This window comes from Streptomyces parvus (assembly GCF_032121415.1).
In the GTDB taxonomy this organism is placed as follows: domain Bacteria; phylum Actinomycetota; class Actinomycetes; order Streptomycetales; family Streptomycetaceae; genus Streptomyces; species Streptomyces globisporus_A.
In genome coordinates, this window is sequence record NZ_CP135079.1 from 6,494,230 (window position 1) to 6,551,900 (window position 57,671).

Consider the following 57,671-nt stretch of genomic DNA (forward strand, 5'->3'; position numbering starts at 1 on the left):
GGGGCGACGGCCGGGACGGAAGGGGCGGCGGGCAGGTACACGTACGCGCCGAGGACGTCGGCGGGCTTCTGCACGGTGACGGACAGGCCGCGGACGATCTCGCCGGACGCCTGGCGCACCCGGCGGTGCGAGGCGTCCAGCTCGGCGGCCAGCTCCTCGCCGTACGTCTCCAGATGGCCGTATACGTCGGGGAGCTGTGTGAGGAGCCGGGTCATGGTGCGCTCGGCGTAGTGGCGGTCCGTGCTCTCCGACGCTGTCGCGTCGAGCAGGTCCCGTGCCCGCTCCGGCGGCAGCCACTCCGCCTTCCTCGCCGAGCCCTCGAAGGCGACCAGCCGGGCGTCCTCCGCGACCAGCTGCTTCTCGCCGCTGCGGGAGGGCAGCGTGAGGTGGAAGCGGTAGCGGACCAGAAGAAGGGTGGTGAGCGTGCCGACCGCGTCCGTGGTGACCACGCCGCAGCGGCGGGCCGGGCGGGCACCGTCCGCCTGGGTGTCCAGGGCGGCGTTGAGGACGTGGGACGCGAGGGCGCCCACGACCGGGTCCGTCCGGACGAGCGCCGCCTCACCCCGCGCCACCGCCGGGTCCGCGCGGAACGGGATCGGGCGGTCCTTCTCGATGACCTCCGCGCCGACCGTCGGGGCGAGCGCGTCCCGCAGGCCGATGGGCGTGCCGCCGACCTGGGCCGTGAAGTCCTCGCCGTCACCGCGGAGTACGGCACCGAGCGCGCCCAGCGACTCCCGTACGAACGTGTCGACCTCGCCCGCGCCGCCCAGCGCCTCGCGGACCGCCGCGACCTCGCGGGCCACCTCCTGCGGATGCACGGAGCGCTGTGCGAACCGCGAGCGTGACGCCTTCTCGCGTTCAGCCGCCGAGTTCCAGTCGCTGTCCAGCTTCGCCGTGCTCGCCTTGAACGCGTCCGCGCTGAACAGGGCGTCCTGGTCCTCGCGGCCCCGCATCAACAGCCACTCCACGATGGCGTCCGTGACGCCCGTCGACAGCTCGTCGGGCACGGAGACGGAGATGCCGAGGTCCTTCTTGATCTGGCGGTGCTTCTTGATGAGGACTTCGAGGACCTTGCCGTCGATGCCGTTGTCGTCGCCGTACAGCGTGATGACCCGAACCTGGTCCTTTCGTTGGCCGTAGCGGTCGACGCGGCCCTCGCGCTGGTCGTGGCGGGTCGGGTTCCAGGCCAGGTCGTAGTGGACGACGGCGTCGAAGTGGTGCTGGAGGTTGACGCCCTCCGAGAGGCAGTCCGTCGCGATCAGGACGCGGCGGGCGGCGGCGTCCCCGCCGGCCTCCTCGGCGAGCTTCTCGATGCGCTCCAGGCGCTGCTGCGGGGAGAGCGTGCCGGTGACCGCCTTGACGACGGTCCTGGCGCCGAGCGGGCCGCGCCTGCCGGAGTCCTTGTCGTTCTCCAGCTGGGCGGCGAGGTACTCGGCCGTCGGGATGTAGCGGCAGAACACGATCGGGTTGTGGCCGTCCGCGAGCAGCGCCTTGAGGTGCTTGATCAGCGCCTTCAGCTTCAGGTCCTTCGCCGGGCCTTCCAACTGCGCCGCGATGTACGCGAGTTCGGCGAGGTGCGAGCGTGGGTCCTCGGTAGTCTCCGCGCCCGGTGCGACGTCCATGCCCTCCATCGCGTCGCTGTCGGCCGCGTCGCTGTTGAGCGGGGCGCCGAGCTTGTCGGCCTCCTCCGCCGACGCGGCGATCGCCGCCGCCGAGCGGGTCCGCAGCGTCTGCGCGGCGGCGCGCGGGGACGACACCAGCGAGCGGAGCAGGGCGATCGCCGACCACCAGGCGATGCGCGCCTCCCGCTTGCCCTGACTGCCCGCCTGCTCGACGCGCTCACTCGCGTACGCGATCGCGTCGTCGAGCAGGGCCCGGTACTCCGGGGACAGCTTGTACGTCTCGTCCTTGAAGTAACGGTCCGAGGGGAACGCCGTCCGCTCCGCCAGGGAGTCGTCGGTCAGACCGTCTTCCTTGGTGAGGTACTGGCGTACGTCCGCCCGCTTGCGCGCCACGAAGTGCTGGGCGAGGAGCTTCCTGCCCGCCTCCGAATCCAGGCTCACGTCGGCCAGTTCGGGCTTGACCAGGCCGAGGAGGTTGCGGAACGCGGACTCCTTTCCACTGTGCGGGGTCGCCGTCACGAGCAGCAGGTGCCGGGTCTCGTCCTGCGCGACGCGGCGCAGCAGTTCGTAGCGGAGCTGGTTCTGCGAGGCCGTCGAGGTGTCGTCGGCGACCACGCAGGTGTGGGCCTCGTCGACGATCACCAGGTCCGGGCAGTGACGTACGAAGTCGTCGCGGTGGCGCGGCGACTTGATGAAGTCCGTCGAGACGATCACCTGCGGGTACTTGTCGAAGAGGGACTGGCCGAGGTCCAGGCCCCGTTCGAGGCGCGAGACCGTCGAGGAGAGGACCAGCTCCGCGTCGATGCCGAACTTCGAGCGCAGCTCCTGCTGCCACTGCTCGGCGAGCGCGGGCGAGCAGAGGACTGCCAGGCCGTTCGCCTCGCCCTGCGCGAGGAGTTCGCTCGCGACCAGGCTCGCCTCGATCGTCTTGCCGATGCCGACGTCATCGGAGATCAGCATCCGGACCGTCTTCTGCCGCAGGGCCATCAGAAGAGGAACCAGCTGATACGCGCGCGGCTCCACCGCGATCCCGGCCAGCGAGCGGAACGGTCCCGCGCCCGAACGGAAACCGACGCGCAGCGCCGTACGCAGCAGGCCCGCCGCCCGCTGGTCGCCGAGGTCGCCCGGCTCCGGCGGCGCGAACTTCGCCTCGTCCACCGCCTCGAACGCCGGGAACACGGCGGCGATGTCGTCATCCGAGCCGCCCAGCGGACGCAGGACGAGCAGATCGGGCCTGCTCTCGGGAAGCACGACCCATTCCCGGCCGCGGGCCTTCACCAGGGAACCGGCGGAGTACGTGAGTGCCATGTGAGTCTTCGAGTCCTCGTGTTGGGTCCGACCGGATGGGGCGGGGGCGGTCAGCTTGCGGCCGGAGAGCCGAAGTAGCGGGCGTTGGCGGCGGCGACGGCGTCCCAGTCCGCGCCGTGCGCGAACCGGATCACGTCCCAGCGGGCGTTGAACAGGCGGTCCTCGGCGTCCTCGTCACGGGAGCTGTCCTGCTCCCTGTCCGGCAGGTCCACGAAGACGGCCACGTTCACTCCGGGCAGGCGGTAGACGAAGTCGGGGGTCGCCATCGCCTCGGTGAGGAACGAGCCCGGCTCGTCCGGCAGTCGCAGGCCACGCGCCTTGGCCCAGCCCAGGAAGTCGCCCTGAGCCGCCAGCTCGGCCGCGGCCGTCTCGAGGGCCGTCGGCTCGTCGGGGGACCGGTCGAGCAGCCGCCGGTACTGCTCCGAACGCGACTCGCCGCGCGACTCGCGCCGGGCCGTCGCCGTCGCGAACCGCACCAGCAGGTCCCGCACCGAATGCCGGTCGATCAGGGCGTGGTTGAGCTGGTTGCCGTACGTCAGCAGGCACTCGTAGCAGCCGCGCGCGCACGGCCGGTCAGTGTGCGGGCCTCCCTGATCGGTGCCGTCCGCGTCGAAGTGACAGATGTCCAGGGCGCGTACGGCGGCCTTCGCCAAGGCGTCGGGTTCGGCCTGGAGGCGGCGCAGCACACCCGCGCCGCCCTCCGCGGCCTCCGTGAACAGGACGCGGTTGCGGGGACCGTCGTCCGGCGGCAGCAGCTCGCTGGACAGCTCGGCGTCCTCCAGCTCGAACGCGGCTTCGATGCCCCGCTCCAGGGCGTACATCAAGGAGAGCGCGACCGGCTCCGGCAGCGGCTCGTCCAGGGTGACGACAAGGATGTTGCGGCGGTCCTCCACGTACGGGATGACCCGCTTCTTGCGGCGCCGCTCGTTGCCGTCCGCGTCGATCACCGGCAGCTCGCTGGAGTCGCCGGACGCCTCGGAGGCGGCCTTGTCGTTCATCCAGCGGCCGTCCGCGAGGTCCAGCCAGTACCCGGCCGGCTCGTCGCTCCTGGCGCGCACCCGGCCGGTGTTGGTGATGCGGACGGTCGCCGAGTCGCCGTACGCCACATCGGCGAGCGGCGCGCCCGACGCATCGGTGACCGCCGCGTTCATGCGGCCCTTGCGGGTGCCGTGGTCCTGGAAGCGGTACGACGTCTCCAGCTTGAAGCCGGCGCGGCGCCGCTCCTCCTCGTCGGAGGAAATCCGCTCACGGCGGGTGGTGTACACGGTGTGCAGGTGCAGCAGACCGTACGTCGCCGCGCCCAGCGGCTCGTGGCACATGGCGCAGCGGTCCTCCAGCTGCTCCGGATCGTGGTGGTAGCCGCAACCCGCGCAGCGGCGGGCCTCGCTGGTCGCCAGCTCGCCCGAGGAGTCCGGCGGCAGCTGGATGCGGGTCACCTGGTAGCGGGCGCCCTCGTGGTAGATCAGCGAACCCGGACCGAACTCGCGGATCGCGAGGAAGCGCGGCCGCTGGAGGTAGTCGCCGTCCCCGCGGCGGCGGCCCACCGTCGGAATGTACGCGGCGAGCGGGAGCCGCGGGAAGCTGTAGCCGGGCAGGAAGCCCTCGGACGCGAGATAGCGGTACGGGTTGAAGTCGGAGAGGACCGACTTGCTGTCGACGCTCTCGTTCATCAGCAGGTTCAGCTGTGTCTCGGCCTCGCGGCGGCGGGCGTTCGCCCGGACGCGGTCGCCCTCGGTGAGGCTGTAGTCCAGGCGGCGCCTGTTCTGGATGTACTGGTCGTCGAGCGCGGAGCGGAACAGCTGCCGCCAGCGGTCGAAGGCCTGGTCGAAGCGGGTCGCCACCGTCGCCACCCGGTCCTGGATCCAGTCGTCGTGCCACCAGGTGGTGTCGGCGAAGTCGGGCAGGAGCGGGCCGAGGACGCGCAGGGCCGCGTCGACGGTGCGGCGCCGGGCGCTCTCGTCGAGGGAGGCGGCGAGGATGTCCGGCAGCAGCCCCAGCGCGGGGTTCGGGCGCTCCCCCGTGTCCGGATACGACACGTCGAGCACCTCGGGGACGGCACGGCCCAGCTTCAGGCCGGCCTCCGCGATCCAGATGCCCTGGAGGTGGGAGAGCACCAGGTCCTCGTTGGCGAGGTCCAGGCGCGGCGGGGCGACGGCGCCCGCGACCATGCGCTCCGAGCGGCGGAAGTAGTACTGGTCGTGGCTGTTGCCCGTCGCGCAGTACGTGGTCACGAGCGCGGGCTGCCCGCTGCGGCCCGCACGGCCCGAGCGCTGCGCGTAGTTCGCGGGCGTGGGCGGCACGTTGCGCATCATCACCGCGTTGAGCTGGGAGATGTCGACGCCCAGCTCCATCGTCGGGGAGCAGTACAGCAGCTTCAGCTCCGCCTTGCGGAAGGCCTCCTCGCGCTGCTCCCGCTCCTGAGGCGAGACCTGCGCGGTGTGCTCGCGTGCGAACAGGCCGGACAGGGTGCCCGCCGCGTCCTTGTACAGGTCGCGGAAGAAGGTGTTGACGCGCGGGCCGTCGCCGCTCTGGTAGGTGCGGGTCAGCGGGTCGTGCGTACCCCTCTCGCCTCTGCCCGCACGCCAGACGAGGGACTGGGCGGCCACCCGGTAGCCCGTCGCGGCCGGGGCGGAGGACCTGCGGTAGCGGCCCGCGCGCTGCGGCGCCTCCGTCACCTCCTTCACCAGTCCCGCCTTGGCCAGGACCTTCAGCAACTCCTCGATGACCAGCTGGAGACCGGCCGGGTCGAGCGTCCTGAACGACGTGTCCGCACGCCGCAGGTACTTGCCGAACTTGCCGCGCGCCGACAGGAACAGCGCCGAGCGGTCCATGCCCGGACGGGACGGGTGCGGATAGGCGGTCCCGACCTTCGGCCTGTCGGCGGCGGACAGCACCCATGGGTCGATCAGCCGCTCCTCGCTCGCCCGCTGGAGCGAGTCGAAGTCGTCACGGAAGTACGAGACGTCGATGGCGAGGGACCGGCGCATCTCGTTGAGCAGCGCCTTCATGACCTCGGCCCGCAACGCCGGGTCGGCGTCGCGCAGCGCCTCGTGCGTCCCCGCCCACCGGTCCTGCTCGGCCGCCACCCAGTCCAGGTCCTCGTAGCCGATCTCCAGCAGACCGGTCTGCTCCAGGTTCGGCATGGTGATGCGCCAGCCGCGCTCCAGATCCAGATACAGCCGGAACGCGATCACATCGCGGAGGGTCTTGGCGGCATTGCGGGCGAGGGAGGGCGGCAGATCGCTCTCGCCGGTGTAGTCGGCCGGCCCGATGGCGAGCGCGTTCGTCACCGACGAGGCCAGCTCCTCGTGGTGGACGCCGTCCTCGCCCGCGTCCAGAGCCGCCCGGTACAGGGCCCCGCGCAACTGCGTGATCTGCACGAAGTCGTTGAAGTGACCCGCCTGGAGGGACGCGTCCTGCCGGTTGTCGACGAACGTGAGGAGCTTGCGCGCCTCCTTGTCCAAGGTCTCTTCCGGCACCGACTTCAGCGAGCGCACCACCGACGCGGAGATCAGCGAGGTCGCGGAGGACCGGCCCTCCTGGTCGAGCGTCGCCAGCTTCGCGAAATCCCGGCCGCGCGTCTGCTCGTACGCGACCCCGCAGTGCAGACAGAAAAGGAACGGGGAGGGGACGAACGCGGCCTGGAGTTCGCCGCTTCCCTCGCGGCCCAGCGCATCGACGGTGACGGCACGCGGCACCCGGTCGCGGTACGACTTCTTCACGACCTCCTGGCCCTTGTCGTCCAGCTCCAGCCAGGACTCGGGCAGTCGGCGGTCGTCCACGGCGTACTGCACGTGGGACGGCCACGCCCGCTCGTGGTCGACGTACAGATAGCCGTCGCCCTGCCGCCCGCCCGTCGCCGAGGTGTCCCGGCGGGCCTCGTACCGGACCTCGCCGTCCTTCTCGGTCCGCCACACCGTCAGGTACTCCTGGCCGCACTCCCGGCAGAACGCCAGCGGCATCAGCAACTTGCCGTCACTGCCCGGCTGTTCGAGCTGGTACGAGCGGGTGAGATGGCGGGTGGGTTTGTCCTCCAGGGTGACGTACACGGTGTCGCCCTTGGAGAGGAACTGGTGCAGCCGGAACGCGAACAGGGGCCGCTCGGTCACTGGGTGGCGCGACTGCGAACCTGCCTCCAGCGTGGCGCGGATCGCGGCGACGCACTGGTCCTCGGCGACTCCGGTCCGCTCGTGCAGCTCCCTCGCCGCGACCTCGATCTTCGTCGGCCGCTGCCGGACGAGCCGCCCCGTGGCCTCGTCGGTGGCCAGACCGAAGCGGGTCTCGATCCAGCGGGCCAGCGGGTCACGCACGAGATCGTCGTACGCGCGCGGCGCGGCGGGGGAGCCCAGGCGCTCGGCAGGCACGGTGTCGGGCGCCTCGTGGGTCGCGCGGACCAGGGTCTCGCCGATGACGTGCTCCGGGTGCACCGGCGTGCCGAACAGGGTGCTCGCCACCCCGGCGACGACCTTCTTCTGGTCGTCGAGCGTGCCCTCCGTCGACATGGTGGCCGAGGTGCCGATGCACTGCAGGTCCTGCGCCTGGCAGGCCTCGCGGACCCGGCGGATCAGCAGGGCGACGTCGGCGCCCTGCCGGCCACGGTAGGTGTGCAGCTCGTCGAAGACCAGGAACTCCAGGCCCCGCGCCATCTTGATGAGGCTCGCCCGGTCGGCCGGGCGCGTCAGCATCAGCTCCAGCATCACGTAGTTGGTGAGCAGGATGTCCGGCGGGTTGTCGCGGATCTCCTTGCGCCTCTCGTCGTCCTCCTGGCCCGTGTACCGGGCGAAGGTGACCGGCTCGCGACCCGCGCCGTAGCCGTCGCGCAGGTACTTCTCCAGCTCCTTGAGCTGGCTGTTGGCCAGCGCGTTCATCGGGTAGACGATGATCGCCCGCACCCGCTTGGGGGCGTTCGGCCCCTCGGTGTCCCGCTGGTGGAGCACCTTGTTCACGATCGGCACGATGTACGCGAGTGACTTGCCGGACCCGGTGCCCGTCGTCAGGACGTACGAAGCGCCGGACGCGGCGGCGTCGATCGCCTCGCGCTGGTGCTGGTGGAGTGTCAGCGGGCGGCCGTCGGGGACGGTCCCGCCCTCGGTCTTCCTCGCCTGAAAGATACGGGCGCACTCGTCGTGCAGAACCTTCTGCCCGGCGAGTTCGACCACCGTGCTGCCGCTCTGGAAGAACGGGTTCAGCGACAGCCACGGGTCGGGCCACTGCGACTTGCTGTTGAGGTCGTCCTCGACGAACGCCGCGACGCGGTCGTCACGGATGACGGTGCCGCCCTCGGTGAAGGAACGGTAGTCCCTGATGAGCGTGCGGTGGACGCCGAAGACGTCCATGCCCGCGCCGGACGCGGTGACCGGAGCCGGCTCCTGCTTCGGCGGGCGGGCCTGCCGGGCGGGGGCCTGGGCGGCGGAAGCGCGCAGCGGGCGGGTCGGGTCCAGGGCGCCCCAGTGCGGCAGCCGCGGGGTGTCCCCGTCCCGCCCGGCCGACGGAAGCAGTGCGTCCCGTACGGCCACGGCGTCCGCGGGACGGGCCGCCGGGTCCTTGGCGAGCAGCCGGTCGACGAGCCGGGCGAGCTCCGCGGGGATCTCGCTGCGGATGAGGGTGATCGGCGTCGGGTCCTCGCGCGTGTGCTTGACCGCGAGGTCGAAGGGCGATTCGCTGGTGAACGGCGGTACGCCCACGAGCATCTCGTAGAGCACACATCCCAGTGCGTACAGATCGGCGGCCTGCGTGACCTGCTTGGCCTCGAACTGCTCGGGAGCCATGTAGCGGGCGGTGCCCACGCTGACGCCCGTGCTGGTCAGCCGGGCCTCGTCCGGGTCGTCGACGATGCGGCCCATGCCGAAGTCGAGGACCTTGACGGTGCCCCCCTGCGTCAGCATGACGTTGGCGGGCTTGAGGTCGCGGTGGACGACCTCGGCGGCGTGCGCGGCGGCGAGACCGGAGGCGATCTGGGCACCGATCGCGGCGGCCCAGCTGACGGGGAGCTGCCTTTCCTCCGCGATGAGGTCGCGCAGAGTCTCGCCGCTCAGGAACTCCATCGCGAGGTAGGGAAGGCCGTCCTGGCCGCCCGCCACACCACCGGCGACGATCCGGGTGAGGTTGGGGTCGTCGAGTCGACGCATGATGCGCACCTCGCGGGCGAAGCGCTCGGCGGCCTTGAGGTCGGTGCCCGTGCCGATCCGGATGCCCGTGCGGCGGCGCAGGATCGTCTTCACGGCGACCGTGCGTTCAGGAGTGCCTTCGGCGGCCTGGAGATCCTCGGCCCGGTGCACCTCACCCATGTTGCCCTTGCCGATGACGTGCCCGATGCGGAACCTGCCGTCCAGCAGCTCCTGGCTCACTGCCGCTCCCCTCGTCCTCTGCCGTCTCGTTTCCGCCCCCGCGCGCGAGGGTGAGGAAACGGAACGTGCCCCCTGTATACGTTGCCGCACCGCTCATCGTGGCAGAGCGGAGGTGCGGTGCACGCCACCGTACACGAAGTGGGCATAGTTCGATGGCGCGTCAGTCTGTTGACATCGTAAACGGGTCGCCATATGCTCTCTGGTGTCATCGGGTAGGGGGTGAGTGGTGTGAGGCACCAGTCCGTCGGAGAGCGGGGGGCGCCAGGTGGCGCGTCTGGCCGCGCCGCTGGGGAGTCGGAGGGCGCCCAGTCGGGTCGTGGCCCCGGAATGAGGGCCGCTCTGACGGGACTGCTGGCCCGTCTGCGCCATGCGGCGGTCGACGGCGCCGTGCCGGAATCCGTGTTCCTGGAGCAAGCCGACTTGCTGGGGCTCGGTGACGCCGAGCGGGAACGGCTTCGCGAGGAACTGGCGAGGTTGGGGCTGCCCGTCCTGGCGGCGGTGGTGCATGCAGACGGTGACGGTCCGCATGCGGAAAAGGTTGTACGGATCGGTGACGAAAGCGTGTCCAGCCACGCTTTTCCCGCTGACGACGTGGTCCGGGCACTGCTGAGCCGGTACGCCGACCCCGAGGGCTGCGTGACCCCTCGCGCCCTGGATGGCGTCGCCCGTCTGGCCGGACTCGGTGCGCGAGACGCGGCGGCCCTGCGGGCTGGGGCGCGCGTACGGGGCGGGGGCGCCGCAGCGGCCGGAGCGACGGTGACGAGCACGGAGACCGTGGCCGGTCTCCCCGACGTCGAGGAGCACGGGCCGGAGGGTGGTGCGGAGGACGAGCCCTTCCCCTTGCGAGAGACGGAGACCGGAGAAGGCGTCGGGGACCTCGCGGCCGCGGCTGCCGCCGCGCTGACCGTCCTGGCGAACGACCGCTTACGCAGGCGGCCTGAGACGCGTCTGCTGAGTGCCGAGGCGGAAGTCGGACTCGCCGTGCTGCTACGGGGCGGACCGGACCGCATGGCGGACGAACCCGATGACGAAACGCTGAGCGGCCTGCCCCCCGACGACATCCGGATCCGCGCCCGGGACTGTCTCGTCCTGCACAACCAGCGACTCGTGCACAAGATGGTGCCCCGGTATCTGGAACAGGGGCTGGACTACGACGACCTGTTCCAGCACGGCGCGCTGGGGCTGATGCGGGCGGCACGGAAGTTCGACCCGGCCAAGGGATTCAAGTTCTCGACGTATGCGACCTGGTGGGTCCGCCAGTCGATCAGCCGGGCCATCGCGGACGAGGGCGCCGTCATTCGCATCCCGGTCCATATGCACGAGCAGGTTCGCAAAGTGGCGTTGGCGGAGCGCACCCTCGCGATACAGGGACGGCCCGCCGGAGTCGCCGACGTGGCCGTGTACTGCGACATGACCATGCAGAAAGTCGAGGAAGCCCGGAAGCTGAGCAGGCGCACCGACTCCCTCGACCGGGTCATCGGGGACGGGGTCACCCTGGGCGACTTCATCGGGTGGACGAACCCACTGCCGCCGGTGGAGAAGGGTGTGCTCGACACGATGCTGCTGGAGCAGGTCAGGAGTGTGGTGGACACGCTCTCCGAGCGCGAGGCCCACATCCTCGTCCGGCGCCTCGGCCTGGACGGGGACGAGCCGTCGACGCTGGACGAATTGGGGCGGCAGATCGGACGGACCCGCGAGCGCGTCAGACAGATCGAGTCGAAGGCCAAGAAGAAGCTCCAGTACCGGTTGGCGGAGGCCGGACTTACCGCCGCGTACCGGTACGACGGGGGCCTCGGAGAGGAACCCGGCACGGCCGGGGAACCGGCCGGCAGCGGAGCGGGGGCCCGGGAGGAGGGTTCCGAGGCGCAGCGGGTGCCCGACACGCTGCCCGACCCCGCACCGGAGCAGGCTCCGCCGGCAGTGATGGCACTGTCCGCCGAAGCGGGGGAGACGCCGGACGGCGAACACCCCGACGAGCACATGCCGGCCGAGCCCGGCGAGCACACCGCACCTGGTGAGGCGTTGACGGACTCTGCGACGGATACGCCGTCGGAGGCTCTCACCGCACTCGCGGTTGAGCTGGAGGAGCTGGAGGAGCCGGAGGTCCGTCGGCCCGCGGTGCGCTCGGACGATCCCCCACCGGTGACGGAGCAGGGGCTTGGACCAGTGGCCGAAGCGCACGATGCCGAGTCGGGTACCGGGCTGGTCCCGAGGCCGCGCACGGAGCCGGTGCTGGAGTCCGCGCCCGAGCGTTCACGCTCGGCGCAGGCGGCGGTCACTGGGGCGAGCGGGCCGTCAGTCCCTGAGCCGGTGGCTCCCGAATCCCCGCAGTACACGGCGGACTGGCAGAAGGCGCTGCGAATGCCGACCGAGTTCGGCGGGGGAGTGGCGTGGCTCGCCGAGTACGCGCTGCTGGCACTGGGGCATGCGCAGCTCACCGTTCTGCTCGGTCCGTCCTCGGCCGACGCCGTCGCGCGTGCGGCGCGGGACAGGGGGGTTCTCGACCGGCCGGTGACAGCGGCCCTGGAGGTGTTACGGCGCGTGTTCGACGCTGTGAAGGAGGCCGGGCTGCGGCCGGAAAGCTTCTTCGAGAAACCGGCCCAGGCACTGGTAGGCATTACTCCGCGCGCGTACCTTGCGGCCAGGCCCCTGGTGCTGAGCGAGTCGCGCATCGCACTGCGCGACGCCTTGCGGGACTTCGTCGCCGAGGTCCCGCTGCGGGCCGGCCAGGGAGCGGCGCCTGCCGGCAGTTCGCCGGGCAGCCTCGTGGCGGGGCCTCATGCAGAGCCGGTCCCAGGGCCCGCGGGCAGCGCGCAGGTGCGCGCGGCCGGAGTGCCGGGCGAGGCCACAGCGGCCTCACCCGACGGCCCTCGGACGGGCGTGTTCAGCCCCTCGCCCAAGTCGCCGGACGAGGACCGGCCCGGGGCGGCCGGCGGGGAGGGGCCGCTCGAAGCCGGTCGCGACCAGGTGGACACAGAGGCCAGGACCGTGCCGGCCGGCGATCGGCCCGAGGACGACATCCTGGCCCTCAGAGGGGGTGACCCGGCGGCCGGCCACAGTAGTGCTGACGCACCGACGGCCCAGGAGCAGCCTGTGTCTCTGCTCAAGCCCGGGCGAGGATCCGCGCCCGCCAGGACCCCCGAGGAGATGTCCCCGGCCCGGACCGCGGACCGCGGCACCGGGTGGGAGGAGGTGGAGTCCGATGCCGAACGGCGTACCACCGACGTACGTCGTGCATACGACGCCGAGCTGGTGCGCGAACGGGACGAAGCCCGGCGGCAGCTCGCCGAGGAGCGGCAGGCCGCCGAAGCCCGGCGCGTCGCCGCCCTCGCGGACAGGGCGTTGCTCCATCAAGAGCAGCACCTGCGCGCACAGGCCGAGGAGCGGATCGAGCGCCTCGAGGACGGGCATCGCGAGGCGCAGCGGCCCCTGGTCGAGCGGGCCGAACACGCCGAGCTGCGGGAGCGCGCGGCACGGACGGCGCTGGCCGCGGCCGGCGAGCGCGGTGCCCGGGCGGAGCAGCGCGCCAAGGACGCCGAGGGGCGCGCGAACGATGCGGAGCAGAGGGCGAGTACGGCCGAAGAACGGGCGGCGGTGCTGCACATGCGCGCGAACGAAGCCCAGCGGCGGGCCGAGGAAACCGGCCAGCGGCTTCGGCGCTACCGCGAGGAAGGGGAGGCCCGCATCACGGGCCTCGAGCATCGGCTACGGCAGGCGGAGGCTCTGCTCGCCGAACGCGACAGGACTCAGCGGGCCGCCCAGCAGCAGGCATCGGCTCAGGTGGCGGCGGCCGAACAGCGGGCAGCGGCGCGGATCGCCCAGACAGAGCAGGACGCCCGGGCTCGCATCACCGAGCTGCAGCAACAACTCGCCACCGAACGCGAAGCAGCCGTGGACCGTCCCACGCTTCGGGACCGCTGGCGCCGGTCCTGACACCGGACTCCCGGCTTGCGCGACCCCCACCCCGCACCACCCGTACCGCTTCAGGAGCACCATGGATCCCAGACAGGAACTCGTCTCGTACCTGCACCGCCGACTCGTCGGTCCTGCCTCCGGCGAAAGCGAGCTGCTCGACGCGCCGCCCGACCGTGAGTACCTGATGGGAACTCTGTATCCGCAGGAGGCCGATCTGCAGAGGCAGTTGGACCTCGCAGCGGAGGAGCTCGACGGCACCGGCACGGAGGGCGGTGCCGAGGACACGGCGCCCGCGGCGGACCCTGTGCCCGAGTCCAACTCCTGGCTGCCGTCCTCGCTCGGCCTCAGCTTCTACACCGACGCCACGACCGTCGACATCCGCTGTGCCGGAGCCCGCTACAGGACTCTCGCCGCCACCGGGGGGCGGGGCCGCCGCTGGGAACGCGTCCCGCTGCCCGAGGAGACCCACGCGCTCGGACCCGACCGGGACCACGTCCCCGTGCTCGACGGACGTGCCGAGATCCGCATCCGCAGGCGCGCCTTCGGCTCCGGACAGCTCGTCACCGTTGCTCTGGTCAACACCGCCCACCACGAACAGGCGCTCGGTAAGGCCGCGCAATGGGACCGGATGCTCTTCCAGGTCGAACTGGAAGCGTGGCCCGCGGACGGCGATGTGCTGCCCTACCCGAGCGTGCGACTGGCCAGCCGTGACCCGGAGGAACAGGAACTGCGTCTGCAGTACCGGCACGTCCGCACACACGCCGTCGGACACGGCTGCGCGGTCGAGGAGCGATATGCCTCGCACGACGAGCGTGGCGAACGGGCGGTAGTGGCTGTCAAGGCCGCCGTCATGCCTGAGGCCGAGGTCAGCGCCGTCCGCGCGGCCGGCTTCACCGGATCGCCCGTGCTGAACGTGCTCCACCTCGCCGACCCCGCCGTGCCCCTCGCCCAACTTCACGAGGAGTTGGCGGAGTTCGCCGCCGACTACCGAGCCTGGTACGTGGGACAGCTGAACACCGAGGTCCCCGCCTGGGGCCGAGAAGCCGCCGCCCGCGTCCTGGCCCGCATCAACGCCGCCGTCACCCGGATCGAGTCCGGCGTCCGAACCCTCTGCGATCCGGCGCGGCCCGAGCTGCTGCACGCCTTCCGTACCGCGAACCGCGCGATGGCCCTCCAGATGCGGCACTCCGCCCGCGATCAGGCAGGTGAACGCCGCGCCCGCCGTGAAGCGGTGCTCCTCGACCCGGAGCCGAGCCCGGATGCCGTATGGCGGCCTTTCCAGCTAGCGTTCTTCCTGCTCGCCCTGGACGGCGTGGCCAACCCCCGGCACCGAGACCGGGCGACGGCCGACCTGATCTGGTTCCCGACCGGTGGCGGAAAGACGGAGGCCTACCTCCTGCTGGCCGCGTTCACCATGGTGCTCCGCCGGGGCGAGGAGGGCGGTGGGGGCACCGCGGTGCTGAGCCGCTACACCCTGAGCCTGCTCACCACCCAGCAGTTCCAACGCGCGGCCACCACCATCTGCGCTCTGGAGACGCTGCGCCGCGCCGACCCGGCACCCTACGGGGACGAGCCGTTCTCCATCGGCCTGTGGGTGGGCGAGGCCACCTCCCCGAACTCGTACGAGAACGCACGCGCGGTCTTCGGCGACGTGCGCGGTGCCGCCCGGCCCGACGACGTCTTCATCCTCGACCGCTGCCCGTGGTGCGGCACACGCATCATGCCCGCCCACAAGTCGCCCGACATCGGGGACTACGGAGTACGCGCCACCGCCGACTCGTTCACCTTCTACTGCCCGCGCGAGGAGTGCGCCTTCCACGACGCGCTGCCCGTCGCCGTCGTCGACGAGCAGCTGTACGACCGGCCGCCCACCTTCGTCCTGGGCACCGTGGACAAGTTCGCCCGGCTCGCATGGGAACCGCGCTCGGGACGGCTGTTCGGCGCGGGAACCGCGAACCTGCCGCCGTCCCTCGTCATCCAGGACGAGCTGCACCTGCTCACCGGACCGCTCGGCACCACCGTCGGCCTGTACGAGGCGGCGGTGCTCGGGCTGTGCACCACCCGCGACGGCATCGGAGCCAAGGTCGTGGCGTCCACCGCGACGATTCGCCGCTCCGGCGAGCAGATCCGGGCCCTGTACGGCAGCGGCGCCCAGCTCTTCCCGCCCGCCGGACTCGACGCCCGGCACTCCTACTTCGCCGAACCCGACACGTCCCGGCCCGGCCGCCGCTACCTCGGCGTCATGGCCCAGGGACACACGGCGGGTCGCGCCGCCGTCGCCACCGCCGCCGCGATGCTCCAGGGCGCCTACGAACTCCCGGAGGAACACCGAGACGCCTACTGGACGCTGGTCGCCTACCACCACAGCCTCCGCGAACTCGGCCGTACGGTGACCGCCGCGGCCGATGACATCCCCGCACAGCTCACAGGGCTGGATTCAGGGTCGGGAATCCGGGCACTGGCGGACCACCAGGTGCAGGAACTCACCAGCAACCTGCCACGCGCCGAACAGCCCGTCCTCCTCGACCGGCTCGAAAAGCCCTGGTCCGACGCTCAGTCGGTGTCGTTCCTGCCCTGCACCAACATGCTGTCCGTCGGCATTGATGTGAAGCGGCTCGCGCTGATGCTCATGCAGGGTCAGCCCAAGACCACGGCCGAATACATCCAGGCCACGAGCCGGGTCGGCCGGCACACCGTGCCCGGTCTCGTCGTCACCTTCTTCAACGCCACCCGCCCCAGAGACCGTTCGCACTACGAGACCTTCGACGTGTACCACCGCTCCCTCTACCGGCACGTCGAACCGACGAGCGTCACCCCCTGGTCCGTGCCCTCACGCCGGCGCGCCCTGCACGCCGCGCTGGTCATCCTCGTACGCCACCGCCTCGGCCTTGCCGCCGAGAACCAGGCCGGGCACATCCTCGACCGGCTGCCCGAAGTGGAAGCCCTCGGCGGTCAGCTGGCGGAACGGGCCGCCGCCGGTGAACCGTATGCCGCCGACGCCGTGCGCAAGGAGGTCGCGGAACTCCTCGCCGACTGGGAGGACGCCGCGCGCGAGGCCCGCAAGGACGGCCGCGAGCTGTACTACCGCAGCCAGGGCAAGGGACAGTCCAATCTGATCAAGAGCTTCGAACAACGCTACGGCCTGTGGGAGACACCGAACTCCATGCGCAACGTCGACCGGGAATGCCAGGTGATGGTGAAGGGGGCCGACCTGTGAGCCGCACACTCCGTGTACGCCAGTCGCAGACCGTTCTGCCGTTCGGCGTCGGGGCCGTCTTCGACATCCAGGGCGAGTCGTTCGTCGCCACGGGCATCGGCGACTGGCCGCAGAAGGCCAGACAGCGCGTCGAGTCGCCCCGGCTCGCGGCCCGTCTCGGCGTCACCGGTTTCTACGCTGCGCCCCCCACGGCCAACGACCGCTTCGACACCCCCGACGCTCCCGGAGCCCCCTACATCCGCTTCCCGTCCTGGCTGTTCTGCGGGGCCTGCCGCCGTATGCAGCGGTGGCGCATCGCCGATGAGAAGCCGGGGCAGCCGCCCCGCTGCCCGTCCTGCTCACCCGGCCGGACCCTCGCCCCCATGCGGTTCGTCCAGATCTGCGCGGCCGGTCACCTCGGCGACGTCGACTGGTGGTTCTGGGCACACTCGCGGCGAGAAGCAGGCGAACGGCGGCAGTGCGGCGAACGTGAGAAGCTCCGCTTCCTCGTGTCCGAGCGCGCCTCCGGCCTCGAAGCGCTCTCCGTCACGTGCACGGCCAAGGGGTGCGGGGCCTCCCGCGACCTGCTCGACATCCTCGGCACGCACGGCATGCGCTGTTCGGGACGTAACCCCTGGCAGCGGGCCAACGAAGCCACAGAGTGCGTCATGCCCGTACAGATCGTGCAGCGCACAGCGGGCAACCTGTACTACCCGGTGGTGCACTCGGCGCTCGACATCCCCGAGTCGGACGCGCCTGCCTCGTACGGAGACGAGGAACGCGCCGGACGCGTACGCGAGCACGACCTGTGGGTGTCGCTCTGCCGGGTCGCCGGCACCCCGCGCGCCGACGTCTTCCGCACGATGATCCAGGAGGACACCGGCGCCGAGGACCGGCTTCTCGACGCCCTGCTCGCCGAGGAGACGGGGCAGCCCCTGCCCGTCACATCGTCCGACCCGGCAACGGCGCCCGCCCGCCCCGACCTCAGTCGCGAGGAGTGGGTCGCCTTCACCGCACCGGCCCCGCCCGCCACCCGGGACTTCGCACTGCGCGGGACCACCCTCGGACTCGGACAGGAGACCGCCGAACCCTGGGCCGGCCTGCACCGCCGCATCGGCCGGATCGTGCTCGCCGACCGATTGCGCGAGGTGCGCGCACTGTCCGGCTTCAGCCGCGTCTCCCCGGACGCGTCCCTCGTCCCCGCCGACACCGCCCGGCGCCTGAAATGGCTCCCTGCCGTCGAAGTCTTCGGCGAGGGCGTCCTCCTCACCCTCGACCAGGACGAACTCACCTCCTGGGAAGGCGCCCCAGAGGTGCGCCGGCGGGTCGCGGGCATGCGCGCCGACCTCGACCGGTCCTTTCAGAAGGAACGGCTCCAAGCCCTGACCGGGGAAGAGCTCTCCCCGCGTTTCGTCCTGCTGCACACACTGGCCCACCTGCTGATCCGCCAGCTGTCCTTCGAATCCGGCTACACGACTGCCAGCCTGCGCGAACGCGTGTACGCACGCCCCGAGCAGAACCAGTACGGCATCCTCGTCTACACCGCCGCGGGCGACGCCGCAGGTACCCTCGGCGGGCTCGTGCAGCAGGGCGAGCCGCCGCGTCTCGCCGAGACCCTGCTGCGGATGACCGAAGCAGCCGCCTGGTGCTCCGCCGACCCCCTGTGCGCCGAACACACCGGCCAGGGCTTCGGCAACCTCAATCGCGCGGCTTGCCATGCCTGCGCCCTGCTGCCCGAGACGAGCTGCGAGACCGGCAACACCCTTCTCGACCGCGCTCTCGTCGTCGGCGGCGAACAGGTGCCCGGCTATCTGGAGGCGATCGTCACGACCGCCCGGAACGCCGCGGTGGACGCCCTGGAGGAGATGTGACCCTCACCTACCTCGACCTCGTACCGGAACAGCGCGCCTGCCTCGAAGGCCTCCCCTTCGACGGCAATCACCTGATCAGCGGTCCGCCGGGCAGCGGCAAGAGCCTCCTGGCGGTCCAACGGGCCATCATGCTCGCCCTCACCGGAACCCCAGCAGTCCTGTTGACCCGGTCCAATCTGCTCCGCCAGTCACTGGCCGCGACCGTCCACGCGCTCGGACCGGCGGACCGCGGCGTGCGCGTGGCGACCGCACACGCGTGGCTCACCGAGTGGTATGGCGGACAGCCCCCGCGCGGCACCGACGGCTGGTTCGACTGGCCCGCCCTCTACGACCGTGCCGGGGAGACCGGCCCGGTGCCCGGACTTACCCTGGTCGTCGACGAGGGCCAGGACCTGCCCCCGGAGTTCTACCGCCTCTGCCGTCTGCTCGGAGCCCGAACGACGGTGTTCGCGGACGAATGCCAGCGGCTGACCGACGCCAACTCCACGCTCACCGAGATCGCCGGGCGTCTGGGCCGCTGCACACGCCTCGCACTTGAGGGCAACCATCGCAACACACGCCAGGTCGCGTCCTTCGCCGCCCACTTCCACACGGGGGCCGGCCTGCCCGCCCTCCCGGAACGCGAGGGGCCGCCCCCGCGACTGCACCGACTGCCGCACGGAGGCGCAGCCGACCTGCTGATCCTTCTGGCGCAGAGGCGCCCGCAGCAGAGCATCGGCGTCATCGTGAACTCCACGCAGGTCCAGTTCTCACTGTTCGGCAGTCTGGAGCGCAGAGCGCCCCGGCTCAAACCCCAGCTTTACACCTCCCGGGCCCGAGCGGCACAAAGCCGTTACCGCACGCTGGACCTCGGCCGCCCGGGGATCGTGCTCGTCCACCGGGCGAGCGCCAAAGGGCTGGGATTCGACACCGTCGTCATCCCCGACACGCATACGGACGCGGCGGTGGATCCCACGTCGGCTGCCTTGCGCATGACCTATTACGTGCTGGCAACCCGGGCACGACATGAACTCCATCTGGCATACGAGGGAGAAGCGGAGCCCTCTCTGTGTGCTCAGGTGGGGCCCGGTGACCTGCTGCGCGGATGACGAAGTTCATGGAGGCGTGCCAGGCATTCCGCAACAGCCCGAGCTGCCACACACGGTGGCGAAGCACAACAGATGGTGGAAGACGTTCTTCGCGACCCCGGAGAACGCCTCGCCCCACCCTTCCATCGCGCTTTCGTCCGGCCTTGCCACGGCACCGAGCTGCCACATCCACATCATGGAGAGCTCTTCCGGCCTGGGTGAAGCCGGTGCTCAAGCCCCTCATCAGCGGTCCGTCGATGCCTCCGGGCCCGGTGACACCACCCCCCCGATCATCAACAACAGGAGGGGGAAGTCATATCGGACCCGAAGGCCGGAGGCTCCATTGAGGAGCCACGAAAAAGGTAACGGGGGGCGACGCCTGCGTCGAAGCGGATGCCGTCGGCCGACAGGACATCGGCGGGTGACTCTGTGCGAGGGGGCGGCCCGCGGAAGCCGGGGCTGACGCGGCCGCTGCGTGGAGGACCCGCCATGCGTTAAGGGACTGGCCGCAGAAAACCAGAAGGGTGCCGACTGGGACGGCGTGGCTGCCGATCACGGTGGCCACCTCCCCGCATGTCGGTCACCGGCCGCCGGGGTGGCCGCCAGGTGTGCGTGCAGGCCGGTCCAGTCCTTGCCAGGGCCGCTGAGCTGCTTGGCCTGGCGAGGCTGGCGCCGACCAGCATTTCCCCACTCGCCGGGATCGGCGGCGTCAGGGACGTGGGCGGTGCCGATGCCCCGCCAGAGTGGTGCCCCCGAAGAGTCGTCGGGCAGGCCATGGCCATGGTGCGAGATTCAGCGACTTCGCTGTACCGCGATTCGCTACTAGGTTGCTGCACCGCATCGAACTCCCACGTGGTCGCCCGTCGGGGTGACGGCGATCACGGATGCCTGCGGCGAGAGCTGCGGAGTCTTCGCGGAGCTCGGGAGGGTGAGTGGGTTCTCCGGAGCTCCACCTGGCGAGCGATCAGGAAAGTCAGCAAGTGGTCAGCATGAGTCCTGAAAAACCTGGGGAACACCGCCCGAACATGCGACTCGTTGTAGAGTGAGGAAACAGCCCTTGACCTGCAAATACGCAGGCAGGGAGCCTATGACTAGGAGCACCTCGATGCTACGTACAATATTCAAGTCCAAGATCCACCGCGCCACCGTCACCCAGGCAGACCTGCACTACGTCGGCTCCGTGACGATCGACGCGGCTCTGATGGAGGCCGCCGACCTGCTGCCCGGCGAGCTGGTCCATATCGTTGACATCGACAACGGCGCCCGCCTGGAGACGTACGTCATCGAGGGCGAGCGCGGCTCCGGTGTCATCGGGATCAACGGCGCGGCCGCACACCTCGTGCACCCCGGTGACCTGGTCATCCTGATCAGTTACGCGCAGGTCGACGACGCGGAGGCCCGTGCCCTCGTGCCGCGGGTCGTGCACGTGGACGCGGACAACCGGATCGTGGCGCTCGGCTCCGACGCCTCGGAGCCGGTTCCCGGGAGCCGTACCGAGCGGAGCCCGCAGGCCGTCGTCGCGGGCGGCTGAGAGCGGCGGCCGCGTCCAGGACCAGGAGAGGGCGGAAGCCGATGGCGGAGAACGCCGCGGTGGAGATCAGGGACGACCGGGAACACGGCAACCTCGTGGCGTACGAGGGCGGTGAGTCGGCCGGCACCATCGCGTACTTCGTCATGGACCCGGCTCCCGGCGCGCTCGTGGCCGTCCACACCGTCGTCCGGCCCGAGCACGAGGGCAAGGGCATCGCGGGCGCGCTCGTACGGGAGTTCTACGCGATGGCCGCCCGTGAGGGCGTCCCCGTCGTTCCGCTGTGCCCGTACGCGGCGAAGTGGGCGAAGCGCCACCCCGACGAGGCGCCCGAGGCGTCGGCCGAGCTCGTCCGGGGGGCGCGGCGGCAGCTCAGGAGCCACCCCGAGCTGTTCTGACCGGCCCGGGCGGGGCCGCCGCGGCGGCGCGTCGCGGGCCCGGGCGGATCACGCGCTCAGCTCCGTGGCCGACCCGCCCCGGCGCCCCAGGTCCTCGCGGATGTACCACTCGGTGCCCAGCACCTCGCGCTGAACGGCCGGAGCCAGGGCGGCGATCCGGCCGGGTGCCGCTCCTCGTTCCACCTCGCTGCGGTGCGCGAGGATCGCGGCCAGCTTCTGCGGAAGCCAGGGACTGACGTCGACGGTCGTGGTGATCCAGGCGTCCTCCGAGCAGTACAGCGCCTCGGCCCGGGCGCCCGACCGGGCCAGCCGTCCGCCCACCGCCTCGGCCGCCGAGCGGGGGTGAGTGGCGAGGTACAAGGCGCTCGGCTGCCAAGGGGCGCCGGCGCGTGGACAGAACCCGGGGAGTCCGGCGGCCCGCACCGCCAGCGCGGTGATCCGGTGGGCGTGGACGTGGTCCGGATGGCCGGTCATGCCCCCGTAGGCGTCCGTCGTGATCACGATCTCCGGGCGTACGTCTCGGATGTGGCCGACCAGGGTCGCAACGGCTTCGTCCAGCGGTGCGTCCAGGAACCGGGGCCTGCCCGGGGCCGACTCCGGTACGCGGGCGTCGGCGTAGCCGAGCAGCCGCGGGGCGCCCGCGCCCAGGGCTTCGAGTGCCCGGGTGAGCTCGGCGGCCCGGCGCGTGCCCTCCGCCCAGGTCGCCGTGACCACCGCCGTACGGGCCCCGGCCGCCGCGTGCTGGGCGAGGACGCCTCCGCAGAACAGGGCCTCGTCGTCCGGATGGGCGTGGACGGCGAGAAGACTCGGCAGGGGCATGGGGGGCACCTTTCGCGTCGGTGGCGACGAGCGCGGATCCGGAGTGGCTGGGGGCGTGGTGCCCGGAGTCCTGCCCACTCCGGGCGGGCCTGCACCCACGTCCGGGCGCTCCTCGGGCACCGGGTGTATGTGTGGACTCGGCAGGCGCGGGCAGCCGCACCGGGAGACGGTGGAGGAAAGCTCCATCTGTCCTTTTCGTGCCGTTGTGGAGGATCGCGATGACCCACCCGTACCCCGACCCCGTACCGCCCTCGCCGACCCCTCCGCCGGTGCCGGGCCCGCCCACGCCGGTGCCCGGCCCGCCGCCCGTCCCGCCGGGGCCCGGACCGATGCCGCCCGGACCCGCCCCGGACCCCATCCCGCAGCCGCCCGGTCCCAGCCCGGACCCCGTACCGGATCCGGAACCGGAGCCGCAGCCGGCCGGGACGTGACCGGGGGAGCTCCCGGACGACGATGGGCGTCGTCCGGGAGCTCCTCGGCGGCGGGCGTCGTCCGGGAGCTCGTGGGCCCTGCCCGTGTGCCGCCCGCTGAGCCGTCCCGCGCGCACCCCGTCAGCCGTACCGCTCGCTGACCCTCCCGCCCGCTCCCTCGCCCGTAACGGCCGCTCAGTCATCCCGCTCGATCAGGGCGTTCACGTGCGCGAGTCCGCTCTCCGCCGCGATGGAGTCCAAGGACTGCGGCTCCCGCACCGTGGCGAACGTCACCGGCCCCGCGAGCCCCGGCCCTTCGTCCTCCGGCCCCGCCGCCACGCGGAATCCGTACACCGCCGGGCGGGGCAGACTGTTGTACGCCCACGGGGTGGAGAAGTAGTACGCCCCCGTGTCGTACAGCACCACCACATCGTCCTCGGCAAGCTCCGGCAGTTCCCTGCCGTACGCCACCACGTCCCCCGCGAAGCAGCAGGGGCCCGCGATGTCCTGCGCCAGCACCGGGCCGCCCTTGGGGGCGCCGTCCGGGCCGAACGCGCCGATCCGCAGCGGCCAGGCGTCGGGCATCAGGACGGTACGGGTGGCGGTCTGGGCTCCCGCGTGGGTGAGCGCGATGCGGCGGCCCCCGGCGTCCTTCGTGTACTCCACCCGGGCTCCGATGAACCCGTTCTTCGCCAGCAGCGACCGGCCGAACTCCGTGACCAGCGCATAGCGTCCGGACAAGAGGCCGGGGGCGGCGGCCGTCAGGGCCGCCACGTAGTCCGTGTAGGCGGGCCGAACCGTCTCGTCGGCGAAGTTGACCGGGAGCCCGCCGCCGATGTCCAGGCTCGTGATCTGCCGCACCCCCAGCGTGGCGTTGATCTCCTCGGCCAGTTCGTGAGTCCGGGCCACCCCGGCCGCGATCAGCTCCAACGGGCATCCCTGGGACCCCACATGGGCGTGCAGCCGGGTCAGCCACGGCCGTTCCCGGAAGGCCTCCACGATCGCCCCGCGGGCCCCCGGGTCGCGCAGGGCCACCCCGAACTTCGACGTGTCCGTCGCCGTGCTCATCGGCCCGATCGACCCGCCGCCCACCTGGGGATTGACGCGCAGCCCGAGCACCGAGGAGGTGCTCGGGTTCCGGAGGGCGTCGATGCGGCGCAGCTCGTCGAGGCTGTCGGCGTTGACCGCCACGCCGAGGGCGAGCGCCAGCCGGATCTCGTCGCGGGTCTTGGCGGGGGAGTCCAGGACGATACGGGACGCGGGGAACCCGGCCTCCAGCGCGAGACGCAGTTCACCGGGGCTCGCCACCTCGCACCCCATGCCGCAGTCGGCCAGCAGCCTCAGCACCGGGATGAGGGAGCACGCCTTGGCCGCGAAGGTGTGCAGCACCCCGGGCGTGGCCGCGAAGGCGTCGCGCAGTGCGCCGACCGAGGCGCGTACCCCCTCCGTGTCGATGAACCCGGCGACCGGGCCGCCCTCGCCCAGCAGCCCCTGCCCGACCGCCGCCCGCACGACGGCGTCGTAGCGGGCGGCGGCTCCGGCGGAGGCGTCGGAGGGGACCTCGGTCGTGACGTCGTGGCGGGCGGCGGGCGCCGCAGAGGCCCCGCCCTCGTGGTGTGCGGAAGTCGTCTGCGTCATACGGCCAGAGTCCCTGATGACTGCCCCCGGGTCTTCGACTTGGCTTGACGGGAGGCGGTCAGGCGATCAGGCCGACCACGGCCTCCGGCGTCAGCATCCGGAAGGTGAAGGCCTGATGGAAGTAGAGGTGGATGGTGGTGGCGTCGTGGTCCGCGTAGCCGATCGACAGATCCTGGCCGAGGCAGAGTTCGAAGTCCCCGCCCCGTGTCGACAGCAGCACCCCGCCCTTGACCGCGGGCGCCCACAGGATCTCGTCGTCCACCAGCCGGCTCAGATGCGTCTTGACCGGATACCCGTGGTCCGAGGTCTCGGCAGCCTCGGTGAACGCGTCAGCGCCGAGCAGCAGCCGGTACGGTCCGTCGACACCGGCCAGCCGCAGCCGCGTCACGGCCTGGCTGACCGCCACCGGATAGTCCCGCGCGTCGGCGGGCAGCGGCAGCGGGTCGTGCGAGGAGCCGTCCCGCAGACCGGTGATCCCGGCCGCCCCGTACCCGTCGATGATCGCCATGTCCTCGGCGAACGCACAGGTGCGGGCCGCGTCCTTGACCGGCTGCCAGTCGCTGTCGGCGGAGCCCCGCTCCACGTCGTCCACGGCCTGGCGGCTCACCGTGAACGGCACCCGCCACTCGATGACCGGCATCGACGTGCGGGCCCGCGCCACCACGTCCGGGGTGGGCGGATCGATGTCGCGCAGATGGCCGTCGCCCACGGCGGCCAGCGTCGGACCGTCCGGATCGGACACGTCGACGACGCGGCGGCCGGCCACATGGCGGCGGAAGGTGCGCCGGGCCTCCTGCTCGATCCCGTCCCAGGCGGACGGGGTGACCGGTGCGAGTTCGCGGTGCAGGTTGTTCATCACCGGGCGCTTTCTTGCAGGCTGCCGATGCGCAGCGAACCGTGGCCGGAACCGGCCGGGACCGGCTCCTGCCGGACGGGGCCGGGCGCCAGCTCCTGCCGGACCGGTGCGGCTGCCGGTTCCGGCAGGTCCCCGGAGCGGGACAGGGCGGGCAGGGGCGGCGGGTCGTCCAGGAAGTCGGCGCGGGGGGCGAAGAAGAGGGAGCCGGTGACCGCGGTGGAGAAGTCGAGGATGCGGTCGTGCGTCCCGGGCGGATCGCCGAGGAACATGTTCCGGAGCATGCGCTCGGTCACGTCGGGATCGGCGGCGTACCCGATGAAGTACGTACCGAACTCGCCCTTCCCGAAGCTGCCGAACGGCATGTTCGCCCGCAGGATGTCGCGCTCGGTGCCGTCTGGATCGGTGATGGTGTTGAGCGCGAGGTGGGAGTCGGCGGGCTTGTCCTCGTCCGGGAACTCCACGTCGTCCAGCTTGGTGCGGCCGATGACGCGTTCCTGCTCCTCGACGGTGAGCGCGTTCCAGGACGTCAGGTCGTGCAGGTACTTCTGGACGACGACGTAGCTGCCGCCCTCGAAGTCCGGGTCGTCGTCCGCACCGACCAGCGCCGCCGCACGGGCGTCGTCCCCGACCGGGTTCTCCGTACCGTCCACGAAGCCGAGCAGGTCCCGGTGGTCGAGGTAGCGGAAGCCGTGCGTCTCGTCCACGATCCGCAGGGCTCCGCCGAGCTTGTCGAGCAACTGGGCCGCCCACGCGTGGCAGACGTCCATCCGCTCGGCCCGGATGTGCAGCAGTACGTCGCCCGGGGTCGCCGGCGCGTGGTGCAACCGCCCGCGCAGCTCCGGGAACGGGTGCAGGTGAGCGGGGCGGGGCCCGGCGAACAGCCGGTCCCAGGCGCCGGAGCCGAACCCCGCCACACAGGCGAGACCGGAGTCCGGGAACCGGAAGCCGAGCGACCGGGCCACGGCCGCGAGATCCGGAAGCACGTCCCGTACAGCGCTCTCGCCACCCGGCTCGACCGTGCCGACCAGGATCAGCGCCGCGTTGGTCAACGGCGCCACGACGGGCTGTACGGAGACGGGCTCGGGGACGGCATCGGGCATGCGCGCACTCCAGTACGAAGGTGAACAGGGCTCGCAGCCACTAAGCCACGCCCCGCGGTCCCCCGCACCCCGGGGTGGACCGGCCGGGTCAGCCCGCCTCGGCCTCGGACCGGTCGCCGCCCCAGAGCGTGTGGAACGAACCCTCCCGGTCCGTACGCCGGTAGGTGTGCGCCCCGAAGAAGTCCCGCTGCCCCTGGGTGAGCGCCGCGGGCAGCCGGTCCGCGCGCAGCCCGTCGTAGTACGCGAGCGCGGCGGCGAAACCCGGCGTCGGCACGCCCTGGCGTACGGCCTCGGCCACCACCGCCCGCCAGTCCTCCTGCGCGGCGCCGGTCTCCTGCTCGAACTCCTTGTCGGAGAGCAGGCTGACCAGGTCGGGCCGGTGGTCGTAGGCGGCGCGGATACGGTCGAGGAACGCCGCCCGGATGATGCAGCCCGCCCGCCAGACCGCCGCCACGGAGCCGAGGTCGATGTCCCAGCCGTAGGCTTCGCTGCCCGCTCTGATCTGGTGGAAGCCCTGCGTGTACGAGACGATCTTGGAGGCGTACAGGGCCTGCTCCACCCGGTCCGCGAACGCCGCCGCCCCCGCCTCGTCGAGCGGCTCGGGCGTGGGCCCCGGCAGGCCGCGCGCCGCCTCCCGCAGATCGGCGTGGCCGGAGAGCGACCGGGCGAAGACCGCCTCGGCGATCCCCGACACCGGGACCCCGAGATCGAGCGCGATCTGTACGGTCCAGCGCCCGGTGCCCTTCTGCTCCGCCCGGTCCTGCACGATGTCGACGAACGGCTTCCCGGTCGCAGCGTCCGTGTGGGCGAGGACCTCCGCCGTGATCTCGATCAGGTAGGAATCGAGCCGGCCGGTGTTCCACGTACGGAAGACGTCGGCGATCTGCGCGGGGGAGTACCCGGCGACGGCGCGCAGCAGGTCGTACGCCTCGGCGATGAGCTGCATGTCCGCGTACTCGATGCCGTTGTGGACCATCTTCACGAAGTGACCCGCGCCGTCCGGACCGATGTGCGCGGTGCACGGCGTGCCGTCCTTCGCCTGCGCGGCGATCCTCTCCAGCATCGGGCCCAGCGAGGCGTAGGACTCCGCCGAACCGCCCGGCATGATGCTGGGCCCGTTCAGCGCGCCCTCCTCGCCGCCGGAGATGCCCACCCCGACGAAGTGGATCCCGCGTTCGCGCAGCTCCTTCTCACGGCGGCGGGTGTCCTCGAAGTGGGCGTTCCCCCCGTCGATGACGACGTCGCCCTCCTCCAGCAGCGGCGCGAACTCCTGGATCACCGCGTCGGTGGGATCCCCCGCCTTCACCATGATCACCAGGCGCCGGGGACGCTCCAGCGCGGCGACGAACTCCTCGGGCGTGTGCGCGGCGACGAACGTGCCCTCGTCGCCGAACTCCTCGACCAGGGCATCGGTCCGGGACGTGGTGCGGTTGTGCAGGGCGACGGTGAAGCCGTTGCGGGCGAAGTTCCGGGCGAGGTTGCGGCCCATGACCGCGAGTCCGGTGACGCCGATCTGAGCAGTGCCGCTCATCTGTGTGCTCCTGGGGTGCGGTACGTACCGCTCTTCGGGTGCTGTGCTTCGGTCAGGGGGGTACGGGTGCGGGGACAGCCGCGTTCAGGGGTGGGCGCTCGCCGACGGCCCGCTCAGGGTGAGGCGGTCGTGCCACCGGTGGCACGACCGGTACCGGGACTGCCCGCGACCGGCGAGGGCTCCAGGAGGTCGTCGTCGTCCCCCGGCTCGGGGATCACGTGCATCGCGGCCTCCTCGGCCGACGCCGCGGCCCCGTCGATGCCCACGTCGCTGGCGGTGAGGGTGGCCGGGACGGTCCCTTCCGCCTGCTGGGTCAACCGCCCGGCGCGGGCGACGCCCACCTGGTTGTCCCAGGGCTCGCCGTCGCCGCCCACGAGATCGCCCACACCGTCGCCGAGGGAGCCGTCCGGCTCGGGAACCTCCCTCGTCAGCCGCGTTTCGAGGGACTCGCCGGTGTGCCGCTCGTCGGCCGTGGTGCCGAGTCCCTCGACCACCCACGGGCGGTCCGGGGGTGCGTAGCCCTCGTCCAGCGGATCGCCGGTGCCGGACGGGTCCATGAGCGTGTCCTCCGCGCCGAGCTGCTCGGCGGGGTCGGAAGCCTCGGGTTCCTGGGGCTGGTAGACGTCGTCCCCCCAGTCGGTGTCGCTCATGGCGCGTCCTTTCCTCCGGGAGTACCGAATACCGTTGTCCCCTGTACGCAATTCCACTCCGGTCCCGCTCCGGCCGCAAAGGGAAGATCGGATCCGGGTCCCCCGCGCGGGAGGCGAGAAACGGTCCGTACGCAGGTCGCGCCGCGTTCCCCGGCGCACGGAGACCCTGGGGGCACCGGGCTGTTCGAACCGTCGAACGGCCCGGCATAGGGTGGCCCTCCATGGGGTACGGACAGTAGTCGCCCAGGGGCGGTCACCAGCAGCAGGGACCATGGCAGCCGTACGCGGGGCAGCCGCCCGCTCCCGGGGGCGGCGTGCCCTGGAACGGGCCCGCCCCCCGCCCCCCGCCGCCCTCCGGTGGGGGCCGGCGCCGTAGCTCGGTCGTCGCGGTCGTCGTGGCCACCGCCGTCGTGCCGGCCGCCGGGATCACCGGATTCCTGGTGCTCGGCGGTGACGCGGACGAGGGGGAGCCGGACCCGGGACCCACCGGAGCGGAAGCCGTCTCGCCGCCCGCGTCCCCGGGGGAACCCCGGGGCGGAGCCGAGGACGGCACCGCGCCCCTCGTGCCCGGCTGGAAGACGGTGACCAACCCCCAGCGCGGCATCGCCTTCGACGTGCCGGCGGACTGGGCGGTGAAGTCGTCCGGATGGGTGACGTACGTCGCCGAGAACGGCGACCCCGAGGAGACCCCGCTCGTCGGGTTCGCCGCCCCGGCGGTCCTCAAGGAGAAGTGGTGCCGGTCCGACGACGACGGCAACGGCACCCAGGAGGACACCCCGCTGGCCTCCGTGGGCTCCCGGGCCGAGCCGGACGCCCGCGATGTCACGGAAGCGGCCCGGGAGAACGCCCGCCTGTGGGTCTACGGCAGTTACGCCCAGCCGTCGAAGGAGAAGGTCACCACCGGGGGCCGCGAAGCCGTTCACCACGAAGTCCGGCCTCGGCGGGCGCGTGGCGACGGCCACCTCGACCGGTGCCGAAGGGACGGGCCGCTGCGCCCACGACGGAAAGGCGACCGCGTTCGCCTTCGAGACCCGGCGGGGGAGACCCTTTCCTGGACGTTCGTCGGTGTCCGCGGCGTCGACGACGAGGTGCCCGAGCCGACCGTGCGGAAGATCCTCGGTACGGTCCGGCTCGTCGACAGCGCACCCTGACCTCCCGTGCCGCCCGGACGGGCCCCGGCCGACGCGGACCGGGGCCCGTCCGCTCCCCGTACACTCGGCTCATGGGACGCAGCGCCGAGCCGAGTGAGTGCCCGCACCGGGCCTCCTCCGCGCTGCCCCCGGCCGCCGCCCGCGCGGCCGTGCCCCCGGCGCCCGCCGACGCGGCGCCCGGTACGGGCCGTACCGCACTCCACGGCCACGGCTAGCGATCTTCGCGAGCGTTCCCGGCAGCGGCACCCGGCGTTCCACGCGCCGGCGTGACCGCCCGCCCCGCCGCCCCCCACACCGGCACCACCTCCCCGCCGCGCCGAGCGCCGGAGCCCCGTCACCTACGGCTTCCGCCGGAAGCGTGCGTTCCACGTTCGGCTCCACACCGCCACGCGGCCCACGGCGCACCCGCCCGTGCCGCTTCCCGGCGACGGCCCAGCACCCGGCCGCCGCCGCACTCGAAGGGATCATCGTGAAGCTGAGCGACCTCATGGCCGGCCAGGACCACCATGCGCTGCGGGGCACCCCCGACCGCACGGACGTCACCGCCGGCGTGACGTTCGACGCGGACCGGGTCGCCCCCGGTTCCGTCTTCGCCGCGGTGCCCGGCCATGCCGCCGGCGGCCCGCACGCCGTCGCCCCGGCCGTCGCACGCGGCGCGGTAGCCGTGCTCGTCGACGAACAGGCGCCACCCCTGCCCGCGGCACTGGGCGACGTGTGTGCCGTACGCGTCCCCGACGTCCGCAAGGCCGCCGCGGTGGTGGCCTCGCGCTACTTCGGCGAACCGGGCCGGGCGATGGACCTGATCGCCATCACCGGGACCAACGGCAAGACATCCGTCTCGTACATGACGGAGTCGGTGCTGCGGCTCGCCGAGCAGGCCCGGGTCGGAGTGATCGGCACCGCGGGCAGCCGGATCGGGGACGAGCTCATCCCGATGCCGCCCTCGGTGCTCAGCACTCCGGAATCGCCCGATCTCCAGTACCTGCTGGGGCACATGCGCGACCGGGCGTGCGGAAGCGTCGTCCTGGAGGCCACCTCGATGGGGCTGCTGACGCACCGCCTGGACCGGACGTTCATCGATGTCGGCGTCTTCACCAACCTGACCCAGGACCACCTCGACGACCACGGCACCATGGAGAACTACCGGGACGCCAAACTCCGCCTCTTCCAGGGCCTGTGCCGACGTGCCGTGGTCAACGCCGACGACCCGGTGGGTGCCGGGATCCGGAAGCTGATGCCCGGCGCGGTGACCACGTACGCGCTGGACGGCGACGCCGACTACCGCGCGAGCGATCTCACTGTGGACGCCTCGGGCTCCCGGTTCACCCTGCACCACGACGGTCGCAAGTATCCGGCGGCGATCCCGTCGCCGGGCCGGTTCTCGGTCTCCAACGCGCTGGCCACGGTCGCCGCGTGCCACCTCCTGGGACACGGTCTGGCCGGGCTGGTCGACGCGCTGGAACGGATGCCGCAGATCCCCGGCCGCTTCGAGCGCCTCCAGGTCCCCGGGGGTACCTCGGTGATCGTGGACTACGCCCACTCGCCGGACTCCCTCAGCAAGGTCCTCACCGCCATCCGGGGCTTCGCCCGGGGCCGGGTCATCACCGTGTTCGGCTGTGGCGGCGACCGCGACACCACCAAGCGCGCCGAAATGGGCGCGATCGCGGGCACCCACTCCGACCTGTGCGTTCTCACCTCCGACAACCCCCGGTACGAGGACCCCGAGGCCATCCTCGACCAGATCGCGGAGGGCATCGCGTCGACCGGGACGCCGTTCGAGCGGCTGACCGACCGCCGCCCGGCCATCGCCGCCGCGCTGGCGGAGGCGGGGCCGGACGACATCGTGCTCATCGCGGGCAAGGGCAGCGAACCTCACCAGAGCATCCGGGGCGAACTGCTCCCCTTCAGCGACATGGCGACCGTGCGTGAGCTGATCGGCACGTAGGCCCGCAGAAGTGGGGGCCCTGGGCGTGCGGGCCAAGATCAATGCGCTGGCGGAGGCGGCGGGTGAGCTGGGATGCTGCCCCGGCCGGCCGAACGCCGGACGGAGCAGGAGCGGGGGAGCGGGCGCCGTGGACGTATTCACGACGAAGACCGGGCGGGTACGGGGGCGGCGCTCCGCCCGGGACAGCGCGGTCGTCTCCGTACGCGGACTCCCTTACGCCGCACCGCCCTTCGGCCCCCGCCGGTTCCGGGAGCCGCAGCCGCCGGAACCCTGGGACGGCGTGCGCGACTGCGCCGCCTTCGGTCCGGTGGCCCCGCAGTCGGCCGAACTGCCGGGCGCGCCCGGCTGGTCACCCGGTGACGAGGACATCCTGACGCTGAACATCTGGACGCCCGCCGACGGCCCGGGCGACCTGCCCGTGCTGGTCTGGATCCACGGCGGTGCGTACGTCTTCGGGTCCTCGGCCCAGCCCGACTTCGACGGCACCGCACTGGCGGGCGAAGGGCTCGTCGTCGTCACCCTCAACAGCCGTCTCGGCTTCGAGGGGTTCGGCCATGTGCCCGTCGCCGACGGCGACATGCCCGGCCTGGCCCCCGAGCCCGCCGGCGGCACGCCCGCCCCCGTCCTCGACGCCGAAAGAGGCTCCGCGGCCTTCCCCGACAACCGGGGTCTCCTCGATCAGATCGCCGCCCTGGAATGGGTCCGCGACAACATCGCCGCGTTCGGCGGCTCGCCCGACCGGGTCACCCTCGCCGGGCAGTCGTCGGGCGCGACCTCCGTGGCCTGCCTGACGGTGGCCGACCGGGCGCGCGGCCTCTTCCGCCGCGCCGTCCTGCACAGCGCCGTCAACGCCTTCGCCTCGGTGGAGCAGGCGACCCGCACCACGGCCGAGGTCGCCGCGGAGGCCGGGGTGCCCGCCACCCGGGCCGGGCTGGCGGCCGCCCCGCCCGAGGTCCTCGTGGCCGCCACGGACCGGGTGTGCGCGCGCTACGCACAGGACCCCGCGTCGGGGCAGCGCCACTACGTCCCGGCGATCTACGGTCCGGTCGCCGACGGTGTCCTCCTGACCGCCGACCCGCTGGAGGCGCTGCCGGCAGGAGCGGGCGGCGCGGTGGAGCTGCTGGTCTGCCACACCACGGAGGAGTACTGGCTCCTGGACGCGGTCGGCAGCAGCGCGAAGATCACGACAGAGGAACAACTGGCCGTCTTCGCCGCTGACTTCGGGCTCCCGGCCTCGCTCGTCGAGGGCCACCGCGAACGCCTGCCGGGCGCGCGGGTGCTCGACGTCTACCTGACCCTCTGCTCCGGCCTCCTCTTCGCCGAGTACAGCTCCCGCCTCGCCGAGGCCCACGCCCGGGCGGGCGGCCGGGCCTTCCTCGCCCGCTTCGACCGCCGCCGGGACAGTGGCGGGCGGCGGGTCCGCGCCTGGCACTGCGCGGACATCCCGTTCGCCTTCGGCAACCTCCACGAGGAGAGCCTCCACTTCCTCGTAGGCGGCCCGCCCGGCGAGGCCGACGAGGAGCTCTCCCGGCGCATGACCGGTGCCTGGACAGGGTTCGCCGCCCAGGGCGACCCGGGCTGGGGCCCCCTTGACGGACCGGCCGGCGGCGGGGCGACGGTACGGGTCTGGCGCACGGCGGCGGAAGAGGAAGGGGGCGCGGAGGAGGAAGGGGGCGCGGCCCGGCGGGCGGTGGCCGGACCGGCCGGGAACGCCCCGCCCGGGAAACAGGGCGGCTTCCGTGACCTCTGGCGTACCGCTGGACTGCCGCTGCTGGCTCCCTGAGCCGGCCGACCGGGCGGAGCCACGCCCTGCACCCGGACCGAGCGTGGTCGTGCCCGGGTGCGGCCCGTCCGTGCGGGCCGTGCCGTGGTCTACGCGTGCCCGTCGGCGCGTGCCAGCCAGCGGCCGGCGTGCCGGGTCACCTCGATCGGACGGCCGAAGCAGGCCGTCATGCGCTCGGCCGTGAGAACGTCCTCGATCGCCCCGCGTGCCAGAACGCGCCCCTCGCGCAGCAGCAGGGCGTGACCGATGGCCAAAGAGAGCTCCTCCAGATGGTGGGTTACGGTCACCGTCGACAACTCGGGCCGGGACGAGGCGAGATGACGCATGGTGTCGAGGAGGTCCTCGCGCGAGGGCAGGTCGAGTGCGTTGAACGGCTCGTCGAGCAGCAGCAGCGCCGGGTCCGCCATGAGGGCGCGGGCGATGAGGATCCGGGCGCGCTGGCCACCCGAGCAGACGCCGTACTCACGGTCGGCGAGGTCCTTGATCTGGAGTTCGGCGAGCAGCGCGTGGGCCCGGTCGCGCACCTCGCCGTCGTACTTCTTCCACAGCGGCTGGACCGTGCCGGAGTGGCCGGTGAGCACGACGCCGTGGCCCGTCAGGTCGCCCGGGACGCGCTGGGAGGTGGAGACGTGGCCGATCAGGGCGCGCAGATCCCGCACGTCGACCCGGCCGAGCCGGTGGCCGAGGACCTCGACCGTGCCGGTCGTCGGGAATGCGGTGGCGCCGACGAGACGCAGGACACTGGTCTTTCCCGCCCCGTTGGGGCCGAGCAGCGCCCAGTGCTCGCCGGCCCGGACGGTCCAGTCGACGGCGTCGAGGATGACCTGGCCGCCGGTGTGGCGGCGCATGCTCACGCCGTCGAGGGCGGCGACCACGCGCCCGTGACCGGTGCCGGTGTTCCCGTCCATGGCGGTCCGCCCCCTCGCGTCGGTGTTCACCGCACGAAGGGTAGCTGTAGACGGCATTTACGCGCGTGGGTGACTGCATCGCGGAATCGGGGGTCCGGCACCTGGCGCATGGGCTGCGCGGCACTGCGGACTTCAGCGCCGCGACAGCGCCAGCACGCTCAGCCCGAACATCAGGACGCCCAGGGGGAGATGCGCCGAGGGCATGTGCGCGATACCGACCGCCACCTGGACCGAGGCGAGGACCAGGAAGCCGACGGCGTGCCCGACGGGCCGGGGCGAGCCGCCGCCCGGCTTCCACGCCACCACAAGGTCTCACCAGCCCGACGACATGGGACCGCGAAAGGTAAGGCGAGGCGGTCGTGAGCAGGGGGACGGCGGGGCAGCTCTTGAGCGGCGCCAACTGTTGAATGCGGCCTACCGGTTGCTCGGCTCGGTCGCCGAGTCCGAGGACGCCGTGCAGGAGGCCTACACACGCTGGTACGCGCTGCCGCGGGCCCGGCGGGAACGCTATGCCGGCGCGTGGCCGCCCGATCCGCTGCCCGAGCGCACCGAGTGGGGCCACGGCCCGAGCGCGGGTCTCGCCGACACCGCCGACCAGATGGTCCTGGACGAGTCGGTGACCACGGCCTCCCTCGTCGTCCTGGAGTCGATGACCCCTGCCGAGCGCGTCGCGTTCGTCCTGCACGACGTCTTCCGCTCCCCCTTCGCCGACATCGCCGCCGTCCTCGGCCGCAACCCCGCGGCCTGCGAGCAACTGGCCGCGTCCGCCCGGCGCCGGCTTCGCGCCGCGCGGGCCCCGGTGTCGGTGTCCGCGGACGGGCGGGCGGACGCGGTGCGGCAGGTCAAAGAGGCGTGGGAGAGCAAAGACATCGCCGTTCTCGTCGACCTCCTCGACCCGGTCGCGGTGATGACCGCCGACGGCGGCGGCCTGGCCGGAGCCGCCCTGCGGCCGAGCGGCCGATCGAGGGCGGCGTGCGCATCGCCCGGTGGATGGTCGCCATCGCCGACAGGGCTCCGGGGCTCCGACTCCTGGAGCGGTCGGTCAACGGCGCGCCGGGCCTGGGTGGCCGACGTGACGGCGTCGTCAAGACCGTGGCCTCGTCCGACGTCACCGACGGCCGCGTCACCCGGATCCGGGCGGTCCGCAACCCGGAGAAGCTGGGGCCGTGGCCCCGCCCTGACATGTCCTGAGCCGTGTCCGGCGACAAAGGGGGCCTCCTACTCGTACCGGTACTTCAGCGATTCCGCTTCCCGCTGCTCGATGTCGGCGATCGTCAGCTCCGGCATCCGCAGCTGCGCCAGCGTCACCTCGGCCGAGGTCGGCTGGGCGTCCGCCGGCAGCCACTGCTCCGGCTTCCAGGCCCCGCTGCGCAGCAGCGACTTGGGGCAGTGCGGGTAGACCTCCTCGATCCCGACCACCAGCGCGCTGGCCGGCGGCTTGCCCACCGCGGTGAGCTGCGACAGCAGCTCCGGGCGGGTGGAGACGCAGGCCCGGCCGTTCACCCGGAGCGTCGTGGTGCGTCCCGGGACGAAGAACAGCAGCCCGGCCCGTCCGGTCGCGATGACGTTCCGCAGGGTGTCCAGCCGCTTGTTGCCGGTCGCGTCCGGTATCGCCACCGTCCGCGCGTCCAGGACGGAGACGAACCCGGCCGGGCCGCCACGCGGCGAGACGTCGCAGTTGCCCTCGGCATCCGCGCTGGCGACCAGGACCAGTGACGAGCACCCGACCAACCTCTGTGTCTGATCGGTGAGTTCGCTCATCTGCTTGCGGACGGCCGCGGCCCCGGGCAGTTCGTAGGCGCGGCGCAGCGCCTCCTGGTCGGTCACGGCGTCGAGGCGGAGCGAGTCGAAAGCGCTGCCTGCGAGGGGTGTCGTCATGCCTTTGACCTTAGGGCCTGTCGTCCTGGGGGCCCCGATCCCGGCCGGCGGGCACGGCCGGCCCGTCAGTACGGCGGCAGGCGCAGCGCTCCCGTGCCCTCGCGGATGTCATGGACGAGGCGGATCTTCCCCACCGGACGGCCGCGCTCGTCCGTCGTCACCAGCGCCGCGTCGTCGGCGTTGACGCACCGCCCGCCCGCCCCCGGCTCGGGGCAGAACAGGACGTAGCCGGTCTGCCGGTCCACACGGCCAGGCTCCAGCCGCCAGATCCACTGGTAGTCGCTCACGACCACCCGGGGGTAGGTGGCACGCAGCTGCTCCTTCACCGCGTTCTGCACGGTGTCGCCGAACTTCTGCCTCTCCCGGAACGGGCGGACGATCCTGGCGCTGCCCGTCGTGTCGACCCGGCCCGCCTCGATCTCGTAACTCGCCGAGAAGTAGGCGTGCTGGGTGAGCGAGGCCAGGAGGTCCGACCGGGTCAGCCGCATCACCGTCGGCCAGGAATCCTTGCCCCGGTCACGCCGGTCGGCGGCCCACGGGGAGACCACGTTCACGTACGAGGCCCGCGCCTTCGCCAACGCGCTGTCTGCCCCGCTCGCCGCGGCCCACCGCTGGACGCACTCCCCGATCTCGCCGAGCACCTTCGTCACGGTGGCGTTCGTCAGCTCGGCCACCACGTAGGGCGGGGTGCCGGTGGGGCCCAGGGCGACGACCTCGTAGCCGCAGGCGTCGAAAGCGCCCCGGAGCGTACGGAAGTCTTCCGCCTGCTGCCGCCCGCGCTTCACGGCCTCGGCCAGAACGCCCGCGCACTCCTTCCGGTCGCACAGGCCCCGGTCCGCCTCGTCGGTGTCGATACGGAGCCGGACCACGGCGTCGCGGTCGTCGGTCACCGCGAACGTGACCTCCGAGCCGCCGGAACCCGGGAAGAGCGTGCGGGCCCCGATCGCCTTGAGCTGCCCGGGGAAGTACTTCTCGGCCAGTTCCTCGGCCGCCCGGCGGTCGTCCTTCGTGTCCACCACCCCGCATGCGCCCACCGCCACGACCAGCGAACCCACCAGTGCGCCGGTGAGCGCGGCTCTCCACCGTCTGCGGCGTGATCCGGCCATGATCTGCTCCTCCACCTGGTCCTGCCATCGGGTGCTGCCCCGTGTTCCTGCGACCGTAGGGTCGGCCACCGCCGGGCCGGATGAGTACGCCTACTCAACCCCGGTGCGCACAGCGCCCCGACCCCCTCCCGGGCACCTCCTGTCATTGGCATGGACCTGACTCTTGAACTCCGCTACAGTCCGGGAACGGCACATCTGAGAGCGCTCTCAAAGGCCCGATCGGATCGCGCTCCCGGACGCCTCCCGTTCCACCCCCACGTCGTTGGAACAACAGGAAGGGTCACTCCCTTGAGACACGCAACCCTGCTGCGGACCGGTCTGTCCGCGCTCCTGGTGATCGGAGCCTGGACCGCCGCCGGTCCGGTGTCCGCCTCCGCCGCGCCCGCCCCCGCCGAACCTCCCGCCTCCGCCGCCCTGCTCTCCGCGATGCAGCGCGACCTCGGCCTCACCGAGAAGCAGGCACTCACCCGGCTCGCCGACGAGAAGGCTGCCACCGCACTGGAGAAGAAGGCGCAGCGCGCCGCCGGCTCCGCCTTCGGGGGCTCCTGGCTCGACGCGAAGACCGGCAGGCTGACCATCGCTGTCACCGCCGCCGAGAAGGCCGAAGCCGTACGGGCGACCGGTGCCGACACCCGGCTCGTCGAGCACTCGGCCAAGAGCCTCGACGCGGCCAAGGCGCGGATCGACGCCCTGAAAGCCCCGTCCGGTGTGAGCAGTTGGCACGTCGATCCGGCCACCAGTCGCGTGGTCGTGAACGTCGTCGCCGCAGAGCGGACTGACAACGATGTCCGCGCCTTCGTCGCCAAGGCCCGCAAAGCCGGTCCCGTCACGGTGAGGACGACCGCCGAGGCTCCGCAGACCTTCGCCGCCGGAACGGTCGGTGGCGACCCGTACTACACGGGCAACGTCCGCTGTTCCATCGGCTTCTCCGTGCACGGCGGCTTCGTCACCGCCGGCCACTGCGGCGGCGTCGGCCAGCAGGTCCGTGGCTGGGACAACTCCTACATAGGCAACTTCCAGGGCTCGTCCTTCCCCGGTAATGACTACGCCTGGGTGAATGTCGGCAGCGGCTGGTGGACCGTCCCGGTCGTGCTCGGTTGGGGCACCGTCCCGGACCAGCTCGTCCGCGGCTCGAACGAGGCCCCGATCGGCGCCTCGATCTGCCGCTCCGGGTCCACCACGCGGTGGCACTGCGGCCGCGTCCTCGCGAAGAACGAGACCGTCAACTACAGCCAGGGCGCCGTCCACCAGATGACCAAGACGAGCGTCTGCGCCCAGGGCGGCGACTCCGGTGGCTCGTTCATCAGCGGCGACCAGGCCCAGGGCGTCACCTCCGGCGGCTGGGGCAACTGCACCAGCGGTGGCGAGACCTGGTACCAGCCGATCAACGAGATCCTCAACCGGTACGGACTGAGGCTGCACACCGCGTGATCCGGGGGATCCGTCCCGCCGTCCTCCCCGGCGGAGCGGGCCCCGGCAGTGCGACGTAAGACCAGTGAGCGGCCCCGCCGGTGTGCGGGGCCGCTTCCTTGTGCGGGCGGGCGCGGGCCGCGAGGCGGGCGCGGGTGCGCGGTGGCCCCGGGTGCCGACGGGAAGGGCAACGTCGGCATCGAGACGAAGTCCTTCACGGTGGTTCCGCCTCCGGCAAGCCCGCCGACGCCTCGTCGTTCCAGCCGGAGAGCGCCGGCTGCCCCTGCCCGGCGGCCAACGCTGTCGACGGCTCCTTCGACACCCGCTGGGCCGGCGACTGGGCCGACAACTTGGGCGCGACCACCTCCTTCGACCACGTCCAGCTGGCCTGGGAGGCGGCGTACGCCAGGGCGTACACGGTCCAGACCTCGGACAACGGCCAGGACTGGGACGCCGTCCACACCGAGTCGGCGGGCAACGGCGGCATCGATGACATCCAGGTCACCGGCAACGCGCGCTACGTCCGTGTGAGCGCCTTTGAGCGCGGCACACCGTGGGGCTACTCGCTCTACGAGTTCGGCGTCTACCGGCGCTGACCCTGCGGGTCCGCGAGCCCCTCCGCGCCGTCCCGTCCCCGCTGTCGGCGCGGCGGGAGCCCGCGGCGGCCACGGACATCCGTGGCCGCCGCGGGCTCGTCTCGCTGTTCGCCCGGGATGCGGGGTAGCGTCCTCGGCATGGACTTTCGAACCACTGTCGAGCGCGCTGAGCGCCTCAAGCAACTGCACGCCGAACACCAGCCGCTCGTGCTGCCCACCGTCTGGGACGTCTGGTCCGCGCGGACCGCGGCCGCCGCGGGCTTCCCCGCGCTGACCATCGGCAGCCATCCGCTCGCCGACTCCCGCGGGGCCGAGGACCAGGAGGGCCAGACCTTCGAGGAGGTGCTCGCCGCCGTCAGGCCGATCATCGCGGCGGTCGACGTCCCCGTCTCCGTGGACCTGGAGTCCGGCTACGGCCAGAAGCCCGCGGATCTCGTCGCCGGTCTCATCGAGGCCGGCGGGGTCGGCCTCAACATCGAGGACACCGTCCACTCGGAGGGCGGACGCGTGCGCAGCACGCAGGAGCACGCGAGCTACGTCGCGGGGCTGCGCGCGGCGGCCGACGACGCGGGGGTCCCGGTCTGGGTCAACGGGCGCACCGACCTCTTCGTGCACGCGGAGAACCCCTCCGCCGTCCTCGACGAGGTGATCGAGCGACTGCGGGCCCTGGAACAGGCCGGTGCCGACAGCGTCTACCCGGTGCGCATCCAGGACGACGACGAACTGCTCGCGGCGGTGACCGCGGCCGTCGCCGTTCCGGTGAACACCACGGCGCACCCGGTCAAGCACGACCTGGAGCGCTTCCGCCGCCTCGGCGTCGGCCGCATCACCTACGGTCCGCTGCTGCAGTTCGCGTTGACGGACGCGATGAAGGACATGCTGAAGCCGTGGACGCCCTCCTCCTAGAGGCCGCCCGGCGACGCGAAGAGCCCTTCGGCCGCGGCGAGAACGCGCCGCGGCCGGAGGGCTGCCGGGAGGAGCGGGGGAGAGGGGTCAGGCGGCCGTGCGGCCGTCGCGGCGCTCCGCGTGTTCCCGGACCAGTTCCGCGTACCGGAGCCCGCTGCTCTTGACCGTACGGCGCTGGGTCGCGTAGTCCACGTGGACCAGGCCGAACCGCTTGTCGTAGCCGTACGCCCACTCGAAGTTGTCCATCAGGGACCAGGCGAAGTACCCGGCCAGCGGGGCGCCCTCGGCGACCGCGCGGGCGCAGGCGGCGAGGTGCTCCTCCAGATACCGGACGCGCTCCGGGTCGTGCACCGAACCGTCCGCCGCGACGACGTCCTCGTACGCGGAACCGTTCTCGGTGACGTAGATCCGCCGGACGCCGTACTCCTCGGTCAGCCGCAGCAGCAGCTGCTCCAGGCCCTCCGCGTGGACCTCCCAGTCCATGTGGGTGAGCCGGGCGCCGGGGACGGAGACCTGCCTGGCGTGCGGTGCGGCCCCGTCGGGGTCGGCGGTGACGATCTGTCGGAAATAGTAGTTCAGCCCCAGCCAGTCCAGTGGGGCCGCGATCGTCTCCAAGTCGCCCGGCTGTACCGGGAGTTCGACGCCGTACTCCTCGACCATGTCCTGCGGGTGGCCGCGCCCCAGGATCGGGTCCAGCCACCACCGGTTGATGTGGCCGTCGGCGCGGCGGGCGGCGGCGAGGTCGGCCTCGCTCGCGCTCGCCGGCTCGATCGGGCTGAGGTTGTTGACGATGCCGACCCGGGCGTCCGAGGAGGCCGCCCGGATCGCCTGAACGGCGAGACCGTGGCCCAGATGCAGGTGGTAGGAGGCGCGCACGGCGGCGGTGAGGTCGGTGAGGCCCGGCGCCATCCGGCCCTCCAGGTGCCCGATCCAGGCCGAGCACAGCGGCTCGTTGAGCGTCGCCCAGTCCTTGACCCGGTCGCCGAGGCGCTCCACCACAGGGGAGGCGTACGCCGCGAAGTGCTCCGAGGTCTCCCGTACGGTCCAGCCGCCCCGGTCCTGGAGCACCTGCGGCAGATCCCAGTGGTAGAGCGTGGCGAACGGGGTGACGCCCGCCTCCAGCAGACCGTCCACGAGCCGGTCGTAGAAGTCCAGGCCCGCCTTGTTGACCGGTCCGTCGCCGCCGGGCACGACGCGTGGCCAGGCGATCGAGAAGCGGTAGGCGTCCGCGCCGAGCCGCTTGATCAGGCCGATGTCCTCGGGCACCCGGTGGTAGTGGTCGCAGGCGATGTCACCGGTGTCGCCGCCGTCGATCTTGCCGGGGGTGTGCGAGAACGTGTCCCAGATGGAGGGGGAGCGCCCGTCCTCGGCCACGGCTCCCTCGATCTGGTACGCGGCGGTGGCGACGCCCCAGGTGAAGTCGGCCGGGAGTGCGTTGAGGTCGGACACGTACTGCCTTTCTGTGGAGGTCACTTGACGGCTCCCGCGGTGAGGCCGGCCACCAGGTAGCGCTGGAGCAGCAGGAAGCCCACGACGATGGGGACGCTGACGACGAGGGACGCGGCCATCACCTGGTTCCAGTACACGTCGTTCTGTGTGGCGTAGCCCTGGAGGCCGACGGAGAGGGTCCGGGTGGCGTCGTTCGTCATGACGGAGGCGAAGAGCACTTCCCCCCAGGCCGTCATGAAGGAGTAGACGGACACGGCGACGATGCCGGGGACGGCCGCGGGCACGACGACCTGGAAGAGGGCGCGGACGGGCCCGCAGCCGTCGACCAGGGCTGCCTCGTCCAGGTCCCGGGGGATGGAGTCGAAGTACCCGATCAGCATCCAGATGGAGAACGGCAGCGAGAACGTGAGGTAGGTGAGGATGAGCCCGCCGCGCGAGCCGTACAGGGCGACGCCGGTGCTGTTGCCGATGTTGACGAAGATGAGGAAGAGCGGGAGCAGGAAGAGGATCCCGGGGAACATCTGCGTGGAGAGCACCGTGACGGTGAAGACCCGCTTGCCCCTGAACCGGTAGCGGCTCACCGCGTACGCCGAGAACACCGCGATGGTCACCGACAGCACCGTCGCCGAGCCCGCCACGATCAGCGAGTTGACGAAGTACTTGGCGAGCGGAACGGTCTCCCAGATGTCGAAGTACGGCTGGACCGTCAGTGTGGACGGGAGCCACTGGAACTTGCCCGACACGTCCTGGAGCGGCTTCAGCGAGCTGCTGACCATGACATAGACGGGCAGCAGGACGAACCCGGCGAGCAGGGTCAGGACGATGCGCCGGGTCCACAGGAAGGACCGCGGGGCTGCCATCGGCGAGCGGGCCCGCGACCGGGTGGTGCGGGTCGGCCGCGTGAGGCTAGACATCGGAGCCCTTCCTTCCGCGCGAGGTGAAGAAGAGGTAGACGGCCGTCACGATCAGCAGGAAGAGCAGCAGCAGGACGGACATCGCCGATCCGGTGCCGAAGTTCCAGGTGACGAACGACGACTGGTAGATGTGGATCGAGATGAGGTCCGCGTTCTCCGGCGCCGATTTCCCGAACAGGACGAACGGGGTGTTGAAGTCGTTGAACGTCCACAGGAAGAGCACCAGGACCAGCACCTGGTTGACCGGGCGCAGTGAGGGCAGCGTGATCCGGCGGATCTGCTGCCAGATGCCCGCGCCGTCGATCGAGGCGGCCTCGTACAGCTCGCGCGGGATGTTCTGGAGCCCGGCCATCAGCATGAGGAAGGCGAACGGCCAGCCCTTCCACACCGAGACGATGATCAGGGTGTAGAGGCTGTTCTCGCCGATCAGCCAGAACGACGGCTCGTCCGTGATGCCGAGCTGGTCGTGCAGGACGTGGTTGATCATCCCGTTGTCCCGCTGGAACATGAACGCCCAGGTGATGACGGCCGCGTAGACCGGCAGGGCGTACGGGACCAGGAAGATCGTCCGCAACACGCCCCGGCCCCGGAAGCTCTCCTGGAGCAGGATCGCGGCGGCCGTGCCGAGCAGCCAGGCCAGGCCGACGGAGAAGAACGTGAAGACGCAGGTGACGAAGAACGAGTGGAGCAGGGCCTCGCCGATCGGCGCGTCGATGTCGACGGCGATCCTGTAGTTGTCGAGGCCGGACCAGGGCGCCGCGCCCCAGTTGTTGATGAAGAACTGCGTGAGCTGCCGGAAGCTCATCACGATCCCGATGACCATCGGGATGATGTGGATGAGGAGTTCCAGCAGGACGGCGGGCAGAAGCAGGAGATAGGGCAGTCCGCCTCGGCGGATCCGGTCGGGGACGCGCGGCAGTCTCCCGCGCGCACCCCCGGTGCCCCGGCTCGTACCCCTACTGGTCGACTTATCGACTTTGGGGTCCGTGGTGACGGTGGCGGTCATGGATCAGGGCCTCACTGCTGCATCGTCTGCTGGGCCTTTTCCAGGCGCGCCTTGACGGACTCCTCGGTCACGGGGCGTCCGGCCGCCGCGTCCGCCCACAGTTCCTTGACGGCCGTGCCCACGGCCGTCTCGAACTGCGACTCGTTGGGGACCTGGGGGAGTGGGGCGGCGCTGGTGGCGAGGGTGTCGCGCAGGACCTTGAGGTCGGGGGCCCCGAACGCGGCGTCGGCCTGGGCGGCCTTGACCGGCGGGATGGAGCCGTAGGTCTTGTTGAGCAGCTTCTGCTCGGCGTCGCTCGTCATGAACTTCACGAACTTTTTCGCGCCGTCGATGTTCTTGCTGTTCTTGAACACCGCCATGTTGATGCCCGCGACCATGGAGTTGACCTGCTTGCCGGTGCCCGGGGCACCCGAGGGGACCGGCACCGGGGCCGCGCCCCAGTCCTCCGGCTTCATGCCCTGGGCGGCGAAGGTGGAGGCGGCAGCCTGCCACAGCACCATCGCGGTCCTGCCCTTGGCGAAGTCGGTGAGCGACTGGTTCTGGGCGTACTCGGCGTTGCCCGGGGCGATGATCTTGTCCTTGGCCATGAAGTCGACGTACTGCTTCACCGCCGCGACCGCGCCGTCCGAGGTGAAGGTCGCCCTGCCGTCCTCGCCGAAGAAGTCGGCGCCGTGCTGCTGACCCAGGACGAAGGTCTGGTGGATGTTGTTGGAGAGGTTGCCGCCCTCGGCGCCCAGCCCCCACTTGCCGTCCTTGGATATCCTCTTGCCGGTCGCGACCAGCTCGTCCCAGGTGGCCGGGGGCTTCTCGACACCGGCCTCGGCGAACATCTTCTTGTTGTAGTAGAGGGCGTACGCGAGCGAGTACAGCGGCACGGCGGCGGGCGGTTCGCCCTCCTTGCCGGCCGAGGCGACCGCCGAGTCGACGAAGCGGTCCCGGCCGCCGATCGCCTCGAAGTTCTTGTCGTCCCACGGCAGGAGCGCGCCGGTCGCCTGGAGCGAGGCCGACCAGGTGTTGCCGATGTTCAGCACGTCCGGGCCCTGGCCGGAGGTGGTGGCGGCGAGGATCCGGTTCAGCAGGTCGGCCCAGGGCACGACCTCCAGCTTCACCTCGATCCCGGTCTCCTTCTCGAACTTCTTGAGCTCGGGAGTGAGGATCTTCTTGTCGGCCTCGATGCTGGGGCCCTGGTTGGACGCCCAGTAGGTGAGGGTCTTCGGCGACTCGTTGCTGCCGCCCGACGTCGTTCCCCCACCACAGCCGGTGGCGGCCACGGCGATGGAGAGGGCGAGGGTGACGGCGCTTGCGGCTCTGAGGTGACGCATGAGAGGTGGCCCCTTTCCGGGGATGGCTGCGTTCGGGAACCGAACGGCCTCCATGACTTAATTTATGCCGTGATTTAAGAGGTGAGGGAAGGTCGCGTCAAGGGCTTGGGCCGGGGTATGTTCCTGGACGGGAAGGAGCACCATGGCCGAGCGCAACAGACGAACCGTGCGTGACCTGCGGCGGGGCAACCGGGCGCGCGTATTGCAACGGTTGTATTTCGACGGTCCGCTGAGCCGTCAGGAGCTCGGACCGGTCACGGGCCTGAGTTCAGGTTCCATCAGCAACGTCGTCGCGGAGCTGTCCGCCGAGGGCCTGCTGGAGGAGGCCGGCGTCGTCGACTCCGACGGCGGCCGCCCCCGTACGCTGCTGCGCGTCGCTCCGGACGGCGGCCTCCTCGTCGGCATCGACATCGGCGAGACCCGCGTCCGCGTCGAGCTGTTCGACCTCTCGCTCACCGAACTGGCGCGCACAGAAAGGCTGTTGGCTCAACACGGTTACGACGTCGAGCGCATCGTCGCCCATGTCCGCACCGGCGTCGCCGACGTGCTGCGCGACGCGGGCGCCGATCCGCGCCGGCTCCTCGGTATCGGGATCGGGGTCCCGGGCATCATCGAGCGCGACGGCCCCGAAGGCACCGACGGCACCCGCGGCGCGGTGGTGCACGGCCAGACGATCGGCTGGCGCGCGGTCCCCTTCGAGCAACTGCTGCGCGAAGCGGTCGACGTGCCGCCCGAGGTTCCGCTCTTCATCGACAACGGCGCCAAGACGCTCGGCCAGGCCGAGATGTGGTTCGGCGGCGGCCGGGGCGCGGGAGCAGCCGCCATCGCCCTGATCGGCTCGGGTGTGGGCGCCTGCGTCGACCGCGGCGACGTCCTCGACGAGGACCGCACCAGCCTCGCCCTCGAATGGGGCCACACCACCGTCCAGCTCCGCGGCCGCCGGTGCCGCTGCGGTTCCATCGGCTGCCTGGAGGCCTACGCGGGCGCGGAGGCCCTGCGCGAGCGCTGGCGGGAGGCGGGCGGCCCGCTGCCCGAGGACGCCGACGACGAGACCGCGCTCGCGGCCCTGCTCGCCGCCGCCTACCCGGGGCGCCGCGGCACCCCGGACCCGGTGGCCCTCGCGCTGCTCGACGAGACGGCCGAATGCCTCGGCGCGGCCCTCGCCGACCTGGTGAACCTCTTCCTGCCCGAGCGGGTCCTGATCGGCGGCTGGGCGGGCCTGCTCCTCGGCCCCCGCCTGCTCCCGGAGATCCGCCGGTACGCGAACGAGTACGCCCTGAGCCACGCGGCGGCCCGCACCACCATCGAGATGGGCCGCCTCGGCCCGGACGCGGTGACCGTGGGCGCGGCCACGCTCCCGCTCGCGGACTTCCTGGCCCGGGGCGGCAGCCGACCGGAGCCGGGCGGAACCGGCGCGCCACCGCGTACGGCCGTCAACGCGGTACGGGAGCGGCACCGGACCCCGATGAACTGAGAGGGCACGCCTGGGCGAGGGCGAGGGCGGATGCGGATGCGGACGAAGGCGCCGGCCGCGCGGCAGGTCCAGTCGGGCCCGGCGCCGGGGAACCGGGCCGGTCCTCCGGCTCCGGGGGCAGCGCTTCCGCTCAGTGCCGGCCGCCGCCTCCGGTCGTGCCGGTGCCGCCCGTGCCGCTCCCGCCCGTCAAGGGGGCGGCGCAGCCGGTGCAGGGGCCGGTGCCCTGCCGGAGGTACCGGTGCTGGTTCGCCAGATCGACCGCGGGGGTCAGCGAGGAGTCCTCTGCGGGAACGCCGATGCCGAACCGCCCGTAGAAGGTGAGCAGGCCCGCGTCGGACCGTTCGACCGCCGCCGCGGTGCGCTCGTAGGCCACCGCCGTCAGACGGCGGACGTCGATGCGCACGAGCCGGCCGCCCTCGGGCGGAGGTTGCCCGATGCCCTCGCCCCAGCGGTGGAAGACCGTCTTCACCGGGCCGTCCTCCACCAGTCCGCCGAGATACTCCTTGACCAGCTGTACGGCCTGGTTGTCGCCCAGGTCGAGGGTGTCCAGGGCGCGGGTGACCGCGAGCGAAGCGAGCTCGGCGAACCGGTCGGTCCGCTCCTCCCGCTCCGCGCGCTGCTGCTGGGTCTCGTCGAGCCGCCCGAGGCGCGCGTCGAGGTCGTCCCCTTCCGGGGCCGGGGCCGTGGCGGGCTCGGGAGCCGGAGTGCCGACGTCCAGCGTCCCGGCCTGGAAGCGGCCGGCCTGCCGGGCGATGTCGAGTGCCGTCCGGTTCACGGGCTCGCCGTCCGGCGAAGGAGCGATCCGGTGCGCGGCGATGATCACGTCGCCGATCCGCGCGGCGGCCCGGGGGTGCAGCACGACCTGCCGGTGGATCTCCTGGTACGCGGCCGCCGCGCCCTCGGCGTACTCCCGGCGCTGCACCTCCAGTGCGTACCGCTCGTCCACGGGCCGCTTCCACGCGCCTTCGGACACCGGAGCCACGACGACGAGGAAGATCAGCGCGACCATGATGCCGATATTGATCCCGGAGAAGGAGCGCTGGACGAAGTTGGCGGTGAGGCCCAGCGGCAGCCGGGACTCGCCGAACCGCGCCGGGCGCAGCCGCCTGACCCGCGCGACGAGAGCGGGCCGGGCCAGGAGGACGTAACTGCCGATGGCCAGCACCGTGTAGGCCGCCATCCAGTACAGCCAGTGCACCTCGGTCAGCCCCTGTACCTTCTCGACCACCTCCAGCACCACGGTCACCTGGGGCGGGGTGAACGACAGGACGTTGGCCAGCCAGACCATGAGCAGCGTCAGCACCAGCCCGAGTTCCACGGACAGGACGACGTCGGCCGCCGCCTGCACGGTCCGTCGCGGTGAGTCCTTCATCCACCGCCAGCCGCGCCAGGAGAGCCAGAGCGCGAGCGGGAAGAAGAGCCCGGCGGCAGGCGCGACGGTCAGGACGTCGCCGGAGACCACCTGCTGACAGGCGAGCGCGACCAGGAGAACCCCGGGGAGGTCGGGAAGGTGCCGGACCACCGCGCGATCCGAACGTACGCACCGCGCCACCGCGAGCAGCAGGGCCCAGCCGCCGAAGAACAGCAGCGCCACCAGAGGGACCAGCCGGGACGGAAAGGCGCGGAAGAGAAGGAAGAGCAGGGCCGCGGGCCCGACGACGATGCACAGCGCCAGACCGGACGCGGGGATGTACCGGCGGTGCCGGAACCAACGGATCGCGGATTCGACGAGGATCTCGCCCCCGACCTTCGCCCCGACCGTGATGGCTGTCACGACGAGCAGGCCGGCCAGCACTCCACCGATTCCGCCGAGGACCGCCCTGACGACGGCGAGGAGCGCGGCCCCCAGCCCGTCGATCTCCTCCCGGGTGCCGAGCCGCCAGGCCGCCCACAGGCCGATCCCGTAGGTGAGGTACTGGGTCAGGAGGTTCAGCAGCTCGTCATCACGGGCGGCCGGAGCGGGGCCGGCCGGAGCCCGCGCGCCCGGGGGCGGTGTGTCCGGTGTCTCGGGAGCCGGTGGTTCCGGAGCGGGTGGTGCGTCCGTCGCCGGTGGGGCCGGAGCGGGCGTGGGCCGCACCGCGTCGTGGTGCAGCCGATGGGCGAGGTTGAGGAAGATCTCCAGGTTGGGTATCCGGTACCGGTACCTCATGAAGTGCGTGGGGAAGTCGTTGCCGCGGGAGGAGACCATGAGGAGTCCCTCGGGGGAGAGTTCGAGCGAACGGACGTCCTCCCAGGTCGTGAAGTCGTCCCGGCCGTGCCTGCGCCGTACGGTCAGTCCGTCCCGGCTCAACACGAGATCCCCGAAAGCGGCTTCGCCGCCGCCGAGAGCCGTAGCGGTGGCCGGGGCCAGCTGCGCGTTCCGGACGCCGTGCAGGATCGCCGGGTACCACTCCTCGTCCTGGGGGACCTGGGCGCCCCGGATCACCGTGCGGGTGCGCCGGCCCGTGATCCTCTCCCCGCCGAGCGCGGGTCTGCGGTCCGTCGGCCCCAGCGTGACAACCGTTCCCTCGGGGGTGGACAGTTTGAAACGGTCCCAGCCGTCCGTGAAGACCGCCGTCGACTGCCAGGGGTAGGGCACTTCCCGGCCGCCGGCGGTGACCGCGACGAGGCCCTCCTCGTAATGGCGGAACTCCACCCTCGTATGGCGTCGGTACCAGAGCAACCGAACGGCGAAGGGCCCCAGCAACGCGAGCCCGCCGAGCACCATGGGTGCGAGGTCCCAGCCCCGGCCGACGACCGCACCGATGAGGAGGGCCAGGAGGTAGGTGAGGGCCGCGAAGGGGGTGAGGAACAGCAGGAGCAACGCGTACGCGGAGGGCTTCCTGCGCATCGGCCGGTAGGTACGGTGATAGGCGCCCAGCTCCGGGTGCGCAGGTGGCTCAGGTCGTTCCGGTGGTTCCGGGTGCGCGGGTGGTTGCGGATGTTCCGCGTCGTTCTCCGCGCTCATGAGCTCACCCCGCCCCGCGGCGTGACCCGCGCAACTCCTCTACCACAGCGACCGGTTGACCAGACCGGTCGGCACGTTAGCACCCTGCTGCGCGCGCGGGTGAGCCGCAGAGGGTGTGGGCCCTAGGCAGACCCCCGTACCACCAGCTCCGGTTCGAAGATCACCGAGGTCACCGGGCCGTCCGGCCGGGACAGCCGGTCCAGCAGCAGACGCGTCATCTCCGCGGCCATCCCCTCCACCGGCTGGCGGACCGTGGTCAGCGGCGGGCGGCAGGCCAGGGCCGCGCTGCTGTCGTCGAAGCCGACCACCGCCACGTCCTCCGGCACCGAGAGGCCGTGCTCCCGCAGGACGTGGCAGGCCCCCAGCGCCATCAGGTCGTTGGCGACGAAGACCCCGTCCAGGTCCGGGTGCTCCGCCAGCAGCCGCTCCATCGCCGCCTCGCCGCTCTCCTGGGTGAACTGCCCCTCGACGATGGGGATGTACGGGTGCCCGTGGCGCGCCATGTGTCCCGGAACCCCGTCAGGCGCGCCTGCCCCGCCGGTACGTCCAGCGGGCCGCTGATCGTCGCCATCCGGCGGCACCCCCGGCCGAGCAGATGCTCGGCCGCCAGCCGCGCACCGTCCTGGTGCGCGAGATCGACATGGCTGACCGGGACCGGCCGCGCCGGCCGCGCGAACAGGACGGCCGCCAGGCCGGCTTCCGCGATCAGGGCGGGCAGCGGGTCCTCGGCGTGCGTCGAGACCACCAGGGCACCGTCCGGGCTGCCCTGCCGCAGGTACGCCACCACCTCCTCGCGTGCCCGCGAGGACTCCGCGAACATCAGCACCCAGTGCATCCCGCGCGGCCGCAGGTAGTTGACCACTCCGGTCACCACCCGGCCGAAGAACGGGTCGGCGAAGACCCGCGCGGTGAACGAACTCCCGTCCCCGGACGCTCCGGTCTCCGGCTGCCGCCCGGTCCTGCCCCTGGCGTCGTCCCCGGACCGTCCCGCGTCTCCGGACGCCCCCGCCTCCGGCCCGTTGCCGGACACCTCGGCCCCGGGGGCCTCCTGTCCGGCCCCCGGCTCGGCGCCCGCGCCCGACACCACCAGCGCGATGGCGTCGGCCCGCCGGGTGACCAGGGACCTGGCCGCGCGGTTGGGGGTGTAGCCCGTCACGGCGACCGCCCGGCGCACCGCCTCCTGGATCACCGGGTCGACGTTGCGCACCCCGTTGACGACCCGGGAAACGGTGGCGCGCGAGACGCCCGCCGCCCGGGCCACGTCCTCCAGGGTGGGTGCTGCGGCCGGCCGCGGATCATCCGTCATGAGCGCCTTTATAGCAGTGGCGGAGAGCGCTCTCCGCCCCACGGAACGGCCGCCCGGCCTTCCGTGACGCTGTTCCGAGCCTGTGGCCGGCGCCCCCGGCAGCGGGTCAGGCCAGCGAACCGCCCGTCGCGTCGATCCAGTGGCCCGTGATCCACCGGCCGTCGTCCGAGGCGAGGAAGGCCACCACGTCGGCGATGTCGGCCGGGGTGCCGACCTTCCCCAGGGTGGACAGGGCCGCCGCGCCCGCCCAGGCCTCGTCGCTGGCGCGCAGTCTGTCGGAGGTGGAGTCGGTGTCGACGAGCCCCGGGGCCACCGCGTTGACGGTGATGCCCCGGCCGCCCAGCACCTTGGACAGATACCGCGTGAACACGTCGAGCGCGCCCTTGGTCATGGCGTAGGCGATCAGGTCCGGCATCATCGCCGCGTGGCTGAGGCCCGTCGAGATGTTGATCACGCGCCCGCCCTCCCGCAGCCGGTCGAGCCCCAGCCGCGTGAGGAAGAACGGCGCCTTCGTGTTGACGTCGAACAGTCGGTCGTACTCCTCCTCCTCGATCTGTGCGAAGTTCTGCGACACGCCTATCCCGGCGTTGTTGACGAGGATGTCCACGCCGTCCGCGTGCTCGTCGAAGGCGGCCCAGAGCGCGGCGGCGGACCCCGGAGCCGCCAGGTCCGCGCCCAGCGGGAACGCCGTGCCGCCCACCTCCTCGATCGAGGCCACGGTCTTCAGGGCCGCCGCTTCGTCCCGGCCGTAGTGCACGCCGACCACCGCTCCGTCTCGGCCCAGCCGTTCGGCGATGCCTCGTCCGATGCCCCTGCTGCCGCCGGTGACCAGTGCCGTCTTTCCCGTGAGCGAGCCCATGGCTCCGCCCTCCCCTTTGATTAGTGATCGATACAGAAACGACCGTAACACGTTCTCTAGTGGTCGCTATAGAATTGGCGCATGGTGACGAGACAGCGCGGCAGGCCACGGTCGTTCGACCGGGAGGCCGCCCTCCGGCAGGCGACGCTGACCTTCTGGGAGCAGGGGTACGAGGCGACCTCGATCGCGGATCTGACGCGCGTGATGGGCATCGCCGCGCCGAGTCTGTACGCCGCGTTCGGTGACAAGCGGACGCTCTTCGGGGAGGTCGTCGAGACGTACGCGACCCTCTTCGGCGGTTTCGGCGCCCGGGCCCTGGCCGAGGAGCCGACTGCCCGCCGTGTCTTCGCGCGGATGCTGCGCGAGGCGGCGGCTGAGTACACGGTGGCCGGCCGGCCGCGCGGCTGCATGGTGCTCAGCGCCGCCGAGAACTGCTCCTCACCGGAGGTGGTGGCGGTGCTCCGCGACCGGCGCCTGCGGAACGTGACCGACTTCCGGCAGCGGATCCAGCGGGACATCGACGCGGGAGTGCTCCCCGCGGACACCGATGCGGAGGCGCTCGCGCGCTGTACGGCGGCCGTCATCCAGGGGATGTCGCAGCAGGCCCGGGACGGAGCGAGCCGTGCGGAGCTGGAGGCGCTGGCGGAGGCGGCCGTGCGTGTCTGGCCGGAGGAGCCCCCGGGGGTCTGAACGCGGCCGGGCGAGAGGGAGGTTCAGGGCGACGGTATTCGGCCACGGACGGACCGGCGGCGGCCGAGTATCACGTTTTGCTTGTGATCAGTCACTGTGCGGACCTACGTTGCCCCTTGCGAGATGTACCGAAGCCAGTGGGGGAGCCACGTATGGCCGCGACCGGACGGCACCGCAGATATCAGCCCAGTCGGATCAACCGTGCCTCGCTCGCGGTGACGGCGGGCGGCGCGGGCATCGCGCTTCCGCTCATCACCGCGGCCTCGGCCGGGGCCGCCTCGGGTGAGGTCTGGGAGAAGGTCGCCGCCTGCGAGTCCAGCGGCAATTGGGCCGTCAACACCGGCAACGGCTACTACGGCGGGTTGCAGTTCAGCGGCTCCACCTGGGCCGCCTTCGGCGGCTCGCAGTACGCGCCACGCGCCGACCTCGCCACCCGCGAGCAGCAGATCGCCATCGCCGAAAGGGTGCTGGACGGCCAGGGGCCCGGGGCCTGGCCCACCTGTTCCGTACGGGCCGGGCTCACGCGCGGCGGCGACGCACCCGAGACCACCCCGGAGACCGGGACCGCCCCGCAGAGCGCGGGCAGCCGAACCGCTGAGGCAGCGGCGCCGCAGAGCGCACCGCCCAGGCAGCCGCAGACCCGTCCCGCCGCGGCGACGCCCACCCATGTGCCGAGCAAGCGCGATGCGTACACCGTCACGAGCGGCGACTCCCTCTCCGGGATCGCGTCCGCCCAGCGGGTCCCCGGCGGCTGGCAGGGCCTCTACGCCGCCAACCGCACCGTCGTCGGGGACGACCCGGACCTCATCTTCCCCGGACAGCGGCTGAGCCTGGACGGGAGCCGGGCGCCGAAGGCGGGGGAGGGGGCGAGCGCCCAAAAGCCCGCACGGCAGACCGCTCCGAAGCCCTCGACCACCGCGCCCGGGGCGAAGAAGACGGACCAGCGCCCGGCCGGGCCCAGGAAGGAAGCCCCGAAGCAGGAGGCGCCCAAGCAGGAAGCGCCCAAGCAGGAGGCCCCGAAGAAAGCCGCCCCCAAGAAGGAGCAGCCCGCTCCGGAACGGGCCGTGCAGCACTCCGGCTTCAGCGCCCCGGTCGCCGCCGGCACCGGCACCCCGTACCGCCAGGCCGGCTCCTGGTCCAGCGGCTACCACACCGGCGTGGACTTCCCCGTGCCCACCGGGACGTCCGTGAAGTCGGTGGCCCCGGGCCGGGTGGTCTCGGCCGGCTGGGCCGGAGCGTACGGCTATGAGGTCGTCATCCGGCACAGCGACGGCAAGTACAGCCAGTACGCCCATCTCTCCGCGCTCCACGTGCGCGCCGGGCAGTCGGTCTCCGGCGGGCAGCGCATCGCCCGCTCCGGCTCCACGGGCAACAGCACAGGGCCGCACCTGCACTTCGAGATCCGCACGGGCCCCGGCTACGGCTCGGACGTCGACCCGCTCGCCTACCTGAGAGCAGGCGGCGTCAGGGTCTGACGGCCCCCTACCTCCGGGCAGGCGGCATCAGAGTGCGGACCCTCCGCTCGGAGCGGGTGCGCCGCAGGGTGGCTCCGCCGCGCCGCTGCTGCTCCGCGAGGGGCCCCGGCGTGCCGAACCCCACCCGCGGCACGGCACGCCCCGGCGGCAGGGGCGACGACTTGGCCGCTGTGGGCAGCTGACCCGACGCCGGTCCCGGCACGGCAGGCACATCAGGCGACGCCGAGGGCCGACCGTCCTCCTGTCCCTCCGCGCAACGAACCCCGTTCCCCTCGCCCGGGGCCGGGCGCCGGGCCCCGGGGGCCGCCGGCTCCGGGTTCGCCCGCGCCTCCTCGGCGTGCTCCCGATCCATCCGCTCCCGCGTCAGCATGATCAGGCCGGCGGCGGCCAACGCCCCGCAGGAGAGGGCGAGGACCGTGCCGGGGACGCCGAGACGGAAGTGTTCGCCGAACAGGGTGAGGCCGATCGCGGCGGCCACCACCGGGTTGACCACCGTCACCGTGGCCAGGGGAGCGGTGAGCCCGGCGCCCCGGTACGCGGCCTGGGACAGGAACAGGCCCGCCGCGGCGAGCCCGGCGATCACCAGCAGCGGCAGCGCACCCGAGCGCACCGAGCCGGACGTCCACTCCACGGCCACGGTCTTGGTGAACACCGAGGCCATACCGAACGCCGCGCCCGCGCCCGTGGCCAGGACGACGCTGCGCAGGACCGGCCGACGCAGCGTGCGGGACAGGACGACGAGCGCGCCCACGGCCCCGAACGTCACCGAGGCCAGCAGCGCCTGCTCCGGGCCGTTCAGGGTGTGCGGTGCGGCGTTCCCCGTGAGCGCCAGCAGTCCGCCGAGCCCCGCCGTCGCCATCAGCGCCCCACGCCACGCCGTCGCCCCCGCCCGCCGTCCGACGAACAGGGCCGTCATCGGCAGGGCGAAGACGATCGTCAGCGCCCCGAGGGGCTGGACCAGGCTGAGCGGACCGTAGGCGAGCGCCACCACGTGCAGGATCGCGCCGACCCCGTTGAGGACGACGGCGACCCACCACACGCCGTTGCGCAGCAGGGCGTGCCAGGCGTTGTCATCGGCCGCGGCCACGCGCTCCTGGATGATCGCCCCGGCCGCGTAGGCGACCGCGGAGACCAGTGACAGCAGCACGGACAACACAAGGGAACTCATGTACACCACGATGTCCCGTCCGGGGCCCCACGTCGTCGTCCTTGAGTCTCCACTTCGGCGTACTGCCCCAGGAGTACGCCCGTCGGACCGACGTCCTCCTCCCGACGGTAGTCCTGCAGCCCCCAGCCGTCAGAAGCTGGCGCCCGGCGGATACGGTGAGCCGCCGGGACAGCACAGCCGGTGGCTGTGGGACCGATCACGGAGCGCGACCGGGGACGGACCGGAAACGGAGGGAGAACGGGCCATGGACCTGGCACTACTGGCATCGGTCGGGGGCTTCTTCGCGCTGCGGACCATCCCGGTGCCGGACGGCGGGCACCGGCCGCTGGGGCGGTTGTACGCGGGCGAGAACGATCCGCTCGCCGCGCGTGTCGACCGGGTCGCGGCGCGGCTCCAGGCCCCCGAGCGCCGGGTCGCCGCCTCCATCGCCCATCTCGGGCTGGCCGCGCGGCTCTGGTCCATCGCCCTGGGCCCGGCCGCGCTGTTCGGGCGGATGCCCGCCCTGGCCCCCGGCGACCTGCACTGGGACCCGTCGTCCGCCTCCCCGGACGACCTGTGGCTCGCGGGGACGGCCGAACTGCCCGGCACGGCGGCCCGGATCCGCGAGGAGGTCCAGTACGGTCATCTGGTCCCGCTGGCCGACGCGTTCCGGCGCGACGGGAACATCTCCCCGCAACTGCTGCGCGGCAACGCGGGATCCGCCCTCGCCGGGGCCGTACGCGAACTCGTCGCCTTCGCACGCGCCCACGACCGGCCGGACGTGGCCGCCCGGGCCCGCGCGCTGGCGGCCGAACTCTTCGACGACGAGACGCTGCGCGACACCGGATCCCCGCACGGTCCGGCGTTCCGGCGGCGCAGTTGCTGTCTGTACTGGCGCTGTCCCGGCGGCGGTCTGTGCGGCGACTGCGTGTTCGACCGGGCGCCCGCCTCCGCTCGGGCCGGGGCGTGACGTCGGGAAGACGGTCGGAAAGAAGGTCAGGAAGGCAGTACGGCGTCGATGGCCTCGTCCACGGACGGCAGGACGGGCAGGGCGCTGTCGAGGCCGATCATGCCGATCAGCCGCTGCATGAACGGGGACGGAGCCGCCAGCCGCAGCCGGTCGCCGAGCGCGGTGTGCCCTTGGAGGAGTACGTTCACCGTCGTCGAGTCCGCGAATCCGACGCGGGAGAGATCCACGACGACCGGGCCCGAGCCGTCGTCGGCCGCCGAGGTGAGGGCCAGGCCCAGGGGGGCGACGCTGTCGATGTCGAGGTCACCCGACACGGAGAGAACCAGAGCCTCCCGCTCCCGTCGGGTGGTGATTCTGACGGCTCTGTCCTCGTTGGGCGATGAAAGCACGGAAGGCACCTCGGTCGGGATCGGAAGGGGGCGGAGAGCCGTGTCGCCGGACGGGTCGGCATCGTTCCGTCCCTGGTCGCGGCGGGATTACGGCATAACGATAGAAGTAACAGTTGCCATTTGACAACATTCTCCATCGGGTAACAATCTGATCCCCGACGGTTGATCGTCCGGCTTCCGAGGGCGGGGTGCCGATGGATGCGGAAGCAGGGGCTGGATGAGGCTATGCACTGTCGGCGACATCGGCGCGGAGCGGGGAGGTGCCCGCACCCTTGTGCGGGGAAAGACGCTCCGAAGCCGCGGCGTGGAAAGCCGCGAGGCCGTCCACGAGCGCGGTGAGATCCACGGGGGCCATGCGCTCCAGCACGGCGTTCAGCTCGGCGGCGCGCAGGCCCCGGTACTCTTCGAGAAGGGCGCGGCCGCGCAGGCTCAGCCGCAGCTCCACTTCCCGTCGGCTGGTCGGACTGGGTGCCCGCAGGACGAGCCCCATCGCTTCCATCCGGTCGCAGAGCCGACTGACGGAGGGGGCGCGCGAGCCCAGTGCTTCACCCAGGGCCCTCAGGTTGGTGCCCTCCTGCCTCTCGATCACGAGCAGGGCGCGGAGCTGGGAGGGCGATACGGTTCCCGAAGCGGCGGATTCCTGGCCCCGGCCCCACAGCACCTCCAGCAGCTCCGAGGCGGCGACGGCGTAGGCGGACGCCTGTTCGCTACTGCTCGGGCGGAATCCTCGGTGGGGCATTCAGCCACTGTGTCACTCGTCGGCCCCACTTGTCAGCCCGAGCCCGTCCCTTACTACGTCGCAGGACGAAGATTGCGCGAGAGACCGTGAACAGACGAACGGGCATCGAGGCCGCCGTGCGGGCCGCACCTCCGCACGCCCTGCTGGCCACCCTGCGCACCGAGCTCAGCAGTGTCTATGGGGCCCTCGCCGTTGAGCTGCACCTCGCCGACTACGGTCTGCGGTTCCTCAAGTCACTGGACCGGCCCGACGACGAGAGCGAGCCGCTGTCCCTCCACAACAGCCCCGAGGGCCGGGCGTTCGGCAGCCAGGAACCCCGCGAACAGCAGGTCCGGCACAACGACGCCGTCGACCACCACCTGCCCGTGACCGTCCGCGGCGAACGGCTCGGCATCCTCACCGTCCGGCTGCCCCAGACGCTCTCCACCCCGGAGCTGGTCGGCGAGCTGACCCACGTCGCCGACCTGCTGGGGCACGAGATCCTGGTCGCCGAGCGGGACACCGACCTGTACCAACGCGCGCGGCGCACCAGCCGGCTCACCCTCGCCGCAGAGATGCAGTGGCAGCTGCTGCCCGCCCGCGCCTGCACCGCCGCCGAGTTCGCCATCGGGGCTCAGCTGGAGCCCGCGTACGCCATCCACGGCGACAACTTCGACTGGGCCGCCGACGGCGACGAGCTGACCCTCGCGGTGACCAACGGCATGGGCGAGGGCATAGCGGCATCCCTCCTCACCAACCTCGCCGTCAACGCGCTGCGCAACGCCCGCCGGGCCGGTATCGGCATCGCGGACCAGGCGGCCCTCGCCGACCAGGCCCTGTACGACCAGCACCGCGGCGCCTCCCATGTCTCCACCCTGCTGCTCCGCTTCGAGCTGGCGACCGGGCGGGTCGGCGTCGTCGACGCGGGATCGCCGGAGCTGTGGATCCAGCGCGGCCGCTCGGTCCGCCGGATGGAGCTGGAGGCGCAGCTGCCGCTCGGGATGTTCGAGGAGTCGCAGTACACGGTTCAGGAGTTCCACGTCGAGCCCGGCGACCGGCTGCTGCT

40 protein-coding genes and 2 pseudogenes (2 of these 42 only partly in view) are annotated in these 57,671 nt (G+C 72.1%); 19 read left to right on the plus strand and 23 right to left on the minus strand.

Features of this window, described 5'->3' with window-relative positions; all coding sequences use genetic code 11:
* Together RNL97_RS30150 and RNL97_RS30155 are read right to left on the minus strand one after the other, a co-directional pair.
* Nucleotides 1-2,930, minus strand: the 5' portion of a protein-coding gene (locus RNL97_RS30150) for a DEAD/DEAH box helicase (protein ID WP_313751426.1). 25 nt of this gene lie to the left of the window's left edge; only the first 2,930 of its 2,955 coding nucleotides appear in the window; the start codon lies at nt 2,928-2,930; its stop codon lies off the left edge, out of view.
* 50 nt (nt 2,931-2,980) lie between these two features.
* Nucleotides 2,981-9,277: a protein kinase domain-containing protein gene (locus RNL97_RS30155; protein WP_151510092.1), complete on the minus strand. Its 6,297-nt coding sequence runs from the start codon at nt 9,275-9,277 to the stop codon at nt 2,981-2,983.
* A 327-nt stretch (nt 9,278-9,604) separates the two neighbouring features.
* Here RNL97_RS30155 and RNL97_RS30160 point away from each other — a divergent pair, with 327 nt between their 5' ends.
* The 6 genes from RNL97_RS30160 (at nt 9,605) to RNL97_RS30185 (ending at nt 21,252) form a co-directional block, all read left to right on the plus strand.
* Nucleotides 9,605-13,210 (plus strand): sigma-70 family RNA polymerase sigma factor, encoded by a 3,606-nt coding sequence (locus RNL97_RS30160; RefSeq protein ID WP_151510091.1) that lies wholly within the window; start codon nt 9,605-9,607, stop codon nt 13,208-13,210.
* 61 nt (nt 13,211-13,271) lie between these two features.
* On the plus strand, nt 13,272-16,409 hold the full coding sequence (locus RNL97_RS30165) for a helicase-related protein (RefSeq protein ID WP_151510090.1): 3,138 nt from the start codon (nt 13,272-13,274) through the stop codon (nt 16,407-16,409).
* Complete coding sequence (drmB, locus tag RNL97_RS30170) at nt 16,406-18,259, plus strand: DUF1998 domain-containing protein (RefSeq protein WP_151510089.1); 1,854 nt, start codon at nt 16,406-16,408, stop codon at nt 18,257-18,259. The genes RNL97_RS30165 and drmB overlap by 4 nt, the downstream gene beginning before the upstream one ends.
* Nucleotides 18,256-19,347 (plus strand): DEAD/DEAH box helicase, encoded by a 1,092-nt coding sequence (locus RNL97_RS30175; RefSeq protein WP_151510088.1) that lies wholly within the window; start codon nt 18,256-18,258, stop codon nt 19,345-19,347. The genes drmB and RNL97_RS30175 overlap by 4 nt, the downstream gene beginning before the upstream one ends.
* 1,084 nt (nt 19,348-20,431) lie before the next feature.
* A complete protein-coding gene (panD, locus tag RNL97_RS30180) occupies nt 20,432-20,857 on the plus strand; it encodes an aspartate 1-decarboxylase (protein ID WP_313751427.1) in 426 nt (141 codons plus the stop codon).
* A gap of 41 nt (nt 20,858-20,898) precedes the next feature.
* On the plus strand, nt 20,899-21,252 hold the full coding sequence (locus tag RNL97_RS30185) for a GNAT family N-acetyltransferase (RefSeq protein WP_030584707.1): 354 nt from the start codon (nt 20,899-20,901) through the stop codon (nt 21,250-21,252).
* Nucleotides 21,253-21,300: 48 nt separating this feature from the next.
* Here the strand turns inward: RNL97_RS30185 and RNL97_RS30190 are convergent, their stop codons facing one another.
* The 6 genes from RNL97_RS30190 to RNL97_RS30215 all read right to left on the minus strand — a co-directional run bounded on the left by RNL97_RS30190 (nt 21,301) and on the right by RNL97_RS30215 (nt 28,256).
* Nucleotides 21,301-22,071, minus strand: coding sequence for a PIG-L family deacetylase (locus tag RNL97_RS30190; RefSeq protein ID WP_243315947.1), 771 nt, complete (start codon nt 22,069-22,071; stop codon nt 21,301-21,303).
* A 605-nt stretch (nt 22,072-22,676) separates the two neighbouring features.
* Nucleotides 22,677-24,119 carry a type III PLP-dependent enzyme domain-containing protein gene (locus tag RNL97_RS30195; RefSeq protein WP_030584702.1) on the minus strand — a complete coding sequence of 481 codons (1,443 nt, stop codon included), beginning with the start codon at nt 24,117-24,119 and terminating at the stop codon, nt 22,677-22,679.
* Nucleotides 24,120-24,177: 58 nt separating this feature from the next.
* On the minus strand, nt 24,178-24,975 hold the full coding sequence (locus tag RNL97_RS30200; protein ID WP_243315949.1) for a family 1 encapsulin nanocompartment shell protein: 798 nt from the start codon (nt 24,973-24,975) through the stop codon (nt 24,178-24,180).
* Nucleotides 24,975-26,075: a Dyp-type peroxidase gene (locus RNL97_RS30205; protein WP_313751428.1), complete on the minus strand. Its 1,101-nt coding sequence runs from the start codon at nt 26,073-26,075 to the stop codon at nt 24,975-24,977. Before RNL97_RS30205 ends, RNL97_RS30200 begins: the two co-directional genes overlap by 1 nt.
* Nucleotides 26,076-26,163: 88 nt before the next feature.
* Nucleotides 26,164-27,606: an NADP-dependent phosphogluconate dehydrogenase gene (gndA, locus tag RNL97_RS30210; RefSeq protein ID WP_243315952.1), complete on the minus strand. Its 1,443-nt coding sequence runs from the start codon at nt 27,604-27,606 to the stop codon at nt 26,164-26,166.
* 113 nt (nt 27,607-27,719) lie between these two features.
* Complete coding sequence (locus tag RNL97_RS30215) at nt 27,720-28,256, minus strand: DUF5709 domain-containing protein (RefSeq protein ID WP_030584695.1); 537 nt, start codon at nt 28,254-28,256, stop codon at nt 27,720-27,722.
* A 395-nt stretch (nt 28,257-28,651) separates the two neighbouring features.
* Here RNL97_RS30215 and RNL97_RS30220 point away from each other — a divergent pair, with 395 nt between their 5' ends.
* From RNL97_RS30220 to RNL97_RS30235, 4 genes are all read left to right on the plus strand, one after another.
* Nucleotides 28,652-29,407, plus strand: a complete 756-nt coding sequence (locus RNL97_RS30220) for a hypothetical protein (RefSeq protein WP_313751429.1) — start codon at nt 28,652-28,654, stop codon at nt 29,405-29,407.
* Between the two features lie 71 nt (nt 29,408-29,478).
* Nucleotides 29,479-29,622, plus strand: a complete 144-nt coding sequence (locus RNL97_RS30225) for a hypothetical protein (RefSeq protein ID WP_158709132.1) — start codon at nt 29,479-29,481, stop codon at nt 29,620-29,622.
* Nucleotides 29,623-29,876: 254 nt separating this feature from the next.
* Entirely contained in the window at nt 29,877-31,352 is a 1,476-nt protein-coding gene (locus RNL97_RS30230) for a UDP-N-acetylmuramoyl-L-alanyl-D-glutamate--2,6-diaminopimelate ligase (protein WP_313751430.1), read from the plus strand.
* 127 nt (nt 31,353-31,479) lie between these two features.
* Nucleotides 31,480-33,135: a carboxylesterase/lipase family protein gene (locus RNL97_RS30235; protein ID WP_313751431.1), complete on the plus strand. Its 1,656-nt coding sequence runs from the start codon at nt 31,480-31,482 to the stop codon at nt 33,133-33,135.
* 89 nt (nt 33,136-33,224) lie between these two features.
* On the opposite strand, the gene RNL97_RS30240 is transcribed toward RNL97_RS30235, so the two are convergent.
* Together RNL97_RS30240 and RNL97_RS30245 are read right to left on the minus strand one after the other, a co-directional pair.
* Complete coding sequence (locus RNL97_RS30240; RefSeq protein ID WP_313751682.1) at nt 33,225-34,043, minus strand: ABC transporter ATP-binding protein; 819 nt, start codon at nt 34,041-34,043, stop codon at nt 33,225-33,227.
* Nucleotides 34,044-34,175: 132 nt separating this feature from the next.
* A complete protein-coding gene (locus RNL97_RS30245) occupies nt 34,176-34,346 on the minus strand; it encodes a hypothetical protein (protein ID WP_313751694.1) in 171 nt (56 codons plus the stop codon).
* A 25-nt stretch (nt 34,347-34,371) separates the two neighbouring features.
* Between RNL97_RS30245 and RNL97_RS30250 the strand changes: the two are divergent.
* Nucleotides 34,372-35,234: pseudogene (locus tag RNL97_RS30250) on the plus strand (sigma factor-like helix-turn-helix DNA-binding protein).
* 27 nt (nt 35,235-35,261) lie between these two features.
* On the opposite strand, the gene RNL97_RS30255 reads toward RNL97_RS30250, so the two are convergent.
* Entirely contained in the window at nt 35,262-35,921 is a 660-nt protein-coding gene (locus RNL97_RS30255; protein WP_030584686.1) for an MSMEG_1061 family FMN-dependent PPOX-type flavoprotein, read from the minus strand.
* A gap of 65 nt (nt 35,922-35,986) precedes the next feature.
* Nucleotides 35,987-37,027 (minus strand): SCO7460 family lipoprotein, encoded by a 1,041-nt coding sequence (locus RNL97_RS30260; protein WP_313751432.1) that lies wholly within the window; start codon nt 37,025-37,027, stop codon nt 35,987-35,989.
* Nucleotides 37,028-37,315: 288 nt separating this feature from the next.
* Here RNL97_RS30260 and RNL97_RS30265 point away from each other — a divergent pair, with 288 nt between their 5' ends.
* The 3 genes and pseudogenes from RNL97_RS30265 (at nt 37,316) to RNL97_RS30275 (ending at nt 39,939) form a co-directional block, all read left to right on the plus strand.
* A complete protein-coding gene (locus RNL97_RS30265) occupies nt 37,316-38,458 on the plus strand; it encodes a S1 family peptidase (protein WP_313751433.1) in 1,143 nt (380 codons plus the stop codon).
* Between the two features lie 156 nt (nt 38,459-38,614).
* Nucleotides 38,615-39,033: pseudogene (locus tag RNL97_RS30270) on the plus strand (discoidin domain-containing protein); the annotation flags it as partial.
* Between the two features lie 138 nt (nt 39,034-39,171).
* On the plus strand, nt 39,172-39,939 hold the full coding sequence (locus RNL97_RS30275) for an isocitrate lyase/PEP mutase family protein (RefSeq protein ID WP_030584678.1): 768 nt from the start codon (nt 39,172-39,174) through the stop codon (nt 39,937-39,939).
* Nucleotides 39,940-40,026: 87 nt separating this feature from the next.
* Here RNL97_RS30275 and RNL97_RS30280 read toward each other — a convergent pair whose 3' ends face one another.
* Genes RNL97_RS30280 through RNL97_RS30295 form a run of 4 tightly spaced genes read right to left on the minus strand, consistent with a single transcriptional unit; the run spans nt 40,027 to nt 44,630 of the window.
* Nucleotides 40,027-41,388: a GH1 family beta-glucosidase gene (locus RNL97_RS30280; protein WP_030584675.1), complete on the minus strand. Its 1,362-nt coding sequence runs from the start codon at nt 41,386-41,388 to the stop codon at nt 40,027-40,029.
* Between the two features lie 20 nt (nt 41,389-41,408).
* Entirely contained in the window at nt 41,409-42,302 is an 894-nt protein-coding gene (locus tag RNL97_RS30285) for a carbohydrate ABC transporter permease (protein ID WP_243315956.1), read from the minus strand.
* On the minus strand, nt 42,295-43,308 hold the full coding sequence (locus tag RNL97_RS30290) for a carbohydrate ABC transporter permease (RefSeq protein ID WP_313751434.1): 1,014 nt from the start codon (nt 43,306-43,308) through the stop codon (nt 42,295-42,297). Before RNL97_RS30290 ends, RNL97_RS30285 begins: the two co-directional genes overlap by 8 nt.
* Before the next feature lie 11 nt (nt 43,309-43,319).
* A complete protein-coding gene (locus RNL97_RS30295; protein ID WP_030584666.1) occupies nt 43,320-44,630 on the minus strand; it encodes an ABC transporter substrate-binding protein in 1,311 nt (436 codons plus the stop codon).
* Between the two features lie 142 nt (nt 44,631-44,772).
* On the opposite strand from RNL97_RS30295, the gene RNL97_RS30300 reads away from it, so the two are divergent.
* Nucleotides 44,773-46,104 carry an ROK family transcriptional regulator gene (locus RNL97_RS30300; protein ID WP_313751435.1) on the plus strand — a complete coding sequence of 444 codons (1,332 nt, stop codon included), beginning with the start codon at nt 44,773-44,775 and terminating at the stop codon, nt 46,102-46,104.
* A gap of 130 nt (nt 46,105-46,234) precedes the next feature.
* Here the strand turns inward: RNL97_RS30300 and RNL97_RS30305 are convergent, their stop codons facing one another.
* From RNL97_RS30305 to RNL97_RS30320, 4 genes are all read right to left on the minus strand, one after another.
* Nucleotides 46,235-48,934, minus strand: coding sequence for a hypothetical protein (locus tag RNL97_RS30305; RefSeq protein WP_313751436.1), 2,700 nt, complete (start codon nt 48,932-48,934; stop codon nt 46,235-46,237).
* Between the two features lie 239 nt (nt 48,935-49,173).
* Entirely contained in the window at nt 49,174-49,530 is a 357-nt protein-coding gene (locus RNL97_RS30310) for a LacI family DNA-binding transcriptional regulator (protein WP_308381916.1), read from the minus strand.
* Nucleotides 49,422-50,357, minus strand: a complete 936-nt coding sequence (locus tag RNL97_RS30315; RefSeq protein ID WP_313751437.1) for a LacI family DNA-binding transcriptional regulator — start codon at nt 50,355-50,357, stop codon at nt 49,422-49,424. The genes RNL97_RS30310 and RNL97_RS30315 overlap by 109 nt, the downstream gene beginning before the upstream one ends.
* Nucleotides 50,358-50,463: 106 nt before the next feature.
* Nucleotides 50,464-51,216 carry an SDR family oxidoreductase gene (locus RNL97_RS30320; protein WP_030584658.1) on the minus strand — a complete coding sequence of 251 codons (753 nt, stop codon included), beginning with the start codon at nt 51,214-51,216 and terminating at the stop codon, nt 50,464-50,466.
* A gap of 81 nt (nt 51,217-51,297) precedes the next feature.
* On the opposite strand from RNL97_RS30320, the gene RNL97_RS30325 reads away from it, so the two are divergent.
* Together RNL97_RS30325 and RNL97_RS30330 are read left to right on the plus strand one after the other, a co-directional pair.
* Nucleotides 51,298-51,906, plus strand: coding sequence for a TetR/AcrR family transcriptional regulator (locus RNL97_RS30325; protein ID WP_030584655.1), 609 nt, complete (start codon nt 51,298-51,300; stop codon nt 51,904-51,906).
* A 152-nt stretch (nt 51,907-52,058) separates the two neighbouring features.
* Entirely contained in the window at nt 52,059-53,381 is a 1,323-nt protein-coding gene (locus tag RNL97_RS30330) for a transglycosylase family protein (RefSeq protein WP_313751438.1), read from the plus strand.
* Nucleotides 53,382-53,388: 7 nt separating this feature from the next.
* Here the strand turns inward: RNL97_RS30330 and RNL97_RS30335 are convergent, their stop codons facing one another.
* Nucleotides 53,389-54,549 (minus strand): DMT family transporter, encoded by a 1,161-nt coding sequence (locus RNL97_RS30335; protein WP_243315962.1) that lies wholly within the window; start codon nt 54,547-54,549, stop codon nt 53,389-53,391.
* Nucleotides 54,550-54,793: 244 nt separating this feature from the next.
* Between RNL97_RS30335 and RNL97_RS30340 the strand changes: the two genes are divergently transcribed.
* On the plus strand, nt 54,794-55,498 hold the full coding sequence (locus RNL97_RS30340; protein WP_313751439.1) for a (2Fe-2S)-binding protein: 705 nt from the start codon (nt 54,794-54,796) through the stop codon (nt 55,496-55,498).
* A 26-nt stretch (nt 55,499-55,524) separates the two neighbouring features.
* On the opposite strand, the gene RNL97_RS30345 is transcribed toward RNL97_RS30340, so the two are convergent.
* Nucleotides 55,525-55,887: an STAS domain-containing protein gene (locus RNL97_RS30345; RefSeq protein WP_030584643.1), complete on the minus strand. Its 363-nt coding sequence runs from the start codon at nt 55,885-55,887 to the stop codon at nt 55,525-55,527.
* A 223-nt stretch (nt 55,888-56,110) separates the two neighbouring features.
* Nucleotides 56,111-56,626: a MarR family winged helix-turn-helix transcriptional regulator gene (locus tag RNL97_RS30350; RefSeq protein WP_030584640.1), complete on the minus strand. Its 516-nt coding sequence runs from the start codon at nt 56,624-56,626 to the stop codon at nt 56,111-56,113.
* A gap of 86 nt (nt 56,627-56,712) precedes the next feature.
* Between RNL97_RS30350 and RNL97_RS30355 the strand changes: the two genes are divergently transcribed.
* Nucleotides 56,713-57,671, plus strand: the 5' portion of a protein-coding gene (locus tag RNL97_RS30355; protein ID WP_030584638.1) for a PP2C family protein-serine/threonine phosphatase. Its footprint extends 211 nt past the window's final position; the window shows 959 of its 1,170 coding nt (coding positions 1-959); it begins with the start codon at nt 56,713-56,715; its stop codon lies off the right edge, out of view.

Coding starts and splice junctions, on each gene's coding strand:
- RNL97_RS30215 (WP_030584695.1), bottom strand. CDS start 28,256: ATGAGCGACACCGACTGGGGGGACGACGTCTACCAGCCCCAGGAACCC.
- RNL97_RS30190 (WP_243315947.1), bottom strand. CDS start 22,071: ATGCCCCTGCCGAGTCTTCTCGCCGTCCACGCCCATCCGGACGACGAG.
- RNL97_RS30260 (WP_313751432.1), bottom strand. CDS start 37,027: ATGGCCGGATCACGCCGCAGACGGTGGAGAGCCGCGCTCACCGGCGCA.
- RNL97_RS30185 (WP_030584707.1), top strand. CDS start 20,899: ATGGCGGAGAACGCCGCGGTGGAGATCAGGGACGACCGGGAACACGGC.
- RNL97_RS30320 (WP_030584658.1), bottom strand. CDS start 51,216: ATGGGCTCGCTCACGGGAAAGACGGCACTGGTCACCGGCGGCAGCAGG.
- RNL97_RS30195 (WP_030584702.1), bottom strand. CDS start 24,119: ATGACGCAGACGACTTCCGCACACCACGAGGGCGGGGCCTCTGCGGCG.
- RNL97_RS30255 (WP_030584686.1), bottom strand. CDS start 35,921: ATGACGACACCCCTCGCAGGCAGCGCTTTCGACTCGCTCCGCCTCGAC.
- RNL97_RS30290 (WP_313751434.1), bottom strand. CDS start 43,308: ATGACCGCCACCGTCACCACGGACCCCAAAGTCGATAAGTCGACCAGT.
- RNL97_RS30160 (WP_151510091.1), top strand. CDS start 9,605: ATGAGGGCCGCTCTGACGGGACTGCTGGCCCGTCTGCGCCATGCGGCG.
- gndA (WP_243315952.1), bottom strand. CDS start 27,606: ATGAGCGGCACTGCTCAGATCGGCGTCACCGGACTCGCGGTCATGGGC.
- RNL97_RS30305 (WP_313751436.1), bottom strand. CDS start 48,934: ATGCGCAGGAAGCCCTCCGCGTACGCGTTGCTCCTGCTGTTCCTCACC.
- panD (WP_313751427.1), top strand. CDS start 20,432: ATGCTACGTACAATATTCAAGTCCAAGATCCACCGCGCCACCGTCACC.
- RNL97_RS30240 (WP_313751682.1), bottom strand. CDS start 34,043: ATGGACGGGAACACCGGCACCGGTCACGGGCGCGTGGTCGCCGCCCTC.
- RNL97_RS30330 (WP_313751438.1), top strand. CDS start 52,059: ATGGCCGCGACCGGACGGCACCGCAGATATCAGCCCAGTCGGATCAAC.
- RNL97_RS30350 (WP_030584640.1), bottom strand. CDS start 56,626: ATGCCCCACCGAGGATTCCGCCCGAGCAGTAGCGAACAGGCGTCCGCC.
- RNL97_RS30200 (WP_243315949.1), bottom strand. CDS start 24,975: ATGAACAACCTGCACCGCGAACTCGCACCGGTCACCCCGTCCGCCTGG.
- RNL97_RS30165 (WP_151510090.1), top strand. CDS start 13,272: ATGGATCCCAGACAGGAACTCGTCTCGTACCTGCACCGCCGACTCGTC.
- RNL97_RS30295 (WP_030584666.1), bottom strand. CDS start 44,630: ATGCGTCACCTCAGAGCCGCAAGCGCCGTCACCCTCGCCCTCTCCATC.
- RNL97_RS30325 (WP_030584655.1), top strand. CDS start 51,298: ATGGTGACGAGACAGCGCGGCAGGCCACGGTCGTTCGACCGGGAGGCC.
- RNL97_RS30315 (WP_313751437.1), bottom strand. CDS start 50,357: ATGACGGATGATCCGCGGCCGGCCGCAGCACCCACCCTGGAGGACGTG.
- RNL97_RS30205 (WP_313751428.1), bottom strand. CDS start 26,075: ATGCCCGATGCCGTCCCCGAGCCCGTCTCCGTACAGCCCGTCGTGGCG.
- RNL97_RS30300 (WP_313751435.1), top strand. CDS start 44,773: ATGGCCGAGCGCAACAGACGAACCGTGCGTGACCTGCGGCGGGGCAAC.
- RNL97_RS30285 (WP_243315956.1), bottom strand. CDS start 42,302: ATGTCTAGCCTCACGCGGCCGACCCGCACCACCCGGTCGCGGGCCCGC.
- RNL97_RS30225 (WP_158709132.1), top strand. CDS start 29,479: ATGGGACGCAGCGCCGAGCCGAGTGAGTGCCCGCACCGGGCCTCCTCC.
- RNL97_RS30275 (WP_030584678.1), top strand. CDS start 39,172: ATGGACTTTCGAACCACTGTCGAGCGCGCTGAGCGCCTCAAGCAACTG.
- RNL97_RS30335 (WP_243315962.1), bottom strand. CDS start 54,549: ATGAGTTCCCTTGTGTTGTCCGTGCTGCTGTCACTGGTCTCCGCGGTC.
- RNL97_RS30340 (WP_313751439.1), top strand. CDS start 54,794: ATGGACCTGGCACTACTGGCATCGGTCGGGGGCTTCTTCGCGCTGCGG.